Annotated in this window: 48 protein-coding genes and 1 pseudogene (1 of these 49 running past the window's edge); 24 read left to right on the forward strand and 25 right to left on the reverse strand. The window is 61.4% G+C overall.

The window, feature by feature from the left end; all coding sequences use genetic code 11:
* The 3 genes from TU82_RS20600 to TU82_RS20610 form a co-directional block, all read right to left on the reverse strand.
* On the reverse strand, positions 1–220 hold a 220-nt coding region (locus TU82_RS20600; RefSeq protein WP_428838886.1), incomplete at its 3' end, for a hypothetical protein.
* A gap of 146 nt (positions 221–366) precedes the next feature.
* Positions 367–3,441: an efflux RND transporter permease subunit gene (locus TU82_RS20605; RefSeq protein ID WP_057725063.1), complete on the reverse strand. Its 3,075-nt coding sequence runs from the start codon at positions 3,439–3,441 to the stop codon at positions 367–369.
* Positions 3,442–3,443: 2 nt separating this feature from the next.
* On the reverse strand, positions 3,444–4,550 hold the full coding sequence (locus TU82_RS20610; RefSeq protein WP_057725064.1) for an efflux RND transporter periplasmic adaptor subunit: 1,107 nt from the start codon (positions 4,548–4,550) through the stop codon (positions 3,444–3,446).
* Positions 4,551–4,651: 101 nt separating this feature from the next.
* Between TU82_RS20610 and TU82_RS20615 the strand changes: the two genes are divergently transcribed.
* The 3 genes from TU82_RS20615 to TU82_RS20625 all read left to right on the forward strand — a co-directional run bounded on the left by TU82_RS20615 (position 4,652) and on the right by TU82_RS20625 (position 7,798).
* Complete coding sequence (locus TU82_RS20615; RefSeq protein WP_057725065.1) at positions 4,652–5,857, forward strand: multidrug effflux MFS transporter; 1,206 nt, start codon at positions 4,652–4,654, stop codon at positions 5,855–5,857.
* Positions 5,858–5,933: 76 nt separating this feature from the next.
* Entirely contained in the window at positions 5,934–6,800 is an 867-nt protein-coding gene (locus tag TU82_RS20620; protein ID WP_057725066.1) for a pirin family protein, read from the forward strand.
* A 203-nt stretch (positions 6,801–7,003) separates the two neighbouring features.
* Positions 7,004–7,798 carry a class II aldolase/adducin family protein gene (locus TU82_RS20625; protein ID WP_057725067.1) on the forward strand — a complete coding sequence of 265 codons (795 nt, stop codon included), beginning with the start codon at positions 7,004–7,006 and terminating at the stop codon, positions 7,796–7,798.
* Positions 7,799–7,853: 55 nt separating this feature from the next.
* Here the strand turns inward: TU82_RS20625 and tkt are convergent, their stop codons facing one another.
* On the reverse strand, positions 7,854–9,911 hold the full coding sequence (gene tkt, locus TU82_RS20630; protein WP_057725068.1) for a transketolase: 2,058 nt from the start codon (positions 9,909–9,911) through the stop codon (positions 7,854–7,856).
* A gap of 173 nt (positions 9,912–10,084) precedes the next feature.
* Between tkt and TU82_RS20635 the strand changes: the two genes are divergently transcribed.
* Positions 10,085–10,309: a DUF465 domain-containing protein gene (locus TU82_RS20635; RefSeq protein ID WP_057725069.1), complete on the forward strand. Its 225-nt coding sequence runs from the start codon at positions 10,085–10,087 to the stop codon at positions 10,307–10,309.
* A gap of 205 nt (positions 10,310–10,514) precedes the next feature.
* Here the strand turns inward: TU82_RS20635 and TU82_RS29630 are convergent, their stop codons facing one another.
* The 5 genes from TU82_RS29630 to hglS all read right to left on the reverse strand — a co-directional run bounded on the left by TU82_RS29630 (position 10,515) and on the right by hglS (position 14,523).
* Positions 10,515–10,829 (reverse strand): FAD-dependent oxidoreductase, encoded by a 315-nt coding sequence (locus TU82_RS29630; protein ID WP_082632048.1) that lies wholly within the window; start codon positions 10,827–10,829, stop codon positions 10,515–10,517.
* Complete coding sequence (locus TU82_RS20645; RefSeq protein ID WP_156421676.1) at positions 10,826–11,725, reverse strand: EamA family transporter; 900 nt, start codon at positions 11,723–11,725, stop codon at positions 10,826–10,828. Before TU82_RS20645 ends, TU82_RS29630 begins: the two co-directional genes overlap by 4 nt.
* A 5-nt stretch (positions 11,726–11,730) precedes the next feature.
* Entirely contained in the window at positions 11,731–12,585 is an 855-nt protein-coding gene (locus tag TU82_RS20650) for a methyltransferase (RefSeq protein WP_057725072.1), read from the reverse strand.
* 2 nt (positions 12,586–12,587) lie between these two features.
* On the reverse strand, positions 12,588–12,983 hold the full coding sequence (locus TU82_RS20655; RefSeq protein ID WP_057725073.1) for a pyrroline-5-carboxylate reductase family protein: 396 nt from the start codon (positions 12,981–12,983) through the stop codon (positions 12,588–12,590).
* Positions 12,984–13,146: 163 nt separating this feature from the next.
* On the reverse strand, positions 13,147–14,523 hold the full coding sequence (hglS, locus tag TU82_RS20660) for a 2-oxoadipate dioxygenase/decarboxylase HglS (RefSeq protein ID WP_057725074.1): 1,377 nt from the start codon (positions 14,521–14,523) through the stop codon (positions 13,147–13,149).
* A gap of 288 nt (positions 14,524–14,811) precedes the next feature.
* Here hglS and TU82_RS20665 point away from each other — a divergent pair, with 288 nt between their 5' ends.
* The 3 genes from TU82_RS20665 to TU82_RS28720 all read left to right on the forward strand — a co-directional run bounded on the left by TU82_RS20665 (position 14,812) and on the right by TU82_RS28720 (position 19,680).
* Positions 14,812–16,221: an OprD family outer membrane porin gene (locus TU82_RS20665; protein ID WP_057725075.1), complete on the forward strand. Its 1,410-nt coding sequence runs from the start codon at positions 14,812–14,814 to the stop codon at positions 16,219–16,221.
* Positions 16,222–16,290: 69 nt separating this feature from the next.
* Complete coding sequence (locus tag TU82_RS20670; protein ID WP_057725076.1) at positions 16,291–18,927, forward strand: MGH1-like glycoside hydrolase domain-containing protein; 2,637 nt, start codon at positions 16,291–16,293, stop codon at positions 18,925–18,927.
* A 123-nt stretch (positions 18,928–19,050) separates the two neighbouring features.
* Positions 19,051–19,680 (forward strand): hypothetical protein, encoded by a 630-nt coding sequence (locus TU82_RS28720; RefSeq protein ID WP_057725077.1) that lies wholly within the window; start codon positions 19,051–19,053, stop codon positions 19,678–19,680.
* A 234-nt stretch (positions 19,681–19,914) separates the two neighbouring features.
* Here the strand turns inward: TU82_RS28720 and TU82_RS20680 are convergent, their stop codons facing one another.
* Positions 19,915–20,229 carry an SCP2 sterol-binding domain-containing protein gene (locus TU82_RS20680; protein WP_057725078.1) on the reverse strand — a complete coding sequence of 105 codons (315 nt, stop codon included), beginning with the start codon at positions 20,227–20,229 and terminating at the stop codon, positions 19,915–19,917.
* Between the two features lie 56 nt (positions 20,230–20,285).
* Positions 20,286–20,996 carry a histidine phosphatase family protein gene (locus tag TU82_RS20685; protein ID WP_057725079.1) on the reverse strand — a complete coding sequence of 237 codons (711 nt, stop codon included), beginning with the start codon at positions 20,994–20,996 and terminating at the stop codon, positions 20,286–20,288.
* Between the two features lie 192 nt (positions 20,997–21,188).
* Between TU82_RS20685 and sohB the strand changes: the two genes are divergently transcribed.
* Positions 21,189–22,214: a protease SohB gene (gene sohB / locus TU82_RS20690; RefSeq protein WP_057725080.1), complete on the forward strand. Its 1,026-nt coding sequence runs from the start codon at positions 21,189–21,191 to the stop codon at positions 22,212–22,214.
* Positions 22,215–22,360: 146 nt separating this feature from the next.
* Here sohB and TU82_RS20695 read toward each other — a convergent pair whose 3' ends face one another.
* On the reverse strand, positions 22,361–22,963 hold the full coding sequence (locus tag TU82_RS20695) for a LuxR C-terminal-related transcriptional regulator (protein WP_057725081.1): 603 nt from the start codon (positions 22,961–22,963) through the stop codon (positions 22,361–22,363).
* 100 nt (positions 22,964–23,063) lie between these two features.
* Between TU82_RS20695 and TU82_RS20700 the strand changes: the two genes are divergently transcribed.
* Positions 23,064–24,677: an ATP-binding response regulator gene (locus TU82_RS20700; RefSeq protein WP_057725082.1), complete on the forward strand. Its 1,614-nt coding sequence runs from the start codon at positions 23,064–23,066 to the stop codon at positions 24,675–24,677.
* Here TU82_RS20700 and TU82_RS20705 read toward each other — a convergent pair.
* Positions 24,667–25,002 (reverse strand): hypothetical protein, encoded by a 336-nt coding sequence (locus TU82_RS20705; protein WP_057725083.1) that lies wholly within the window; start codon positions 25,000–25,002, stop codon positions 24,667–24,669. The genes TU82_RS20700 and TU82_RS20705 overlap by 11 nt on opposite strands.
* A gap of 175 nt (positions 25,003–25,177) precedes the next feature.
* On the opposite strand from TU82_RS20705, the gene TU82_RS20710 reads away from it, so the two are divergent.
* Positions 25,178–25,660: a GNAT family N-acetyltransferase gene (locus TU82_RS20710; RefSeq protein WP_057725084.1), complete on the forward strand. Its 483-nt coding sequence runs from the start codon at positions 25,178–25,180 to the stop codon at positions 25,658–25,660.
* Positions 25,661–25,823: 163 nt separating this feature from the next.
* Here the strand turns inward: TU82_RS20710 and TU82_RS20715 are convergent, their stop codons facing one another.
* Together TU82_RS20715 and TU82_RS20720 are read right to left on the reverse strand one after the other, a co-directional pair.
* On the reverse strand, positions 25,824–26,291 hold the full coding sequence (locus TU82_RS20715; RefSeq protein ID WP_057725085.1) for a copper chaperone PCu(A)C: 468 nt from the start codon (positions 26,289–26,291) through the stop codon (positions 25,824–25,826).
* The gene (locus tag TU82_RS20720; RefSeq protein WP_049712821.1) at positions 26,291–26,899 is read right to left on the reverse strand and encodes an SCO family protein; all 609 of its coding nucleotides are present in this window, start codon (positions 26,897–26,899) and stop codon (positions 26,291–26,293) included. The genes TU82_RS20715 and TU82_RS20720 overlap by 1 nt, the downstream gene beginning before the upstream one ends.
* 159 nt (positions 26,900–27,058) lie before the next feature.
* Here TU82_RS20720 and TU82_RS29245 point away from each other — a divergent pair.
* Positions 27,059–27,250, forward strand: a pseudogene (locus TU82_RS29245) (DUF2946 domain-containing protein); the annotation flags it as partial.
* Here TU82_RS29245 and TU82_RS20725 read toward each other — a convergent pair.
* Together TU82_RS20725 and TU82_RS20730 are read right to left on the reverse strand one after the other, a co-directional pair.
* A complete protein-coding gene (locus TU82_RS20725; RefSeq protein ID WP_156421677.1) occupies positions 27,238–32,436 on the reverse strand; it encodes a dermonecrotic toxin domain-containing protein in 5,199 nt (1,732 codons plus the stop codon). The pseudogene TU82_RS29245 and the gene TU82_RS20725 sit on opposite strands and share 13 nt — an antisense overlap.
* 189 nt (positions 32,437–32,625) lie before the next feature.
* Positions 32,626–33,102, reverse strand: coding sequence for a PA2171 family ribosome-binding persister protein (locus TU82_RS20730; protein WP_057725087.1), 477 nt, complete (start codon positions 33,100–33,102; stop codon positions 32,626–32,628).
* Positions 33,103–33,381: 279 nt separating this feature from the next.
* Between TU82_RS20730 and TU82_RS20735 the strand changes: the two genes are divergently transcribed.
* Positions 33,382–33,588 (forward strand): PLDc N-terminal domain-containing protein, encoded by a 207-nt coding sequence (locus TU82_RS20735; RefSeq protein WP_057725088.1) that lies wholly within the window; start codon positions 33,382–33,384, stop codon positions 33,586–33,588.
* Positions 33,589–33,646: 58 nt separating this feature from the next.
* Here TU82_RS20735 and TU82_RS20740 read toward each other — a convergent pair whose 3' ends face one another.
* On the reverse strand, positions 33,647–34,207 hold the full coding sequence (locus TU82_RS20740) for a type 1 glutamine amidotransferase domain-containing protein (RefSeq protein WP_057725089.1): 561 nt from the start codon (positions 34,205–34,207) through the stop codon (positions 33,647–33,649).
* Between the two features lie 30 nt (positions 34,208–34,237).
* Positions 34,238–34,741: a DUF4142 domain-containing protein gene (locus TU82_RS20745; RefSeq protein WP_057725090.1), complete on the reverse strand. Its 504-nt coding sequence runs from the start codon at positions 34,739–34,741 to the stop codon at positions 34,238–34,240.
* A gap of 197 nt (positions 34,742–34,938) precedes the next feature.
* Here TU82_RS20745 and TU82_RS20750 point away from each other — a divergent pair, with 197 nt between their 5' ends.
* The 4 genes from TU82_RS20750 (at position 34,939) to TU82_RS20765 (ending at position 37,533) form a co-directional block, all read left to right on the forward strand.
* Positions 34,939–35,163: a hypothetical protein gene (locus TU82_RS20750; RefSeq protein ID WP_057725091.1), complete on the forward strand. Its 225-nt coding sequence runs from the start codon at positions 34,939–34,941 to the stop codon at positions 35,161–35,163.
* 2 nt (positions 35,164–35,165) lie between these two features.
* Positions 35,166–35,597, forward strand: a complete 432-nt coding sequence (locus tag TU82_RS20755; RefSeq protein WP_057725092.1) for a hypothetical protein — start codon at positions 35,166–35,168, stop codon at positions 35,595–35,597.
* Positions 35,594–36,307 carry a DUF72 domain-containing protein gene (locus tag TU82_RS20760; protein WP_156421678.1) on the forward strand — a complete coding sequence of 238 codons (714 nt, stop codon included), beginning with the start codon at positions 35,594–35,596 and terminating at the stop codon, positions 36,305–36,307. Before TU82_RS20755 ends, TU82_RS20760 begins: the two co-directional genes overlap by 4 nt.
* A 68-nt stretch (positions 36,308–36,375) precedes the next feature.
* Positions 36,376–37,533 (forward strand): alpha-hydroxy acid oxidase, encoded by a 1,158-nt coding sequence (locus TU82_RS20765; RefSeq protein WP_057725093.1) that lies wholly within the window; start codon positions 36,376–36,378, stop codon positions 37,531–37,533.
* Positions 37,534–37,727: 194 nt separating this feature from the next.
* Here the strand turns inward: TU82_RS20765 and TU82_RS20770 are convergent, their stop codons facing one another.
* Entirely contained in the window at positions 37,728–38,654 is a 927-nt protein-coding gene (locus TU82_RS20770; RefSeq protein WP_057725094.1) for an alpha/beta hydrolase, read from the reverse strand.
* A 180-nt stretch (positions 38,655–38,834) separates the two neighbouring features.
* On the opposite strand from TU82_RS20770, the gene TU82_RS20775 reads away from it, so the two are divergent.
* From TU82_RS20775 to uvrA, 7 genes are all read left to right on the forward strand, one after another.
* Entirely contained in the window at positions 38,835–39,422 is a 588-nt protein-coding gene (locus TU82_RS20775) for an NUDIX domain-containing protein (protein WP_057725287.1), read from the forward strand.
* A 247-nt stretch (positions 39,423–39,669) separates the two neighbouring features.
* The gene (gene lexA, locus TU82_RS20780) at positions 39,670–40,287 is read left to right on the forward strand and encodes a transcriptional repressor LexA (RefSeq protein WP_057725095.1); all 618 of its coding nucleotides are present in this window, start codon (positions 39,670–39,672) and stop codon (positions 40,285–40,287) included.
* Positions 40,287–40,901 carry a translesion DNA synthesis-associated protein ImuA gene (gene imuA, locus TU82_RS20785; protein ID WP_057725096.1) on the forward strand — a complete coding sequence of 205 codons (615 nt, stop codon included), beginning with the start codon at positions 40,287–40,289 and terminating at the stop codon, positions 40,899–40,901. The genes lexA and imuA overlap by 1 nt, the downstream gene beginning before the upstream one ends.
* A gap of 7 nt (positions 40,902–40,908) precedes the next feature.
* Positions 40,909–42,324, forward strand: coding sequence for a Y-family DNA polymerase (locus TU82_RS20790; protein ID WP_057725097.1), 1,416 nt, complete (start codon positions 40,909–40,911; stop codon positions 42,322–42,324).
* A gap of 136 nt (positions 42,325–42,460) precedes the next feature.
* The gene (locus TU82_RS20795) at positions 42,461–45,532 is read left to right on the forward strand and encodes an error-prone DNA polymerase (protein ID WP_057725098.1); all 3,072 of its coding nucleotides are present in this window, start codon (positions 42,461–42,463) and stop codon (positions 45,530–45,532) included.
* Between the two features lie 100 nt (positions 45,533–45,632).
* Positions 45,633–47,345 carry an ATP-binding protein gene (locus tag TU82_RS20800; protein WP_057725099.1) on the forward strand — a complete coding sequence of 571 codons (1,713 nt, stop codon included), beginning with the start codon at positions 45,633–45,635 and terminating at the stop codon, positions 47,343–47,345.
* Positions 47,342–49,861, forward strand: coding sequence for an excinuclease ABC subunit UvrA (gene uvrA, locus TU82_RS20805; protein ID WP_057725100.1), 2,520 nt, complete (start codon positions 47,342–47,344; stop codon positions 49,859–49,861). The genes TU82_RS20800 and uvrA overlap by 4 nt, the downstream gene beginning before the upstream one ends.
* Before the next feature lie 889 nt (positions 49,862–50,750).
* Here the strand turns inward: uvrA and TU82_RS20810 are convergent.
* Positions 50,751–51,833, reverse strand: coding sequence for an LLM class flavin-dependent oxidoreductase (locus tag TU82_RS20810; protein ID WP_057725288.1), 1,083 nt, complete (start codon positions 51,831–51,833; stop codon positions 50,751–50,753).
* Positions 51,834–52,116: 283 nt separating this feature from the next.
* Here TU82_RS20810 and glsB point away from each other — a divergent pair, with 283 nt between their 5' ends.
* Complete coding sequence (gene glsB, locus TU82_RS20815; RefSeq protein WP_057725101.1) at positions 52,117–53,025, forward strand: glutaminase B; 909 nt, start codon at positions 52,117–52,119, stop codon at positions 53,023–53,025.
* Positions 53,026–53,520: 495 nt separating this feature from the next.
* Here glsB and TU82_RS20820 read toward each other — a convergent pair whose 3' ends face one another.
* The 4 genes from TU82_RS20820 to TU82_RS20835 form a co-directional block, all read right to left on the reverse strand.
* Positions 53,521–53,760 (reverse strand): DUF6124 family protein, encoded by a 240-nt coding sequence (locus TU82_RS20820; RefSeq protein WP_057725102.1) that lies wholly within the window; start codon positions 53,758–53,760, stop codon positions 53,521–53,523.
* A gap of 447 nt (positions 53,761–54,207) precedes the next feature.
* A complete protein-coding gene (locus tag TU82_RS20825) occupies positions 54,208–55,848 on the reverse strand; it encodes a BatD family protein (RefSeq protein WP_057725103.1) in 1,641 nt (546 codons plus the stop codon).
* The gene (locus TU82_RS20830) at positions 55,845–57,584 is read right to left on the reverse strand and encodes a tetratricopeptide repeat protein (RefSeq protein WP_057725104.1); all 1,740 of its coding nucleotides are present in this window, start codon (positions 57,582–57,584) and stop codon (positions 55,845–55,847) included. The genes TU82_RS20825 and TU82_RS20830 overlap by 4 nt, the downstream gene beginning before the upstream one ends.
* Positions 57,581–57,671, reverse strand: partial view of a vWA domain-containing protein gene (locus tag TU82_RS20835; protein WP_057725105.1) — the 3' portion only. The gene runs 998 nt beyond the window's last position; only the last 91 of its 1,089 coding nucleotides appear in the window; its start codon lies off the right edge, out of view; its stop codon occupies positions 57,581–57,583. The genes TU82_RS20830 and TU82_RS20835 overlap by 4 nt, the downstream gene beginning before the upstream one ends.

Here is a 57,671-nt window from a genome sequence, read left to right on the forward strand (position 1 = left end):
CCAGGGTCAGCCCACCCTGGGCCTTGCATTGAGCGACGGTGCGACTGGGCGTGTCGGAAGAGATCGGCGCAACCAGTGCGACCTCGTCCCCGACCTTGAACACCTGCTCGACTTTCAGTGCCGAGCCACTGAAAAAGCTGTCGGCCCACGCGTCGAACGTGCTCAGGCAATTGCGCAGATCCCGCAGGACGCGTTCAATATCCGGCGCTTCGGGGTCCATGGGCGCCAGGACGAAGCTGGCCAGCGCCGGAGTCACAACACAGCCCCGATAATCGGGGCTCTAACGAAAAGAACCATCTGCAATCCCTCGCACTGAATGATCAGGCGAAGGACTTTGCAGCGGTTTGCGGGGCAGGGGAGTAGAGCTTATCCGGCAGTTACGTGGGAAGTTTCAACAACCCTGTCGCGCAGCACCAGGCTGCACAGCGCCGGCAGAAACAGCAACGTCAACACCGTGCCCACCAGCACCCCGCCGATCAGCACATAGGCCAGCGATGACCAGAACACCGACAGCGTCAGCGGAATAAAGGCCAGTGCCGCCGCCAGTGCGGTGAGGATCACCGGCCGCGCGCGACGCACGGTGGCTTCGATAATGGCTTCGCGTATGGGCATGCCGTGGTCCTGGTTCTGGCGAATCTGGTCGGTGAAGATCAGCGTGTTGCGCATCAGAATCCCGCCGATGCCGATCAGTCCGAGAATCGCGTTGAAGCCGAACGGCTGGTTGAACAGCAGCAAGGTCGGCACCGCGCCAATCAGGCCCAGCGGCGCGGTGGCGAACACCATCAGCATCACGCCGAAGGAGCGCACCTGGAACATGATCACCGTGAGGGTCAGCAGGATCATGATCGGGAACAGCGCCGCCAGGGCGACGTTGGCCTTGGCGCTTTCTTCCACCGGGCCGCCGATATCAATGTGGTAACCGGCAGGCAGCTTGGCGATCAGCGGCTGCAGGTCCTTGTACACGGCCATTTCCACATCGGGCGGTTGTACGCCGTCGATGATGTCGGCGCGCACTTCCACGGTGGTGGCGCGGTTGCGGCGCTTGAGGATCGGTTCTTCCATCACCGCCTGGAACTGCCCGACCTGGGCCAGCGGTACCGAGGTGCCGGCGCTGTTGGTCAGGGTCATGTTGTTGAGGTTGCCGAGGTCTTCGCGCTGGCTGCCCTGGGCGCGGGCCACCACCGACACCGTGCGGTTGCCTTCACGCACTTCGGTGATCGGGTTGCCGCTGAGCAGGGCGTTGAGCTGGGACTTGACCTCGTCGGGGGTAAAGCCCAGCAGGCGCAGGCGATCCTGGTCCAGCACCAGGCGATAACCGCTGGCGCGCTCGCCCCACTCGAGGAAGGCGTCGCGGGTCAGCCTGTTGCCGGCCACCACTTGACGTACCTGCTCGGACAGCCCGCGCAGCACGTCCAGGTCCGGCCCGGACACACGGAACACCACCGGGAACGGCACCGGCGGGCCGAACACCAATTGCGTGACGCGCACCCGCGCCGCTGGAAACTCACCGGCGGCGATGCGTTCGCGCATGCGTACTTTCAATGCATCGCGGGCGTGGGAATCCGGGGTTTGCACGATCAACTTGGCGAACGCCGGGTCCGGCATCTCAGGGTTCAACGACAGGAAAAAGCGCGGAGCGCCGCCGCCTACGTAGGTGTCGACCAGGCTCGTCTGCGGCTCCTGCAGCAAGGCTTTCTCTACCTGCGCCGCCACCGCTTCAGTGCTTTTGAAGGCACTGCCGGGAGGCATGTACACCTCCAGGATCAGCTCGGAACGGTCGGAGTCGGGGAAGAATTGTTTCTTCACCACCGCCATGCCCAGGCCGCTCAGCACAAACGCCGCCACCACCAGCGCGGTCACCAGCCAGCGTCCACGCACGCAGGCCTGCACCAGGCTGCGCAGTTTCTGGTAGTAGCGCCCGGCGTAAATCGCATCATGCCCGCCGGGCACCGGTTTGATCTGCGGCAACAGCTTCACGCCCAGATAGGGCGTGAATACCACCGCCACCAACCAGGATGAAATCAGGGCAAAGCCCACGATCCAGAAGATATTCCCGGCGTACTCGCCGGCACCGGAGCGCGCGAACCCCACGGGTAGAAAGCCGATGATCGTCACCAGCGTGCCGGTCAGCATGGGCGCCGCCGTGGAGCTCCAGGCGTAGGTGGCCGCATGGATGCGGTCGAAACCCTCTTCGAGTTTCACCACCATCATCTCGATGGCGATGATTGCGTCGTCCACCAGCAGGCCCAGGGAAATGATCAGGGCGCCGAGGGTGACGCGGTCGAATTCACGCCCGGTGACCAGCATGATCACGAACACGATTGACAGGGTCAGCGGCACCGCCGCCGCCACTACCAGCCCCACACGAAAGCCCAGGGCCAGCAAGCTGATCAGCATCACCACGGCCAGGGCGACGAAGAACTTGAGCATGAACTCGTTCACCGCCAGGCTGATGTTCTTCGCCTGGTCGGACACCTTGGCGAAATTCACGCCCAGGGGCAGGTCGGCCTGGATCCGGGCTTCCTCGGCCTGCAGGCGCTTGTCCAGCTCCAGGCCGTTCCAGTGCTTTTCCATGATCACCCCGAGCATCAGCGCCGGATCGCCCTGGTGGCGGATGCGGTAGCTGGGCGGGTCTTCATAGCCACGGCGAACCGTCGCCACATCGGCGATGCGCAGCACGCGGCCATTGACTTGCAGGGGTACGTTCTCGATCAGCGCCAGGCTGTCGAAGGCGCCATCAATTCGGATGTAGGCGCGGGCACCGGCGGTTTCGACGAAGCCCGAAGGCGCCACGGCATTTTGCGCGGCGAGGGCGGCGAAGATCTGTTCGGGCTTGATGCCCAGGGTCGCCAGGCGTTCATAGGAAAACTCGACAAACACACGCTGGGCCTGTTCGCCGAGGATATTGACCTTCTTCACCCCCGGCAGATTGAGCAGGCCCTGGCGCAGCGCTTCGGCCATTTGCACCTGCTGGCGATGGGGCAGGTGTTCGGCCTCCAGGGCGTACAGCGCAAAGTACACATCCGAATATTCATCGTTGAAAAACGGCCCGATCACGCCCTTGGGCAGGTTGGCGGCTTCGTCGCTGAGCTTTTTACGGGTCTGGTAGAACAGGTCCTGTATCTCGCTCGGCCGCGTGGACTCGAGGAAGGTCATGCGCATCGAGACGAAACCCGGCTGGGCGATGGTCTCGACGCGGTCGTAGTAATCCAGCTCCTGCAGACGCTTTTCCAGGCGATCGGCCACCTGTTCCTGCATTTCCTCGGCGGTGGCCCCGGGCCAGGCGGCGGTGATGGTCATGACCTTGACGGTAAACGACGGATCTTCGGCGCGCCCCAGTTTGCCGAACGCGAAGATCCCGGCGGCGATGATCGCGATGATCAGGAACAGCGTGACGGCGCGGTGCTTGACCGCCAGTTCCGAGAGGTTGATTGCACGCATGTTCATTGGTCCTGTTTGCGGTCGAGGGCCAGCGCCTGGGCGGGCAGCAGGCGTACCCGGTCACCGCTGTGCAGCAGGTGAGCGCCGAGGGCGACGATGGTTTGACCGGGGGTGACGCCGCTGTCGAGCAGGGCCTCTTCCTGGCCGAGACTGGCGACTTTCACCGGGGCGAAGCTGATCGTGTTGTCATCAGCGATCAGCCACACGCCGGTGCCTTGCCCCGCATCCTGCAATGCGCCGATGGGCACACGGGTTTGCTGGGCCTGGCCGTCACCTTGCAAGCGCACGGTAATGGTGGAGCCGAGGGCGAAACGCTCGACCGCGCCGTGCAGCACATAGCGCGCGCGGTAGGTGCGGGTGGTGGGGTCGGCGCTGGCGGACAGCTCGCGCAGGGTGGCGGTAACGGCCTGGTCCGGGGCGCCGAAGGGGAAGGCCAGGGCGTTTTGCGCGGCACGGACGCGTTGCTGTTCCGGCAGGTTGACGATGGCTTCGCGGGCGCCGTCATGGGCCAGGCGCGCCACGATCTGGCCTTCGGCGACCACCTGGCCGCGATCAGCCAGCACGTCGGTGATGATGCCGTCGCCATCGGCCTTGAGTACCGAATAGGTGCGACGGTTTTCGATCTGGCTGGCATCCGATTGCGCCGCCGCCAGTTCCGCTTCGGCAACGCGCAGGTTGGTCGCCGACTGGTCGAAGATCTGCCGCGACACCGCGCCGGTGCTGGCCAGGCGCTGGTAGCGGTTTTCGTCGTCACGGCGCTGGCGCAACTGTGCCTGCGCAGCGTTGACGCGGTTTTTCGCCGAGCGCAACGCCAGTTCGAAGTCGCCGATATCCAGCACCAGCAGCGTGTCGCCACGGGAGACATGCTGGCCGGGATCGACCTTGCGCTCGATCACCTTGCCGCTGACCCGAAAGCCCAGGTTGCTTTCAGTGCGTGCGGCCACCACACCGGTATAGGCGCTTTGCTGGGTGCCGCCAGCCTCGACCTTGACGGCCAGCACCGGACGCGGCGGCGCGACCTGGGCGGCGCTGTCGGCCTGGCTGTTGCAGCCACTGAGGAACATCAACACCACCAGGGGCGTAAAAAGGCGCAGGTGCAGAGGGGACATGACGGACTCCTGGATGACCATGGGATAAAAAATTATGGACATAATTTTTTGCCCATATTATGGTCGAAATATAAATTAATCCAGCCCCCCGGATATTCCCCATGGCAAACGCCCCGGCACCCTCGCGTCACTTGTTGTTTTTACTGGTTGCCCTGACGGCGCTGGGTGAAGTGTCGACGCAATTGATCATCCCAGGCCTGGGTGCCATCGAGCAGGCGCTGGCGGCGCCGGCAGGCTCGGCGTTGATGGCGTTGTCGGCGTTTGTTGGGGCATTCGGCCTGGGGCAGTTGCTGTTCGGGCCGCTGTCGGACCGTATCGGTCGCCGCCCGGTATTGCTCGCCGGCCTGACGCTGTATGTGCTGGCGACGCTGTCGATGCTGTTGGTGGCTGACATCCAGCAATTTATCGCCGCCCGCGTACTGCAAGGCCTGGGGGCGTGCGCCGCGCTGGTGCTGGCGCGCACCGTGGTGCGTGATGTGTGGAAAGCCGCGGCGGGCCCGGCCCTGGCGCTGACCATGATCGGCATGCTCTATGCCATCGTCGTGGCGCCGATGGCGGGCGGGTTGCTGATCAAGCTGTTCGGCTGGCACGCGCCGATCATCCTCGCCCTGGTCATCGGCAGCGTCGTGCTGCTGCTGGCGGTGCTGTTCTTTCGCGAGAGCAACCCTTACCTCGACCCCAAGGCCGCGCACTGGCGCACCCTTGGCGGGCAATACCTGGATTTGCTCAAGGGCCGCCCATACCGCGCCTACGCTGTGGCCCTGGCCTGTACCTACGGCGCCATGTTTGCGGTGATTGCCGGTTCGTCGGCGGTGTTTATCAACCTGCTGGGCCTGAGCAGCCTGGAGTACGGCATCAACTTCGGCCTGATCGTGTCGATGCTGATCGTCGGTTCCACCTATACCCGGCGCAATATCCTGCGCCTCGGGCCGCAGCGGATAGTGACCATGGGTGTGACGCTGGTGGCCGCCGGCGGGGTATTGGCACTGCTGATTTATGCGCTGTTCGGGCTCTCCGTGGTGGGCCTGGATATTCCGATAGCCCTGGCCACGCTCGGCGGCGGGCTGGTGCTGCCCGGCGCGGTCACGGGCGGGGTGATGCCTAACGCCCATCGTGCCGGATTGGCGGCCGGGTTGATGGGGTTCGCGCAGATGTTCGGGGCCACTTGCAGCGGCGTGCTGCTGAGCCAGCTACGCGATGGCAGCGCCACGCCGATGATCGTCATCCAGGCCGCTTTTGCCGTTGCGGCCTTCGTCGCCTTCCACCTGTTGCGTCAGCGCGCGCCCAAAGCACTGTCCTATACGTAGGACGATCAGGGCCGCTTTCGCCGGCTAGTGCTCTGCGGCCTGGGGACTTATGGTGTCTGCACTTTGGAGGTACACCATGAAAAAACTGATCGGTCTCTACACCAGCCCCCGCGCCCATTGGGTCGGCGACGGCTTTCCGGTGCGCACGTTGTTTTCCTACGACACCATGGGCAAACACATCAGCCCATTCCTGTTGCTGGACCACGCCGGCCCGGCCGAATTCACCCCGACTGAACAGCGTCGTGGCGTCGGCCAGCACCCGCATCGCGGCTTTGAAACGGTGACCATCGTCTATGACGGCGAAGTCGAGCACCGCGATTCCACCGGTGCCGGCGGCAAAATCGGCCCGGGCGACGTGCAATGGATGACCGCGGCCAAGGGCATTCTCCATGAGGAATTTCACTCCGCAGCCTTTGCCCGCACAGGCGGGGCGCTGGAGATGGTGCAGTTGTGGGTCAACCTGCCGGCCAAGGACAAAATGGCCGAGGCCGGCTACCAGACCATCGTTGATGGCGACATCCCGGTGTTGCCGCTGGCGGGCGACGCGGGGCAACTGCGCCTGATCGCCGGGGAGTTCGCCGACACCCGGGGTCCGGCGCGGACCTTTACGCCGATCGATGTGTGGGACTTGCGCCTGAATGCCGGTAAGGCCGTGACGCTGGACTTGCATGCCGGGCGCAACACCGCGCTGGTCATCCTGAGCGGAACCGTGCAGGTCAATGGCGAGGACGTCGCGCGTCAGGGGCAGTTGGCGTTGTTCGAGCGTGACGGCGACCGCATCATCCTTGAGTCCAACGACGACGCCAAGGTGCTGCTGCTCAGCGGTGAACCGATCGACGAGCCCATCGTCGGCCATGGCCCGTTCGTGATGAACACCGAGCAGGAGATCCATCAGGCCTTTGCCGACTTCCAATCAGGCAAATTCGGGCGGATGCAGGCCTGAATGCCTGAAGCCTGACGCAAACCCTGTGGGAGGGGCTTGCTCCCGATAGCGGAGCAAGCCCCCTCCCACATTGGTCTTGTGTCGCTGTCGTGGTGTTATGAAAATTAATAATAATTAGCTTAGATTAAAATGTGCTTTTTATTATTTTTGAGCATCCCCTAGGCTGGCCTGGAAGTCCTTAAGGCCATTCAGGAAGTTTTGCCATGAGCAGCGTTACCTCGCTATCCAGCGTCGCCAATACCGTTCGCCAACGCGTCACGCCAGAGGAATGGGAAGTGCGCGTCAAACTGGCCGCCGCCTATCGCCTGGCGGCCCTGTACAAGTGGACCGATCATATCTACACGCACTTCTCCGCCCGTGTACCCGGGCCTGAGGAGCATTTCCTGATCAATGCTTTCGGGCTGCTGTTCGATGAAATCAGCGCCTCCAACCTGGTCAAGGTCGACATCGACGGCACCCTGATCGACGACCCCACCGGGCTTGGCATCAACTACGCCGGTTACGTGATCCACAGTGCCATCCACGGCGCGCGCCACGACCTGCAAGCGGTGCTGCACACCCATACCCGCGACGGTATTGCGGTGTCTGCGCAGAAGGACGGGTTGCTGCCGATCTCCCAGCATTCCATCGCGTTTTCCGGTCGCGTGGCCTATCACGGCTACGAAGGGGTGGCGTTGGACCTGGACGAGCGCGAACGGTTGGTGGCGGACCTGGGCGACAAAAGTGTGATGATCCTGCGTAACCACGGGCTGTTGACGGCGGGCGTCAGCGTGGAGCATGCGTTTCAACAACTGCAGGGGCTTGAGCGGGCATGCACTATTCAGATCGCGGCGCAGGCGGGCGGGAATGCGGCGTTGGTGTTTCCACCCGCTGAAGTGGTGGCCAGGGTCGAGCAGCAGGCCAAGGTCTTCAGCAGTGGGGAAGGGCCTGGGGTGACGCGGCATTGGAATGCGTTGATTCGGCAGTTGGAGCGCACCGACACCGACTATAAAAACTGAGCCCCAGCCACGCGCAGATGCAGCAGGGAGCAAGCCCCCTGCGCATTGATGCGGTCTATTCAGGCCGGTTGTGCTGGATTTGCTGCTTGGCCAACCCCACCACGTTTTCCAGCGTAAAGCCGAACTTTTCCTGCAACTTCGCCAGGGGCGCCGACGCGCCAAAGCTGTTCATCACCACTTTGGCGCCGGCCTGTCCGACGTAGCGGTCCCAGCCCAGAGGGCCGGCCTGCTCCACCACCACCCGAGCCTTCACGCTCGGCGGCAAGACGCTGTCGCGATAGGCCTGGTCCTGGTCTTCAAACAGTTCCCAGCTGGGCATCGACACCACCTGCGCGGCGATGCCTTCGCCCGTGAGTTGTTCGTAGGCCGCGACCGCCAGGCTGACTTCACTGCCGGTGGCGATCAGGATCACCTCGGGTTTGTCCGCGCCGGCCAACACATAGGCGCCTTTGGCCGCACCCGCGGCCGACGCGTAGCGGCTACGGTCCAGGGTCGGCAGCGGCTGGCGCGACAGCACGACACAGCTCGGCCGATGGGTTTGCGCCAGTGCCACCTTCCATAACTCAAGGGTTTCATTCGCATCGCCTGGGCGCAGGGTCAGCAGGCCCGGGGTGGCGCGCAGTTGGGTCAGATGCTCGATGGGTTGATGCGTCGGGCCGTCTTCACCCACGCCGATGGAGTCGTGAGTAAACACGAATATCACTGGCAGCTCCATGATCGCCGCCAGCCGGATCGGCGGTTTCATGTAGTCGCTGAAGACCAGGAACGTCGAGGTGTACGGTCGCAGGTAGGACAGTGCCATGCCGTTGGCAATCGCGCCCATGGCATGCTCGCGAATACCGAAGTGCAGGTTGCGCCCGCTGTAGTCGTCGGCACTGAAACGCCCCGCGCCGTCGAAGGTAAGGTTGGTCTTGGTCGACGGCGACAGATCCGCAGAGCCGCCCAGCAACCAGGGGATATGTTGCGCGAAGGCGTTCAGCACCTCGCCGCCTGACGCTCGGCTGGCGACGCCCTTGGCATCGGCCGCAAAGTTCGGCAAGTCAGCCTGCCACTGCTCGGGCATTTCCCCGGCGCGCATGCGTTGCAGCTCATCGGCGCGCTGCGGGTCGAGGGAGGCCAGGGTCTGGTTCCACTCGGCAAACAGCGGCTCGGCACGCTCAACGAGTGCATCGCGCAACGTTGCGCGCGCCTCGTCGGGCACCAGGAAACTGGCGTCCTGTGGCCAGCCATAGGCGGCTTTGGTCAGGCGAATTTCGTCTTCACCCAACGGCTCGCCATGGGCGGCGGCGGTGTTGTGTTTGTGCGGCGAGCCGTAGCCGATCACGCTGTCGACCACAATCAGGGTCGGTGCGCCGGTATTGGCCTTGAAGGTTTGCAGTGCCACGCTCAGCGCCTGCAGATCATTGGCATCGGTGACATGTACGGTGTGCCAGCCATACGCCTGGAAGCGCTTGATCACATCTTCACTGAAGGCCAGCTCGGTGTGACCCTCGATGCTGATGGTGTTGTTGTCGTAGATCCAGCACAGGTTGTCGAGCCGCAAATGCCCGGCCATCGACGCCGCTTCACTGCTGATGCCTTCCATCATGTCGCCGTCACCGCACAGGGTGTAGACGTCGTAATCGAACAGCACCTGGCCGTCGCGGTTGAACCGCTTGGCCAGCCAACGCTCGGCCATGGCCATGCCGACGCTGTTGGCGCAGCCCTGGCCCAGGGGGCCGGTGGTGGTTTCCACGCCGGTGGTCATGCGGTACTCGGGGTGCCCCGGTGTCTTGGAACTCATCTGGCGGAACTGCTTGATGTCGTCCAGGCTCACCGCCGGCTCCCCGGAGCGCTTGCCGTGGGCATCAATCTCCACCACGCCGGCCAGGTGCAGCAGCGAATACAGCAGCATCGACGCATGCCCCACCGATAACACAAAGCGGTCACGGTTGGGCCAGTCGGGATGCTCCGGGTGATAACGCAGGAAACGACTCCACAACGTATAACCCACCGGCGCCAGGCCCATGGGCGTGCCGGGGTGGCCCGAGTTGGCCTTCTGCACGGCATCCATGGCCAGGGTGCGAATCGTGTTGATGCATTGCGTGTCGGCGGCAGTGGCGGTGTGATTCATGTAACCGGTCTCCCTCGAGTGGCGATCTACAGTGGAGGGCAGGGCAGGGCAAAGGTTTGATTGCATTGCCGTGGTTGCGACGAACGGGGCCACATTGACCTCGAACATGACAAGCCCCCTGGGAATGGGCTAGCTTCAAGGGGTAGGCCATTGATCAACTGTGGAGGTAAGTCATGCCAGTGAAACACGACCTGTATCAGGACTTGGGGTTGAGCAAGGAAGTTGTTCACGAGCGCAGGGCAGGGGACAAGCGGCTGGACTCGCTGCTCACGCAATACGACGTTGCCGACGGCGAGGTGTTGAAGGCGGAATCGGCCAGTGCCAGCGATGAAGAGGTGGAAAAGCTGAAGAAGAAACGGTTGTTGATCAAAGATGAAATTGTCGCGAAGTTGGGTTAAGCAAAACCGGCAGCTGGTGGTGAGGGGCAAGTTCCCTCGCCACACCCGTCTGTTGCACGCGAATGTGCAGATTTTTTCAGAATTGTTTGAGGGACAAGCTCAACCTCACTCCTTATGATGCGCCCCGTCCACCCGGCTCTGGGGCTTTTTGCGGCGCAAGGATTGCGTTGTTGAGCCGGGTGGACATCCCGGGTTCGGGCTGTACTTAGTAAAATCGCTCGGCCGAAAACGCCGCTAAGGACACATGGGGCTGTTGTCCAACTGCCATGTTGGCAAGGGCGTCACCGATCGCAGGCGCAAATTTGAATCCGTGCCCCGAGCATGCGGATGCGAAATAAGTTGATCTCAACGCTCGGGACTCCCCAATCAGAAATGAGTCATCAGGACTCAGCGTGTAGAAGCAGTTTTTTGCGTATATGGGCGAGCGCTTCGCGGCAACCCGCCATAGCGCAGCCGCCCCCATAATTCCAAGGCCAATCACGATAACGTCGTAAGCGTTTCTCATGTTGGTACTCCTCATTTTTTTGGCGAGCGGCTAGCTACCGTGTCGTAGGCCAGAAGGCCGACTAACAGGCCCGTGGTAGAGATGATTAACGTAAGAGAAAAAGCGGGAATGGAGTTTCCATTGATGAAAAAGCCAATGGTCAGTAGTGTCAATGGGAGAATGAACTGCAAAAATCCTGTGAAAGATAATGGTATTTTTCCGGTGGCGAACGAAAACATCAAGAGCGGCGTGACTGATATAACACCGGCCAGCCAAATAAGCGGAGTCGTGCAGGTTGACAGTTCGCCTGGCCCTATAACAGGATAGTCAAAAAGCCAGATGGCGACTGTCAAACAGCCGCTCAGAAAAAAAGTCTCCAGGAATAATCCGGTCACTGCGTTTAAAGGTGTGCTTTTTTTAAAGTAGGTGTAAGCTCCCCATGTTGTGGCAATTGATAAGTAGGTCCAGTGGCTAAGGTTTTCGCTGAGAATTATTAGAATTAATATCGCGCTGAATGCGACCCCGATAGAAGTAATTTTGGCGGGGGGCAGGGGCTCATGATAGATTATCGCTCCCAATGCAATGGATATGAAAGATGCTAATAAGTAACCAATTCCACTTTCCAAAATATAGCCATTAATTGAAGCTCCTATAAACGCCGCCCAATTGATGGCAATAACAAGGGAGGCGATGCTGTGCAGGGCTATCAGCTTTATTGTGATGTACTTTGCCTGGCTGATACGTCGGAAAAAAAGAAGAACCACAGCGAGAAAAATGCAGGACAAGGCGACTCTATAAGCGACTAGTGTCGTGGGCGGTACTTCGCCAAGCGCTCTCCAATAAAGAGAGGATGCGCCTAGAATTAGATTTGCCAATCCAGACAATACAATCGCCGGAAAATCAGTGGCGGAAGAGGCCCGCTGTGTTTTCATGATTTTTATGTCGAATGATAAAATTCAATGATTTCGTAAGACCAGAAAATAGTGCCATTTTTGTCGGTGGCGTATGCTGCCAGATCATGATTCGCCCAATGTTGGAATTCTCTTTTTAAAAGCGTGCTTGTCATCTGCCATTGATCAGAATAATAGAGGAGTGGAAGCGTATGGCGTTCCATGAGTCTATAAGTCAACGGGGGCGCGCCGTGATGCGTTTCCTTGTACCTATCCAATACGTCACGAATTCCGACTAAAGAATTGAGGCCTACAATGGCCCTTCCCGAAGGCGCCAGGTATCTCGGAAGATCATCGAGAAAGCGGGCGATGACTTTTTCTCCATAGAACATCGCTTGAATGGGCAACTGCCCGGTCTGCGCGATGATCTCCAAACGCTGGGTGAGTGATGGAGAGGGGGTTCGCCAGCCTGGCGGGTTGAAGATGATTGTTTCAAATTGTCTTTCAGGAAGATTGTTGAATAGGTCACTCGCACAAAAAGAAATAGCGAGTTGTTTGAAGTTTAAAAGCTCGTGAAGTTTTGCCTGTTCAATGGCATGTTCGGAAATATCCGTGGCGACGATGTCGTGGCCACCAAGCTTGCGTATCAATAATGCGTGGATACCACTGCCTGTGCCAATATCAAGGAAGCTGTTGTTTGTTCTGTTAGAACTGAATGAGCGCAACAAATAGCAGCCGAGCCTCACGCCCGCGAGGCTTACTTGAAAAACGTTGGGTGAATGTATTAAATCAAGCTGTAGGCCCAAACCAAAATAAATTTTATACGTGTCACCCGGATATTCCACTTGATTACATTCGAAGTAGTGTTTTCCTGCCAGTCCGTGATCAATAAGCCCTTGCATCTCTATCTGCTCCGTCCCAGTTCTATCGAGCGAGCGCAGGCTTTTTTAAGACCTTCTATAATGGTGTTTTGCACTCCTTTAAGATTAAAGTTATCAATTGCTCTGGCAGTCGTTCCCCCCGGTGTCATAACCTTTTCACATAAATTTATCGCTGGCTCCTTGCATTGTTCTAACGTTGCCGTACTTCCGCGCAGTATTTGCAGGGTTATAGAGGCAGCGCTTGATCTGTCGAAACCAGCCGCTACAGCGTATTCAGTGAAGGCTTCGGCAAAATACGCTATATAAGCCGGACCGCCCCCGACCAGAGCGGTGGCGCTGTCGAGCAATGTCTCATCTTTTACTGCGAGCGAATTGCCAAGCTTCGAAAGAAGCTCGTTAACGATAATCGTTGCTGACATGATGATCCCCTCCGGCACGATTACGCTGTTGGGTTGGCTAAAACGTCAGCTTTGTGCGGAATCGGATCTATATCAAATCTTTGGCTTCCTAAAATCATGTAGGACGTTTCTGGTGATTTCAGGTTCAACGGCCCAGTCTCCGGAGCCGGGCGGACATCCTGTCTTATACCAGCAGCACTCTCATGCACTCATCCACGGAACGCTGCTGCGTCTCGCCATACAGCTGCAACTCGTCAAGCGTGCAGCGGCCCAGCGCCTGCTCGAACTCTGTCCTGTTTGAATGGGCCGCATAGTGGCTCTGCGCGGTATCGCCCAGGTTGGACTGGAAGATCCCGGCTGCGCTTACCGGCAGGAAGTCCTCGTACACCAGCGGTTCCACCTCCACGTGCCCTGCGCTGAGCAATGCCTGCAGCGTGCGCGGCTGGTCGGGCTGGCCGCGGGCCGCGAGGCCTTGTGCGCTGGGGAAATAGCGAAAGTAGGCCAGGCCTTGCTCGCGCATCTGCGCGTGGTTGTCCGGGAACGCCTGGAAGTGTTGCTCCATCAATTGCTCGTAGCGCGCGGCATTGGCCTCGTTGGGGAACGCGCCGAGTTCATCGCGGGTGGCATTGAGCAACTGGTCGTACAGGGCGCGGCCCTTGGGCGTAAGCGCGACGCCGCGTTGCTCGATTTCACCGAAGCGCGCGCTGTGGCTGCCCTGGGCATCGGTAAAGGCAATGGGTTCGTCGAGCGCCTTGAAGCTGGTCTGGCGCAGCAGGATCGGGCAATGGCGTCGCGGTGGGCCTTCAATCACGGCCTTGGGGGTGATGCCGTGGGCGGGCATGGCGGCCTGTACCTGATCGATGTCCAGGGTGCGCGGGGTGAGGTGGTTGATATGCGGGCCCTTGAAAGCCACGACGTCGGCGATCAGGCGATGCTGGTCGCTGAGTTGCCGATACTGTTCGGCCGTGACGGTGGCGTTGTGGTGCCAGCGAAAGGTCTCCAGCGCCTGGCGGATAAAAGCCTGGGCATCGTCAGCATCGAGGCCGCTGTCGGTTTCGGCCTGTTCGATCAATGCCAAGGCGCCGGGGGTGAAGATCGAGCGTTTGGCCAGGGCGGTTTCGGCGAAGCTGCGCAACGCGGGGTTTTCGATCAGTTCCAGGCGCAGTAACGAGGTGAACACGCGAAACGGGCTGGCTTGCAGCGACTGCTCATGCACGGCGCGAAAGGCGGTTGAATGCACCGGCACGCCAGCGGGTGTCAGGTCGTAATAGCCCACCGGTTGCATGCCCATGACGGCAAACAGGCGGCTGATGGTCGCCAGTTCGGCGGCGGTGCCCAGGCGGATCGCACCGTGGCGCTCCATGCCCAGGCGCTGGATCTCGCCGGTGCGGCGCAGGTGCTCGGCCAGGCCCTGGTCGCCCTCCAGCACCCGCGCATTGGTCTGCGCCACCAGTTCCAGCAGCGACCCGTACAACGGAACTTCATCCCGATACATGTCGGACATGGCCCTGGAAAAGCCCTTGCGGATCTCGTCGGGGCTGACATGGGCAGTGGCGGGCATAGAAAAATTCCTGAAGGCGGTGATGATAAAAGTGGCCGTTTCCCGATTTTGTTGAGCGCCACGCCGGCTTGCAAACGAAGAATCCTCTGGACTTCATTCTGCAAATGAATGAGATGACGTGCATATGACAAAAATCAGCCGCGCTGAAATTTCATATTCGTGCGCTTTTCCTAACTAATTCTTCACGGAGCCCGCCCCGGCCGGCGTGAAAGAATCGTCACGTTTGCAGGGATGAAAACGTCGTTTCGCACATCGCTCACATAAAAAAATATTCAGGGGCCGTCGTTAATGAAAATTTCTACACTGGCGTTGTCCATCGGCGCCGCCGTACTTGCACAACAGGCCTACGCCGATGATTTCGGCCTTGGCTCGCTCGGCACCGGCAACGGGCACAGCGGCTTTCTCGAAGACAGCCATGCGGCCGTCAGCTCGCGAACCATGTACTACAGCGCGGACAACCGCTCGGGCAGCAATAACGACCTGCGCGAAGCCGCGACCCTGCTGCGTTTTGACTATAAATCAGGCTATACCCAGGGCACCCTGGGCGTCGGCTTTGACGTCATGGCCTTCGGTGCCTTGCGCCTGGACGGCGGCGATGGGCATACCGCAGGGCCGGGCCTTGCCGGCAACGGCAACAGCTTCTTCCCGACCAGAAACAACGGCACCGAGCCTGCCGATTCTTTCGGACGCGCTGCGGGTAACGTCAAATTTCGTATCTCCCAGACGGAGTTGCACGTCGGCGGCGGCCTGGCGCCGGTGTTGCCGATCCTGGTTTCCAACGACAGCCGTGTAGCGCCGCAGACCTTTGACGGCGGCATCCTTACCTCCAACGACATCCCCAATGTCACCTTGACCGGCGGTGAGTTGAATCGCGTCGAGGGCCGCGCCTCCAGCAACTCCACGGGGTTGAGCGTGGCCGGTGGTACACGGGACAGCGACAGCTTCAAGTTCGGCGGCGTGGACTACAAGCCGTTTGGTGCTTCCGACAACGTCGTCGCGAAAAACCTGACGTTGCAGTACTACTACGCGCAACTGCAGGACTTCTACAAACAGAACTACGTGGGCCTGGTCCATGTGCTGCCGCTGGGCAACGACCAATCCTTCAAGACCGACCTGCGCTACTTTGACAGCCGCAGCGATGGCAAGAACGGCGAGAGCGGTTACCAGTTCAACAACAATGGCGGCTATGCCCGGCATGCCAACGAGGTGGACAACAAAACCTACAGCGCCGCCTTCACCTACCAACTGGGCGGCAGCAGCCTGATGCTCGGTCATATTGGCGTGGGTGACGACGGCGGTTTTGTGTGGGTCAACCAGGGCAGCCTTGCCGATCCCCACGCCCAGGGCGCCGGTGGCAGCGACTTCTACCTGTTTACCGATGCGGTGGTCGGGCAGTTCTCCCGTGCCGGCGAGCAGGTCAACTTTGGCCAGTATGCGTATGACTTCAAGGCCTACGTACCGGGCCTGAAAGCCTCGGTTGCCTACCTCAACGGCAGCGATATCAAATCCAAGGTCGCTGGTGGCCCTGATCAGAAAGAAAACGAAACCGATTTCCGTCTGGACTACGTGGTGCAAGCCGGCCCTCTCAAAGGCTTTGGGACCACCTTGCGCACCGGCACCTACCATGGCAAAAACACCGGCACCGCCGACCAGGACCAGACCCGCCTGATCTTCAACTACACATACGCCATCTTCTAAGTCTTCATGTGCATCCGGGCGTCATTGGGTTCTACACTGCTGCTCATCCGGCAGGCGATGGAGGACTCAATGACGGCCACACCCACACACCCGATACTCGACACCCTCGAAGGCCAGCGCCTGGCGACGGCGGATGCCGAGCGCTGGCGCGAGTGGGGACCGTACCTGAGTGAACGTCAATGGGGCACCGTGCGCGAGGACTACAGCGCCGACGGCGACGCCTGGGCCTATTTCCCCCATGAACATGCACGCAGCCGCGCCTACCGTTGGGGCGAGGATGGCCTGGCCGGTTTCAGCGACAAGGCGCAACGCTGGTGCCTGGGCCTGGCGCTATGGAATGAGCGCGACGCGATCCTCAAGGAGCGCCTGTTCGGCCTCGACAACACCGAGGGCAATCACGGGGAGGACGTCAAGGAGCTGTACTTTTTCGTCGATGGCGTGCCGAGCCATGCCTACATGCGCATGCTCTACAAATATCCCCATGCGGCGTTTCCCTACGCCGACCTGATCGCAGAAAACGCCCGTCGCGGGTTGGATGACACCGAGTATGAAATCCTTGATACCGGTGTGTTCGACGACAACCGCTACTGCGACGTCAGCGTTGAGTACGCCAAGCATCAACCCGACGATATTTTCATGCGCATCACCGTGCACAACCGTTCGGAGCAACCGACGCGCCTGCAGGTGCTGCCCCAGCTGTGGGCACGTAATGACTGGAGCTGGACCTTCGACGCGCCCAGGCCCGGCCTGAGCCTGGACGGCGACCGCGTGCTGGCCCGTCACCATGAGCTGGACGATCGCCATCTCAGCGCCTGGGGCCAGGACGGTGTGGAATGGCTGTTCTGCGAAAACCAGACCAACCTCCCCAGGCTGGGTGGACCGTCGGCACCGGGGCCGTTCAAGGACGGCATCAACGACTACGTGGTGGGCGGTGTTCAAGACGCGATTCGCCATGACTCAGGCACCAAGGTTGCCGCGCGGTTCTGCCTGGAGCTGGCGGGGCAGGCGCGCAAAATCCTGTACCTGCGCTTTGCCCCTGCGAACGCGCCCCAGGTCAACGCGCGCAAACTGTTCGAGCAACGCCGTCAGGAGGCCGACGACTTCTATGCGGCCCTGCAACGCGGGATCGCCGACGACGACGCACGCAATGTACAGCGCCAGGCCCTGGCCGGTTTGTTGTGGTCCAAGCAGCTGTACTATTTCGACGTCAACCAGTGGCTCGACGGCGACCCGACCCAGCCTGCGCCGCCGCCCGAGCGCCTGCACAAGCGCAATAGCCTTTGGCGGCACCTGTCCAACTTCGACATTCTGTCCATGCCCGATACCTGGGAGTACCCGTGGTACGCGTCCTGGGACCAGGGCTTCCAGGCCGTGGCAATGGCGCTGATTGATCCGGGGTATGCCAAGCAACAGTTATTGTTGCTGGTTAAAGATCGCTTTATGCACCCCAATGGCCAGCTGCCTGCGTATGAATGGCGTTTCGACGACGCCAACCCGCCGGTACACGCCTGGGCCAGTTGGCGCGTGTATCAGCAGGACAAGGCGCTGACCGGCGTGGGCGACATGGACTTTTTGGAGCGGATTTTCCACAAGCTGCTGCTGAATTTTTCCTGGTGGGTCAACCGTAAGGACGCCGAGGGCCGCAACCTGTTCCAGGGTGGGTTCCTCGGCCTGGACAATATTGCCTTGTTCGACCGCTCGGCCCCGCTGCCTGCGGGTTACCAACTGGACCAGGCCGACGGCACCGCATGGGTCGCGGCGTACGCCCTGGACCTGATGCGCATCGGGCTGGAGCTGGCCAAGCGCAATGTCGTGTACGTGGACATTGCGGTGAAGTTCTTTGAGCACTTCCTGTACATCGCCGGCGCGATCAACCGCGTGGACGACAGCGCCGAAGGCTTGTGGGATGAGCAGGACCAGTTCTTCTACGATGTGCTGCACCGCCCGGACGGCCAGAGCGAACCGGTGCGCCTGCGCTCCATCGTCGGCCTGATGCCATTGTTTGCCGTGTTGGTGCTGGAACAGCGCGAGCACGAAGGGCTGCAAGGCCTGCGTGAGCGACTGCTGGGTTTTATGAAACACCGGCCGGACCTTGCCAAGCTGGTGTCGCGCTGGAACGAACCGGGGCAGGGCAACCGCCTGTTGCTCGCCTTGCTGCGTGGCGAGCGCACCAAGGACCTGCTGCGGCGCATGCTCGATGATCATGAGTTTCTGTCGACGTTTGGCGTGCGCTCGTTATCCAAGGCCTTTGCCGAACACCCTCTGGCGCTGAAGATGAACGGCGACACCCTGTGTGCGCGCTACCAGCCCGGCGAGTCCGACTCACGCTTGTACGGCGGCAACTCCAATTGGCGCGGGCCGTTGTGGATGCCGGTGAACTACATGCTGATCGAATCGCTGCGCGAGTTTCACCGCTACTACGCGGATAATTTCTCGGTGGAGTACCCCACGGGCAGCGGCTATCTGGCGTCCCTTGAGGAAGTGGCAAACAGCCTCAGCCAGCGCCTCACGCGCTTGGTTCTACGCGATGAAAATGGCCTGCGCCCTTCGATGGCGGGGTATGCGCAATTGGAAGCGGACCCGGCCAGTCGCGATCTGGTGTTGTTCCATGAGTATTTCCACGGCGAAACCGGGCGTGGCCTGGGGGCGTCGCATCAGACGGGGTGGAGTGCGTTGGTGGCATTGTTGCTGCAGCCGAAAAGCTGAGCCGCACTGACTCGCTTTTCTGTGGAAGCTGGCTTGCCTGCGAGATAGCAGGCAAAAAATCCCGCCACCAAAAGGCTTGAGTCAGGTAGATTCGCCGGCCTTACCCTTACAAGGATGTAGATCATGGCAAACCGCGCCATCGTTTCAAGCCCTGCCAACCTGCTGGGCGCATTGCTGGTCAGTGCCGCTGCGTTGCTCGCCTGCCTGCCGGTTGGCAGCGCCGGTGCGCAGGAGCTGAGGGCAATGTGCCTGGCATGCGATGTCGGCTTTGCGACCGATGCGACTAAATGGGTCAAGAACGGCATGTACCGTCTTGACGCAGTGACGCTGACGGATGACGAAAAGGAGATGGGTGCAGAAGCCGACGAGAAACGCAAAATGACCCGGATCAAACCTTTGGTTCTGGGCATTGATGAAAATGATGCGTTGGTTCAGGCAAGCGTAGACGCAATCGATGCCATGGGTAATTCCGGACGCGATAGCACTGTGTTGGAGCAGCAGTGGCCCGACCTGACTCGTCGTGCGCGATACGCGTACAGTCTTTTTATGGCTGAAGATCAACCTGTGGACTTTTATAAAGTCTATGTGCGGGTAGGTCGCAATCAATACATGGTGACGGTTGGCCGGGACGTGGAGAGCGGCGAATTCAAGATGAGACCTGGCCATTGGCGGTTCCTCAATGAATACGGCAACCCGGGTTCGCCAGAAGAAGTGGCGCAGTTTAAAAAAGTCGAAGCCGCTGCTCGGCGTTGATAACGAGGCTTGGGCCAGAAATGAAAAATCCCGCCGGAAGGCGTAATACCGTTCAGTTAAGCGCATATCGCCCTCTGTAGGAGCGAGCTTGCTCGCGAAAAACGTCAACGATAACGCGTGCTTCCTGATTGAACGCGGCGCCTGTGAGTTTTTCGCGAGCAAGCCCGCTCCTACAAAAAACCTTAACTGAACGGCATTACGCCGGAAGGCGGGATTTTTTTGAGCGCGGCGTTATCAGGCCGGGAACAGCTCGCTCAGCTTCATCGCCAGCATCATGTCGCCTTCGGTGCGCAGTTTGCCGCCCATGAAGGCCTGCATGCCGTCGGTGGAACCGTCGACGATGCCTTCCAGGGTTTCGCTGTCCATGACCAGGGTCACTTGGGCGTCCGGGTTTTCGCCTTCCTGCAGCGAGCAGGTCTTGTCCTTGACCACCAGCGAGAAGTTCTTGGTGTCGTCGATACGGAAACCGAATACCAGGTCCAGGCCTTCGGCAGCGCTTGGGTTGAATTTGGCTTTCATTGCTTCTACGGCTTTAGCTACGTCAGTCATGGTTTCGATCCTTTGGGGTAGAGTCCAGTGACCTTGGGGTCACGGTTGGCCGCAGCTCATCGGAAAGTGATGAGCTGCGGCGCCTTCAACAGCTGCAAGTGGGCATGACTGTTGAAGGAAGCCAGCGCCACCTCGCGACCACGGAATTTCAGCTGGTTGAGCGAGGTGTTAACAATTTGCCAGTTCAGTTCGAACGCCTGGGCGACCGGCATTCGGGTAATCAGGTGGAGCAGGGCGGTGATGGTGCCGCCGGAGGTGAACACGGCGATCCTGTGGGAGTTGTCGGCGGCTTCAAGGATGCGCTGCAAGCCGGCCTCGACGCGCTCGACAAACCCCCGCCAGCTTTCCAGCCCTGGTGGGTCGTAGGTGCCGGTCAGCCAGCGCTCGATGATCAGGGCGAAGATGCGCTGGAATTCGCTGCGGTTCTGCGCGCCGTTGCGCAGGACGTGCATGGCGTTGGGTTCGGCGCCCAGCAGATCGGGGAGCAGGCCGCGAATGATTGCCTCGCCGTCGAATTCATTGAATGCGCTGTCGATTTCCAGGGGCGGCACCGGCAGGCCGAGGGCGCTGTATTGATCGAGCGCGGCGGTGGCGGTGTGCTGCTGGCGGCGCAGATCACCCGACAGGCAGCGATCGAATGTCAGCCCCAGGTCGGCCAGGTGGCGACCGAGTACCTGGGCCTGTTCCACACCGACGGGCGACAGGACGTCATAGTCGTCTGCACCGAAGGAGGCCTGGCCATGTCGAATCAGATAAATGCTGCCCACGTCCGTTTTCCCGGTACGTTGAAAGTCTGGCGAGGTTATGAGGATGCCTGCGAGCTGTCAATGAAAAAACATACGCTTGTTTTAAAAGCCCGTTAGAGGTGCGCTGCTGGCGGTTTGGGCACTGGTCCGCGGGCATTGGCGCCGGTATGCTGGGCCATCCGCGCCTGGCGCAGTGCATTCTTAAGGAGACATATGGATTTTTTGGCCGAATATGCGAGCTTTCTGGCGAAGACCGTCACCCTGGTGGTCGCTATTCTGGTGGTGCTGATCAGCTTCGCGGCCCTGCGCAGCAAAGGGCGTCGTAAAGCCGCCGGCCAGTTGCAGGTCAGCAAGCTGAATGATTTCTACAAGGGCCTGCGCGAGCGCCTGGAATCGAGCCTGCTCGACAAGGACCAGCTCAAGGCCCTGCGCAAAGCCGAAAGCAAGGCCGACAAAAAGCAGGGCAAGCACAAGCCCGAGGCCAAGCCGCGGGTGTTCGTGCTGGATTTCGACGGTGACATCAAGGCCTCGGCCACCGAGAGCCTGCGCCATGAAATCACTGCATTGCTGAGCCTGGCCACCCCCAAGGACGAAGTGGTGCTGCGCCTGGAAAGCGGCGGCGGCATGGTGCACAGCTACGGCCTGGCGTCGTCGCAACTGGCGCGTATCCGCCAGGCGGGCGTGCCGTTGACCGTGTGCATCGACAAGGTCGCGGCCAGCGGCGGCTACATGATGGCGTGCATCGGCGAGAAGATCATCAGCGCCCCGTTCGCCATCCTCGGCTCCATTGGGGTGGTGGCGCAGTTGCCCAACGTCAACCGCCTGCTGAAAAAGCACGATATCGACTTCGAGGTGCTGACCGCCGGCGAGTACAAGCGCACCCTGACGGTGTTTGGCGAGAACACCGAGAAGGGCCGCGAAAAGTTCCAGGAAGATCTGGACATCACTCACCAGCTGTTCAAGAACTTCGTTTCGCGTTATCGCCCGCAGCTGGCGATTGACGAAGTCGCCACCGGAGAAGTGTGGTTGGGTGTGGCCGCCCTCGACAAGCAATTGGTCGATGAGCTGCAGACCAGCGACGAATACCTGGCGACCAAAGCCAAAACCGCCGAGGTGTTCCACCTGCACTATGCCGAGCGTAAGAGCCTGCAGGAGCGTGTAGGGCTGGCAGCCAGTGGTTCGGTGGATCGGGTGCTGTTGACTTGGTGGAGCCGGCTGACCCAGCAGCGGTTCTGGTAATCCACTTCTGAAAAAACCGGTGAACCCATGTGGGTGGGGGGTTTGCTCCCGATAGCGGTATATCAGCCAATATTTATGTCGCTGAACCACCGCGATCGGGGGCAAGCCCCCTCCCACATTCGGGCTCGGTTCGACTGACCAACCGCCTAGAGCACCCCGGAATATTTTACCGCCGCCGCCGCCCGCGACGTCACCTTCAAGCTGCGCAGCAACGACGACACATGAATGCGCACGGTAAACGGCGAGATAGCCAGCGCCTTGCCGATTTCCTTGTTGGTCTTGCCCTGTGCAATCAGGCGCAGCACGTCCTGCTGGCGGGGGGTGAGGGTATGGGTGTCCAGCGGCAGCAGGCCGGAGGGCGCGAACCTGACCAGCACTTCACCGCTGCGGATCGCCAGCAGCGCCTGGCCGATCTCGTCGGGGGCGATGTTCTTGCCGATAAAGCCGTCGACGCCCAGGGCCATGACCTGTTCGATCAGTGCCGGATCATCCACCATCGATACAACGATCAACGTGGTGCGCCGCAGTTGCCGGCGCAAGTCGGCGAGCTGGCTTATGCAGGTCAGACCGGGAAAGCGCAGGTCGAGGATCAGGGTGTCGATGTCGGTTGGGTCAAGCAGCAACCCACGCACCGCATCCAGGTCGCCGGCTTCCTGTAACCGGGCCTCGGGCAGCAGGCGTTGCACGGTGCGCGCCATGGCTTCGCGAAACATCGGGTGGTCGTCGGCGATGATGATCCGGCCGTTCATGGTGAGCTCCTTGCTGGGGCATGGCTGTGCTTTACTATCGGGTTCAATCCCCGCTTCGCTCGTACAGAGGGCCAAGGCTATGACAACAAGGACGTAACCCATGGGTCTCAAGACCAACTCCGAACTCGACCAGGCTAACCTGCGCATCGTGGTGGCAACTATCGCCATTGTGTATATAGGCGTGCTGGGCTTTTTGCCCGGGCATTCGCTGGACACCTACCTGCCGGTGGTCCTGTATATCTTCCTGTTTTTGCTGGCGTCCATTGCCTTGCGCCAGGTGATCGCTCGCTGGCCTGGGCATTATCCGGCGCGGCGGATCTTCGGCATGCTTCACGACTACACCGGCACGTCGTTCGGCCTGGTGGTGGGCGGTGAGGCGGCGTTGCCGCTGTATGCGGTGATGGTGTGGGTCAACCTGGGCAACGGCATGCGCTATGGGTCGCGCTACCTGGCGATTGCCACAGGGCTGGCGTTGCTGGCGCTGTTGGTCGTGTACCAGCTCACGCCGTGGTGGCAAGCACAGCCGTTCGTGGTGCTGATGCTGATGATCACCAGCACGGTGATTCCGATATACGCGCACATCCTGCTGGAGCGCACGCGCAAAGCCTCCGAAGAGGCCATCGCCGCCAACCTGGAAAAGTCCCGGTTTCTTGCCCAGGCCAGCCATGACCTGCGCCAGCCGATCCACTCCATCGGTCTGTTCACCGCCTGCCTGCGCGAAGCCCGCCTGGGCAATGAGGAGCGGCGGCTGGTGGACAATATCGATCGCTCGCTGCTCAACGTGTCGCAGTTGTTCCGTTCCATCCTCGACCTCTACACCCTGGACAACGGTCGTCTGCTGCCCAAATACCAAGTGATTGACCTGGGCGATTTTCTCGCCGACCAGGTGCGCCAGAACGCTGAAGCCGCACGCTGGGCGGGCGTGACGTTGCGCTTGCGACCTTGCGCCCACTGGGTATTGGTGGATCCGGGAATGCTGGCGACCATGGTGCAAAACCTGCTCTCCAATTGCTTCAAGTATGGCGCGCAACGGCCAGTGCTGATCGGTGTGCGTATTCGCGATCACCGCTTGGTGGTAGAGGTGCATGACCAGGGGCAGGGGATTGCAGGGGAGCATCTGGCCAAGGTCTTCGAAGAGTTTTATCGCGTGCGCCAACTGCGCGACAAGGACGTCGAAGGCGTTGGCCTGGGGTTGTCCATCGTCAAGCGCCTGGGGCAATTGATGGGGCTGCAGGTGAGCCTGCGTTCGCGGGTGGGCCGTGGCACGTCGGTAAGTCTGCACGGCCTGACCCTGGCCACTGCGCCGGCTCAACCGGCATCGCGTGACGACGCACGCCAGGCCGGCCTGCTCACCGGTTTGAAAGTGTGTCTGGTCGAAGATGATCACAATGTGCTGCTTGCCACCCAGGCCCTGCTCGAACGTTGGGGCTGCGAGGTGCAGGCCGAGTCCACGGGACAGGGCTTGGTCAGCGACTGCGACATCATCGTCGCCGACTACGACCTGGGCAACCACGCCACCGGCATCGAATGCATCGACCACCTGCGCCGGCAGCGTGGCTGGGCGGTGCCGGCGCTGATCCTCACCGGGCACGATGTGGATAAAATCCAGGCCGCGTTGCACGACCGTCAGATCGCCATTCTGTCCAAACCGGTCCGCCCTGCCGAATTACGCGGTAGGTTGCGTGACCTCAGCCAGGAAAAAATTACTGTATGAACGGCGTCATCGCGTTGCCACGCGCGCCCTTGGGTTGACACATGGCGTTGGGTTTTACAAGGCCAAAACTCCCGACTGCCATAATTGCTCCACCCACCCCACTTGAGAGCACGCAGTTATAGTCACCGGACGCGGTGGTCGCGATGTAATAGGTCGTCATCGAGTCGCTTCGCACATTGGAGATACGCTTGACGGGCTCACCCAGATTGGTCTCCGACAGCGTCTTGAGGCGATCTTCGGTGGGCTTGATATTGCTGCAACCGGCCACGCTGATGATCAAGGCGCCGAGTACGGCAAGGCGAGTAACGCAGGAGTGGAGTTTCATGGTGCTTCTTCCTTGGGTTTGTTTTGGTTTTTCCAGCGCGCAACGACCCCTCGCGCATCGAATGCGCGGTGTTGGCTGAGCGTTGGAAGTGGCGGGGAATATAGCGCCGGGGGAGGGGCGGGTCGATTAGCACACATGGGCTAATGGCACACTGAGGTCATGGAAGGAGAGTGTTTTGTTGCAGATAAAACGAGCTACGCCAGATGACGCCGACAGCGCATTTGAGATTCGTCGTGAGGCCATTCTCGGCCAGTGCATCGGCGCCTACACCGCCGAGCAAATGGCGCTCTGGACGCGTGGCAGCGCGAGTGATGGTTACAGCGTGCTGATGGAAAAACGCTTCTATCTGGGCTGCGTGAACGGTGAGCCAGTCGCCACCGGCATGCTTGATCTTGCCAATAATGAAGTCGGCGCCTTGTTCGTACGCCCCGCATTTACTGGGCGGGGGTATGGCAAGGCCATGCTCGACCATCTGGAGAACGTCGCGCGTCATATCGCACTAGAAGAGGTGGTGCTGGATGCGACGCTCAATGCGGTGAGTTTCTACAGGGCGTGCGGGTATGTCGGGGATGAGCAGGCGATGTATCGCTCGCCGTCGGGGTTGGTGCTGGCGTGTGTGCCGATGGTGAAGCACCTGGGGCTCATGAGTGAGTCTTGAATCAAATGTAGGAGGGGGCTTGCCCAAATGTCAGTCAGTCAAGAGCAGATCCCCTGTGGGAGGGGGCTTGCCCCCGATAGCGGTGGGTCGACCAACATCAATATTTGCTGGGCCGACGTCTCGCGGGCAAGCCCCCTCCCACATTTCTGACCGAGTTCGATCTTCAATGCATCTTGCTATGGTCCATCCCATCCAGACCACGCGCTGGCGCCTTCACTTCGATGGTCTGCTCGGCGCCCTTGGCGTCTTTCACTGTCAGGGTCAGCGGCACCTGGTCGCCTTCCTTGATTTGGCCGGTCAGGCCCATCAGCATCACGTGGTAGCCATTGGGGTCGAGCGTGACGGCTTTGCCTGCGGGCAGGGCCACCGAGTCCACCGGGCCCATGCGCATCACGTCGTCCTTCATGCTCATTTCATGGATCTGCACGTCTTTGGCCACCGGCGAAGCCACGCGCAGCAACTGGCTGTCGCTGTCGGCGGTGACGGTCATGAACGCGCCGCTGGAAGGCTGGCCCGGCACGGTGGCGCGTACCCAGGCGTCGCTCACTTGCACCTGGGCGCTGGCGTGGGCGGCAAGGCCGAGCAGGGTGAGGCCGAAGGTGAAACGCTTGAGGTGTTGAACGGCAGTCATTAGCAGACCTCCATGACGGTGAGCAGGTCTTCTGCGCACTCTTTAGCGGTAAGGGACGCCTGCAAGCCAAGGCGCAGGTTGCCACGGGTATCGAACACAAAGCTGGTGGCGGTGTGGGACAGGGTGTAGGTATCGCCGGCGGGGATCTTTTCATAAAAGATCCCGAACTCCTTGGCGGCCACGGCGATTTCTTCCGGGGTGCCGTAGAGGGCTTCGAAGCTGGGGTCGAAGGCCTTGACGTATTTGTCGAGGATCTCGGGGGTATCGCGCTCGGGATCCAGGGTGATGAACACCACCTGCATGATTTCACCGTCGCGACCCATCAGCTTCTTTGCCTGGGCGGCGCGCGCCAGGGTGGTCGGGCAGACCGCCGGGCACTGGGTGAAGCCGAAGAACACCACGGGCATCAGGCCACGGTACGAGCTCAGGGTGACGGTTTCGCCGGCGGTGTTCTTGAGCTTGAAGGTGCGCCCCATGATCTTGTCACTGAGGTCCTTGCCGTACTTGAAATTCAGCTTGGGGCTGTAGTCACAGCCGCCCAGCAGGCTGCCCAGGCCCAACAGGCCCATGCCGGTCAGCACTTTGCGGCGGGTGAATAACGTACTCATCAACTGTGCATCCTGTGAACGCCTGATGGCTCTGGAGTTGCCCACCCGGCTTTGAAAAGGAGTAACGAGAAGGATGCAGAGTCTAGCAACCCCTGGGCCTGCGCGTAATCTGCGACGTTCTGCCACAGGGGCGCTGCGCTTCATCCTTTTGCACCTTCGATGCTGGGCCAGCAGCTCAATGGCATCGGTGGCCAGTTGTTCGGTGGACGGCGGCCAGCCGTCAATTTCCGACAAAGGGTTGGCTGACGCAGCCTCCAGCAACATCTCGAACTACTTTGCCTCCCGGTGTGCAGCGTCGTTACGGTCCCAATCGTATTCTTGGTCGGCCTGGCCTGGGTTTACACCACAGGATACGCGTGGTTATAAGCTTTTTTAGGTTGCCTGAGGAGGCTGTCCAACCACCCTGAGTCAGTGGGGGATAAAAGCGTTGGGGCATTGGTGTTGATCTTCAGTCCCTTGGCTTGCCAATCATTCATGACGCGCTCAAGCTGATCGATGTATTCGCTGGCAGGGCAGGCAATATCGCACCAGGGGTCAACAATCCAGGCATCGCGAAATGCCGGTTCTGAAAAATCGAGGGTCGCCGGTGGCCGCTCGACAGGGCCGCCGATCACGGTGAATGCATGGGCATCGCCGGCTGCCCATTCATACGCCCGACCGTCGCTCTGTGAAATGATCGCTTTGGATAACTGGCTCATTTCGCCGCAGTTTCCAGCGCCGGCTTTCAATATCAGGTTTGCGCGATCCAGCGCGTGCGGGTTGGTGGTATTGCGCATCCATTCGACTGTCGTGCCTGCTGCCCTGGCTCTGGCGATATCATTGGGTGAACGCACTATGTTACCTGACCCCAGCCCCGTGGCCTTGAGCCCACGTTTCACCGCCTCGTTGGCATTTTTTGCGAAAAACTCGTTTTGTTGTTCAGCCGTCAAGCCATTGAAATTACTTGGCTTTTTCAAAGGCCGAACCCGTGCCGGCTTGAGGGCGATATCGGGTTTTTCGATGGCGTTACGACTTTGCAGCTGGTACACCACTTCACGCTTTTGCTCAGCCGTCATATCCGACACGCTGTTCTTCAGGTCCTGAATCTGGGCAGGCGAATAGCCGGATTTTTTCAGCGAATTCAGGGCCTGGTCCAATGTCGGCAACGCGACAAGGTCAGCGTCAAAAGGTACGGCGGCGATACCCTGGCGTTGGGTCAGTTCCTTGCGGTACTGCTTGATCAGCGCTGTGTCAAAATCACCCGGCTCACAATGAATGAAGTTGACTTTGCCTGTCTGTTCCGCGGTGATCAGTGCTTTATAGAACTCTCCAGTGTCCGCCTCGACGATCAGATATTTTTTACCGTTGGCGATGTTCGGGTTTGAAACCACGATGCCGCGAACTTCACGGGAATCATTGCAGACGTCGCTGATTTTCCCCAGTTTGACGACGTAGCTTCGATTGAGAAGAAATTCGCTCTCGCTGGCGTCGTACATGCCGAAACGGGCGTTTTTACTGATAGTGCCCTCGACGAGTGTTCGGTACCTGATAAACGGCTTATCCGGCAGGGGTACCAGTTTGTTGCCCAATTCAGTGTCAACCACGCGGTTCAAGCGTTTTTCGAAAATGACCTCGCGGTCTGCGTTGAACAGGGACTTGCGCGGCGCCGGGAACAATCGTACATGCTCCAGTGACTGCAGCTCCTTGCTCGCTTCACCGCTGACAGGTTCCAGGGCCTTGACGAAACACATGTCGTTGAGGCCGCGCCTGGACCTGCCTGAAAGTGAAACAGGCGCTGGACAAATGTCTTCGAAACGCTCGAGGGTCCCTGTGGGTTCGGTGGATTCCAGGTTGATCAGCCGCTCAGGCTTGTCGGTATCAAAGCGATAAACGCGTTCACCGTCCACCAGGTCGAAGCCTCGTGAGCGGGCTATCGAATAAGCGTCCGGCGACAGGGGTTGGTCGATAACCAACGCGCTGGCCCCATCGACGAACGTTTCCTGAGTGACGGGTAATGTCGGACCAGCCACGGCATCCCTTGAAGCCCCACTGATGGCAGGTTGTAAACCGGGGCCGGCCAAAGGGCGTGCCGCTGCGCCTTCGGTCGCTACCGCAAAAGGGTCGTCGGGACGTTCCGCGGCATCGATTGAGAACAGCGCATTGAGCAGGCCGTCAAGGGCTTTGGCCGCACCGTCGCGGCGCTCTGCCTGTGTGTCTCCCGAGCTGGACTTTTCCTCCCCAAGGGTGCCTTCGGCAATCCCGGCAAGAATCGCCAGTGCCGCAACCGGCTCGGCAATGGGCGCCATTTTGGCCAGCAGGCCGGCGGCTACGGACACGTCGTTAAGCCAGATATCACGGGTGACTTCACTGTTGGATTTGATGGTGATGTCTGCATCGATATGCATGCGTCGGCTGGTGGCTCGCATGATGCTGTCGAATACATCGCCTTTGATCGGGAAGTTGCCCCGATCGATCACGGTCCCCTCCAGGTTGTCCCAGGCACCTGTGGCCAATCTCTGGAGTGCGGTGTCCACGCCTTCTTCCGGACGGTCCGTAGGGATCAGATTGGTCAGCGGAAACAGTGCGTGCTGGATTGTATCGAGTGTGCTTGCCGGTCTGTCCTGACGATCATCCAGGTTGAAATGGGAGGCCAGGGCCTTGCGTTTAGCCGGGTCCCTGGCTTGATCGGCCAGCCATTGGTCCATGCTCTCCAGCGAAGCGAACGACACAAATGCGGGGGAATGGCCCGGAATGTAGAGGGTTTGCCGGCCATCGCGGCGACCCTTCAGATACAGATATTGGCCGTCGTCCAGGTCGGTGAACCGCACGATGTCATTGGACGGCAGTCCGTTGATATCCAGCGCGTGCGCGCGCACCAGATCCTTGACGGGAGCCCGGGCCTGCAGCGCCTCGAAAGGCAGTGGTTGCTGCGGGTCCACAGGCACATTGGAGGCGGCCTTCATCACCCGTTCATAGTCGCTGCGGGTAAACCGCTCTTCGAGCGGGAGTCTGGCACGCTCCTCGGGCGTTAATTTTTCGTAGGCGTTGAGTTGTGTACGTGCCTGATAAACGAATTCGCCTTTGAGAGTGTCGCGATACTCGTCCGCATGCTCGTTCCAGAAGCCGTTGAGCTTGTCCGTGATGTGCTGCTGGAAGTCGGTTGTCCAGGCCTCATGCATGACCTTTGAGGGGGGCAGCGGGAATTCGTTATGCGCGCCGTATCCGCCGGCTTTGCTCTTGCCAGGACCGTCTGTGTATAAACCGGCTTGTAAATCAAGGTTGCCGGGAACCCAGTCGTGCTCCGAAAAGTTATCCAGCAATGCGTCGGGTAAACGCAACGAGGAGGTTGGTTCCTCGCCGGTGTGCTCCCATCCCGTCTGGGTGTCGGCGGATTGGGATTGACTGAAGCGGTTCAGATAGATCGTGTCTGCATCGACGACCTTGCCGGTCAGTTTGAGGATGAGGGCTTCGGCCCATTTTTTTGCTTCGTGGCGCACGTCCGGCAGGGCGCGATTGACCTTGAGCATAAGCCGTGCGAAATCGCTCTTGTCGGCTTTCGATTCGCTCAATGCAGTGTAGTGTTCCTGGGCGTGACGCTTGAGCTGTTCCAGCGCGGTCGGTGTCCTGGCGCTGGCCGGGCGGAGCGAGTCGCTGGGAGCAATCGGGTCGAAGGCGGCCTGATCACTGAGTTGTTCGGCGCGCTCAAGTGTTACAGCGCTTTCCAGGTGGCGCGTTTCGCCGTGGAAGTCGGCCACCACGCCCAGAGGGGTGATGATAAAACCATTTCCAGCAGCTATTTGCAGCGACTGATCAGGCGATGGCGCAATGACTTGCGCTACCTTCATGATCGGCCCGGCAACATCGCGCCAACCCGAATGGTCGTTCAGAGAAAAGACTTTCACCTCACGTTCACCTTTGGCCAGCAAGGTGCCGGTGGCGGGGTTCAACTCAAGCTCAGCCAGATAGAGGTTTTTTGAGGCCATCCACTGTTGGACTGCGGGCTGATCGAAGAGACTGCGATAGAGCTCCAGGCACGCCCCCAGCGTCGTTTGGTCGGGCACGCGCACCCACGCGGGTTCCTCGTCAGAAACCGTCTGGCGTAACGCTGTCGTGTAGGCCTCGACCAGTTTTTTCTCTGGTGTATCGGTCTGGGTGGGAGGGGCGAGTGCGGGGCTGAGCGCGTGGATCGCGGCTTGTCGTTTTGCCTGGACAGCGCTGGAGCGCTCGTCGGTCGGAGCAGGGTCGGTGCGCAATGCGCTGAAGCCGCCACGTTGTAGCTCGGACGAATACTCGAGGGCGCCCAGCATCGTGTCGGGTGGGGCCGGTTCTGCATAGAAATTCAACACCGATGCCACATCTACCCACAACTCGGGGTAAGGGATTTTTTCAGCGGAACCTGCGGCCAGCGTTTTCACTTCATGCAGTATAGGATCGGCTACCGCTGACCAAGCGGGATCTTCGGTTGTAAAGCTGGTGTGTCTGCCGTTGGCAGTTGCAGTCAGGGTGCCCGATTGGGGGTCTATGCGTATCGTCTTTATATCAATGCCCTGGGTCGTGGCAAACTGCACAAATGCTTCACTGGCCAGGGACCGTTTGTAGGCAGTCCACGCCACGCCAAACGTTGTGTCTGACGTTACGTATACCGGTGACTCAAAGCCTTCTCTCGCTAACCGGTATACGCTGGTCGCGCACGCATACGCCAAATCCCGGTCGCCACTTTCGAGTATTTGCGCAGCAGACAGATTGCGCTTCGATGCCGGTAGCGCCAAAGGCTCTGTGGAGAGGGTGACAGCCGCCGAATCCATAGCATCCTTCTGATTTTGCCTGACGCGCAGGTAAGCTTGTTCGTCGGGGTTGGAAGCTGGCTGAATATCCTCGTCAACGGATGGGAACCCTTGGCTATCGAGCAGTTCATCGATAGCGCTCAGCGTCTCGCTCAGGCCAGTGCTGACAGGCACGGCGTAAAAATCACCAATGACTTCCAACGACGCGCGGTTCGGGCCGGTAAATTCAAACGGGCCCGGCAATGTCGGCATCAGTGCGCGAGCAATGGCGCAAAGCGTTGCTGACACCTCCCTCCAGTTAGGATCCGCGTTGGTGAGTGTTGTGGGTACCCCGTTGCTGATACATTCCAGTCGGCCTTCTGAAGGAAACAGTTTGAAGTTTGCGGTATTGATATTTTTTTTTGGTGCATAGGAAGCGAGGGGTTCTTTTTTGAGCTCCTCGGTGAAGCGCGACAACACCTGCCCAAAGGTGGAGTAGGGCGGGATGTTCTCCAGGATTTTTGCGGGCGGTGCTTTCGTGGGGGCATTGGTCAACGCGACAGCCCTGTCGGTGAGCGCCGCTGTGAACGATTTGCTCAGCAAGAAGTCGTCATCGGTCACCAACTCTTCAGCTTTTTTCTGTCCTTCAAGCGTAGCGAAGTTGATCGGCGTGTCGCGCTTCGAACGAGCATGGCGGACAGGCTCATTTGCCATAACCGAATTAACCGGTGAAGCGTCTTCCTGATAGGCCTGTTGGGATGCAAAGCGAGATTCAAGAAGGGATACAGGACGCATTCGAGAGCCTTGTGAGGAGTGGATCGTCCTGGGTGTGTGGCGGGTGCTGTTGAATGGTTCCTTGCTGCGCGGGCCTGAAACCTTGAGTGCCTCGATCAGAACGGCGCCCGAAAAATCCGGGCGCGGTAAGGTGTCAATTCACATTTGTCGCCGGTGCGGCTGCCGCCCGCACGCCTGCGACGATGGCGATCATGCCGCCAATGGCTTGCTCGTCGTGGCTTTTTTATGGGCCGCCTTCATCGCTTCCATTTCGGCACCCAGCTCGTCAAGCGCGGCTTTACCCAGCAGCTTTTTCGCCTGGGGAAACATTTCGGTTTCTTCTTCTTCGATGTGGTGTTCCAGCAGCTCCTTTACCACTTTGACCCGACCGGAAAACTCGGTGGAGGCAGGGTCGGTCTGCTTCAGGTCGGGCAGCACTAGTGAATCCACGGTGCGGTGCTCTTCTTTGGCTTCGTGGTACATGATCTCCTGTTCCTTGCCACCTGCTTTCCTGAAGGCAGGATAAAGAATTTCTTCTTCCAGCTTGGTGTGCAGGGTGATTTCCATCTCCAGCTTGGCCAGCAAGTCGGTGCGTTTTTTCACCCCGCGCTCGGTGGATTCACTCAGTTGGGTCAGCAGGGTCTTGACGCGTTCATGGTCGGCTTTGAGAAGGTCGATGGCATTCATGTGGAACCTCACGGGTAGTCGTCGGGCATGTCGAAACGCACGCCTCGTGAGTAAGCACATTGCATCATGCGTACCAACTGTTGCGCTTATTAAATAGTGTTTAAAATCAATCAGATGGAGATGGTCTTCCGGTTCGCTGTCGTGCAACTTGCATGATCGCGCCTTGCCGGGATTGCACAACGCACAACCGCCGCCGCTGTTGTTGCGTGCTGTTGAACAATCCGATGGAACCCCTGACGCATTTGCTTGACCTAACCCATAGACTTCAGGAGGTGAAGCATGCAAATAGACTATATCTGGATCGTATTGGCGGTGGTTCTGCTGCTGTTGGAACTGTGGGCAATCAACATCGTATTGCGCAGCACCGGTGGCTGGGAGACCAAAGGGTTGTGGGTGGTGGTGCTGATCTTCGTGCCACTGCTGGGGCTGATCGCCTGGGCACTGTTCGGGCCCAAGCGTGAGATGGCGCAACAGCGCAAAAACTGATGCATTCAGCTAAAAAACAGGCGCCCATGGGGCGCCTGTTTTTATTGCAATGGACTGATCAGCCTGCGACAGCCCGGGCAATCGCTTCATTGAACGCCGGCAGGTCGTCCGGCGTGCGTGAGGTGATCAAGGTCCAGCCATTGGCCTTGCATTCCTGCACCTGGGCATCGACCACGCTGGCGGCGCCGGCGTTTTCCAAGTCGATACGCACGCTTTTATACGCGGTCAGGGTCTTGCCTTTGACTACGCCCGCGTCGATCAGCGTCCAGGGTCCGTGGCAGATGGCCGCAATGGTCTTGCCGGCCTGGGCGAACTCGTTGATCAGGCGCAGCGCGGCGCTATCCTGGCGCAGCGTGTCGGCATTCACGGTGCCGCCGGGAATGACCAGCGCATCGAAGTCGCCGCCGACTACGTCCGACAGTTGCTCGTCGGATTCCACGGTCTGGTCCTTTTCCGTATCGCCCACGAATGTCTGGGTGATGCCGCCTTTGCTGGAGGCGTGCGTCACGGTCGCGCCGTAGCCACGCAGGGCCTCCAGAGGCTTGAGCAGCTCATCGCGCTCGATACCGGTGTTGGAAGTGATGATCAGGATTTTCTTACCGTTGAGTTGCGCACTCATAAGCGGATATCTCCTGTTTGGGTGAGTGGATTACTTGGCGTATTTGCTTTGCAGCGCCTTGGCTTTTTCCAGATGAGCTTCAAGGGTCGGCAGGGTCTTGGTGGCGAAAGCTTTCAACTCGGCGTTGTCCGAGGACTGCGCTTCCTTCTTGAACAGTTCGACGGTTTTCTCGTGGGCGGCCACCTGGTTGTTGGCGTAGGCCTTGTCGAACGATTCGTCGCGCATTTCCAGGATGGCTTTCTTCGCCTTGTCGGTCAGGGCGGCGTCATCCGGTACTTCGATATCGAGTTTTTTCGCCAGCGCCATCAATTCCTGATTGGCCTTGGTATGGTCGGTGATCATGTGTTGCGCGAAGGTTTTCACGTCCGCCGAGCCGCTTTTTTCCAGCGCCAGTTTGCCGGCTTCCACTTCGGTGATACCGCCCTGGGCGGCATTCTCGACAAAGTCGTTGGAGGTTGCGGCCATTGCGGTGGAAATCGAGCCCGCAACCAGCGCGAATGTCAGGCCCATTTGTTTCATCAGTCGAGTCGTCATGGTGTCTCTCCTTGGAAATGGCGTGATGCCGTTACGTGACTGTTGAACCGATGCCCGGGCAAAAGGTTTAAATTTTTTTTGCGCGCATTGACCGAACGGCAAGGCGTGGCAATTTCCTTGAACTAATCCAAATTCCCAGGGCTCTGCTGCATAGGGTCGCCACTGTGGGTGACCCGTCATTACCAGGAGATTGCACTGTGACTGATCACACGCCCGCCGATAAAACTCCCGAACCTATCAGTTCCGAAGACGCGCAAAAGGGCAATGCCGACGGCACCAAAGGGCAGACTCTGGAACGTGCGAACCCCAGGACCGAAACCATCGACAAAGTCGTGACGCCGACCTCAATCAAGGACCTCGAGCGCCAGACGGATGCCATCAACGAGAAGCTCAGCAAGGGGCAGCTCAGCAAGGGGCAGTGAGCATGGCCCGTTCCATCAGCGCGTCGGAGTTGGGCATTGAGCTCAAGCCTGGCGATGACAGCAGCTTGTTCAAGTGGTTTATTGCCAGTTTCCTGATGGGCAAGCGCATTCAGGCGCCTATTGCCGCGCAAGCGTACAAGGTGATCGTTGAAGAGGAGGGTCGCGACACAGCGCGCAAATTGCAGCACTGCACGTCGCGGGAACTGGTCGCGATGTTGGGGCGCGCGCACTATGTGCGCTACGACGAAACCACCGCACAGCGCCTGTTGGACCTGAGTGCAAAACTCAATGCTGATTACAGCGGCAGGATCACGCGGATTCTTCAGGCCAGCGATGACCGCCAGGCGTTCGAAAAGCGTCTGGGTGAGTTCGATGGCGTCGGCCCCAAGACCATCGAGATCTTCATGCGCGATGCCGCCACGGTGCTGTTTTGACGGCAGCGCTGTATGTGGGCTGTGCCGGCTGGAGCCTGCCCCGCGAACATTGGCCGGCCTTCATTGAGCAAGGCACGCATTTGCAACGCTACGCTTCGCGTTTCAATGCGGTGGAAATCAACAGCTCGTTTTATCGGCCTCACTTGCCCAAAACCTATGAGCGCTGGCGCGAGTCGGTGCCGGCGGGGTTTCGTTTTTCAGTCAAGGTGCCCAAGCGGATCACCCACGCGCTGCGCCTGCAGCAGTGCGGCACCGCCCTGGACGAATTTCTCGCGCAATGCCTGCAACTGGACGAGAAGCTCGGTTGCCTGCTGGTTCAACTGCCGCCGTCCCTGAGTTATGAGCCGCTGGTTGCCCGCGCCTTTTTCGAGGCGCTGCGCCAGCGTTTTGCTGGCGCTGTGGTGCTGGAACCGCGCCATGCCAGTTGGCTCGCGGCCGGAAGTCTGTTGCAGGCATTCGAGATCGGTTGGGTCACCGCCGACCCCGCCGTGATCGCCCCGGGCGATGCCTGGCATGGCGTGCGTTATTGGCGCCTGCATGGCTCGCCGCGGATTTACCACAGCGCCTATGGGCACGAGCGGGTGCAGGCGTATGCGCGGTTGTTGCGCGAGTCGATTGAAGAGGGCATTCCCACCTGGTGCATCTTCGATAACACCGCCAGCGGCCATGCGGTCGCCGATGCCCTGGACCTGCTGGACCTCCAGTCATAAACGCAATGGCTGGTTGCCTGGGCGATCGCCGGTTACTCTCTGGGTTCAGTTCAGGGAGAGGTGACCCGATGTCGTTGATCACAACCATCGAAGATTTACGCAAGCTTGCGCAAAAACGTGTACCCCGGATGTTCTACGACTACGCCGATTCCGGCTCCTGGACTGAGAGCACCTACCGGGCCAATGAAAGCGACTTTGCCCGTATCAAGTTCCGTCAGCGCGTGGCGCGCAACATCGATGAACGGTCGATTCGCGCCAGCATGATTGGCCAGGACATGGCCATGCCGGTAGCGCTGGCGCCTACCGGCCTGGCGGGTATGCAGCACGCCGATGGCGAGATCCTGACCGCGCGCGCCGCCGCCGCCTTTGGCCTGCGCTATACCTTGTCGACCATGAGCATCTGTTCGCTGGAAGACATCGCCGAGCACGTCGGCCAGCCCTTCTGGTTCCAGTTGTATGTGATGCGCGACCGTGGGTTCATCGAGCGCTTGATCGAGCGCGCCAAGGCGGCGGGGGTGGACGCCTTGGTGTTGACGCTGGACTTGCAGATCCTCGGGCAGCGCCACAAGGATTTGATCAATGGCCTGTCCGCGCCGCCCAGGCTGACCCTGCCGAACATCCTCAACATGCTGACCAAGCCGCGCTGGGTGATGGGCATGCTCGGCACCCGGCGCCATGGCTTCGGCAATATCGTCGGGCATGTGACGGGCGTGGCCGACATGAGTTCGCTGTCGGCGTGGACCGCCCAGCAATTCGACCCGCGCCTGAGCTGGGACGATGTGGAGTGGATCAAGAAGTGCTGGGGCGGCAAGCTGATCATCAAGGGCATCCTCGATGTGGAGGACGCCCGCCTGGCGGCCAATGCCGGCGCCGATGCGTTGGTGGTGAGCAATCATGGTGGCCGCCAGCTGGATGGCGCGCCGTCGAGCATCAGCCAATTGCCGGCGATTGTCGAGGCGGTAGGCAATCGCATGGAAGTGTGGCTCGATGGGGGCATTCGTTCCGGCCAGGACGTACTCAAGGCCATGGCGCTGGGCGCCAAGGGCACGATGATCGGCCGCCCGCACCTGTATAGCTTGGGGGCGATGGGCGAAGCGGGCGTGACCAGAGCGCTGGAGATCATCGCCCGTGAGCTGGATGTATCGATGGCGCTGTGTGGCTATAACGATATACGTGATGTGAATCGCGAGATCCTGCTGCCTGGCACGTTTCCTGACGGCGTTTGATGGGCGAAAAAACCTGAAAAAGTAAAAAGAGTTGTCCACGAAAACCGTGGGTATCTCTGTGGATAACTTTGCAAGGGCCCGGCAGCGTTGGCGATTTAACCTGCGATCAATATTTGATCAACTTTCAGCGACGGCCAATATGGGCAGGGTTTGCGCTTGACAGGCCTCGGCCAAACCAGTGCCGAAAAGCGCATTTATGAGTCGTTCCCTCGGCGTGTGGAGTGGGTGACCACCGGTGATGGCATCGTCGTTTGCATCAGTTTGTGCAGTGCCAGGCCATAATTGCGTCCGGCCAGGCTCATGCTGTTGTTATGGCCGGCCCCCGGCACCAGTAACAGCCGCTTGGGTTCCTGGGCGGCTTCAAACAATTGCTGGCTGAAACGCGGTGGTACGTAGCGGTCATCGAGACCATGCACCACCAGCAATGGCATATGGATATCGGCCATCTTGTCGATGGAATCGAATTTCTGCGACAGCAACCAACGCACCGGCAATGAGGTGTTGGCAACTGCGGTGGCGACATCCCCCAGGGACGTAAAGGTGGATTCGATCACCAAGCCACGCACCGGCAGCGGTACCTGCCGGCTCAACTCCGCAGCGAGGTCGATGGCCACCGCGCCACCCAGGGAATGGCCGTAGATCAGGCGTTTGCCGGGGTCCGGTTGCAAGGTTTGAAAGCGCTCCCAGGCGATGCGCGCGTCTTCATATACCGTGGTTTCCGAAGGCAGGTCGCCATGGCTTTTGCCAAAGCCGCGATAGTCGATGGCCAGCACCGAATAGCCCAGGGCGTGCAACTGTTCGATGCGAAACAGCTGGCCGGTGAGGTTCCAGCGCACGCCGTGCAGGTAGAGGATGGCGGGCGCGTCTTTTTGCGCGGCCGGGTACCACCAGCCATGAATATTCTGGCCGGATTTGAATGCGGCGGGCTTGATATCGAACTCCTGCACGGCGCTTGGCAGGCCGGTGTACCAGCCTGCGGTGCCCGGCTCGATGCGAAACACCAGTTCGCGCTCCTTGTGTTGCAGCACGGCGCAGCCGACCGGCAGGCCCACGATCAACAGAGCCATGCACAGCAGCACAAACCGGCGCAGGCCCCGGCGGGGCATAGAACGAGATGACATGAAGGTTCCAGGACAAAGGTGAAGCACGGGTTGTATCAGATGGCCCGGCCCTGGGAGAAATTAATGCGACGGCCGTAACGCGCGATTGCTTGCAAAGTGTTGCAGCGACGCACGCGGGCAACCTGCTTGACGCTGCGTGACCTGCACGCGATGCTCCGTGTTTTGAGCAAAGGCCCGACCATGGACAACAGCCCCGTGCGCATCACCGCCGAAGAAACCCTTTCGGATAACTGGTACCTCTTGAAGAAATACAGCTTCGACCTGCGCCGTCGCGACGGCAGCTGGCAAGCCCAGACCCGCGAGGTGTATGACCGGGGCAACGGTGCGACCATCCTGTTGTACAACCGCGAGCAGCGCACGGTGCTGCTGATCCGCCAGTTCCGCATGCCGACGTTCGTCAATGATTACCCCGGTTACCTGATCGAAGCGGCGGCCGGGTTGCTCGACAACGCCAGCCCCGAGGAGCGCATCCGCCTGGAAGCCGAGGAAGAGACCGGCTACCGCGTGGGGCATGTCGAGAAAATCTATGCGGCGTTCATGAGCCCGGGATCGGTGACCGAGCGCATTCACTTCTTTATCGGCGAGTACCAGGCGGGCGACCGGGTTGGCGCCGGCGGCGGCCTGGCGGAAGAGGGCGAGGATATCGAAGTGCTGGAGCTGGGATTCGAGCAGGCGTTGGGAATGGTGGCCAGCGGGGAGATTGTGGATGGCAAGACCATCATGCTGTTGCAGCATCTGGAACTGCGCATGTTGAAAGAACGCTGGTAGCGGGATCGCGCCTGACGAGCAAAGCGCGGCGGCCTTGGAGCCGACCAGCATCTTGTGCCGATCCCGGTCCAAATGTGGGAGGGGGCTTGCCCCCGATGCGGTATGTCAGCCAGCGCTGTTGTCGCTGACCCACTGCCATCGGGGGCAAGCCCCCTCCCACACGTGCAGTGTGTTTACTCCTGGTTTTAAGGTCAGCCTCCCAACCCCGACTGACGGCTATTGTCAGAAATTTCCCACAGGAGTACAAATGTACTCCATGACGACCTTGACCCCCCGCCGTACCGCCATCCTGACCTTCATCCGCGACCGCATCGCGCAGCAAGGCCAGCCCCCCAGCCTCGCCGAGATCGCCGAGGCGTTCGGCTTTGCCTCGCGCAGTGTCGCGCGCAAGCATGTGGTTGCCCTGACCGAAGCCGGCTTTATCGAGGTCAACCCCAACCAGGCTCGCGGTATTCGTTTGCTTAACCAACCGCCGCGTCCCGAATGGCTGGACATCCCGGTGCTCGGTCGTGTCGCCGCAGGCCTGCCCATCGGCGCGGATGCCGAAGTGCACAATCGCCTGCAACTGGACCCGGCCACCTTCGCCAGAATCCCCGACTACCTGCTGCGCGTGCAAGGCGATTCGATGATCGAAGATGGCATTCTCGATGGCGACCTGGTAGGTGTGCGCCGCAGTGCCGAGGCCTTGAACGGGCAGATTGTGGTGGCGCGCCTGGACGGTGAAGTCACCATCAAGCGTTTCGAGCGCACGGGCGACAAGGTGCGCCTGCTGCCGCGCAACCCGGCGTATCAGCCTATCGTGGTCGGGGCCGATCAGGACCTGGCCATCGAAGGGGTGTTTTGCGGCCTGGTGAGGCAAGGCTGATGGGCGCCGTGGTTGCCCTGGACTCGCTGTTCAATGGCGGGCGAGTCTGGAAGGGCCGGCCCGCCGCGCCACCGGCCAGCGTACATCCCACGGGGCTGGCGGCGCTGGACGCGGTGCTGCCCAGCGGCGGCTGGCCGGAGGCGGCCTTGAGTGAAATCCTGATGGCCAGGGACGGCGTGGGCGAACTGCAACTGGTGCTGCCGACCCTGGCGCGTTTGTCGGCGCTGGGCGAGCGCATTGTGCTGGTGGCGCCGCCCTACACGCCGTACCCCCACGCCTGGCAGAACGCCGGGGTGGATGTGCGCCAGCTCGCGGTGATCCAGGCCCCGGAACGCGACGCGCTGTGGGCGGTGGAGCAATGCCTGCGTTCGGGCAGTTGCGGCGCGGTGCTGTGCTGGCCGCACAAGGCCGATGACCGGGCCTTGCGTCGTTTGCAGGTGGCGGCGGAAACCGGGCAGACCCTGGCGTTTGCCTGGCGCTCCTTGAGTGAGGCGGTCAATCCATCACCGGCCGCCTTGCGCCTGGCGGTCGAGGCAAGGCCGGCACAAGTGCGTGTGCTCAAATGCCGGGGCGGCCTGGCCCACCCGGCGCCGATTGCCCTGGCGGGGCATTGAGGTTGCCATGCGCTGGGTCTGTATCGTCTTCCCGCAATTGGCGCTGGACGCCGTGCTGCGTGCCCATCCCGAGCCCGATCAGCCGCTGGCACTGCTGGCCGGTACGCCGCAGCGGCGCGTGCTGCAAACCGTCAATGCCGCCGCCCGCGCTCTGGGGCTGCGTCCCGGCCAGTCGCTGACGGCGGCGCATGCGCTGACCAAGACCTTCGCCTGTGCCGAATACGACCCGCTGGACATCGAGCGCTGGCAGCAATTTCTGGCCGCCTGGGCCTACCGCTTCAGTTCCCAGGTCAGCGTGTATTACCCGCGCGCCTTGCTGTTCGAGATCGAGTCGAGCCTGGGCCTGTTCGGGCCCTGGCCGCAGTTCGAAGCGCGCCTGCGCCAGGAGTTGACCGAGCTGGGCTTTCGTCACCGCATCGTCGCCGCGCCCAATCCGGCGGCGGCGCGGGTGTTGGCCAATCGTTACGATGGCCTGGCGGTGGCCGACGACCTCGCCTTGATGCAGGCCCTGGCGCCACTGCCGGTCGAGCGCGCCGGGCTTGATCCGCAGGCCGCCACCGCCTTGTCGCGCATGGGCCTGCGCACGTTGGCCCAGGTGCAGGCGCTGCCCCGGCATACCCTGGCGCGGCGCTTCGATGCCGGCCTGCTCAAACACCTCGACGCCTTGACCGGGCAGCGGCCGTTGGCCCTGGAGTTCTATCAGCCGCCGGACCGGTTCGATGTGCGCATCGAGTTGAATTTCGACGTGCAATCCCACCAGGCGTTGCTGTTTCCCTTGCGCCGCCTGACCGCTGACTTGTCCGCCTTCCTGTGCGGACGCGACAGTGGCGTGCAGCGTTTCGACCTGCACCTGGAGCATGCCCAGGCACCGGACACTGTGATCAAGGTCGGCCTGCTGAGTGCCGAGCGCGAGCCTTCGATGCTGTTCGAACTGGCCCGAGGGCGCCTGGAGCAGGTGCAAGTCACGGCGCCTGTGCGCGGGTTTCGCCTGGTGGCCCAGGACTTGCCGGTGTTCGTGCCGCAGCGCCAGGACCTGTTCGACGACCGTCCGCAACAGACTCTGCCCTGGGAGCAATTGCGCGAACGCCTGCGCGCACGCCTGGGTGATGAAGCGGTACAGGGCCTGCGTTTTCACGCCGACCATCGTCCTGAATGCGCCTGGCAAACTTCTGTCGACCGCCACCCATGCCCGACCTTGAACAAGGTGCGGCGCCCTGGCTGGTTATTGAACCAACCGACCTTGCTGGCCGAGCAGGGCGTCCAGATCCTGATGGGACCGGAACGCATCGAATCCGGCTGGTGGGACGGCGCCGATATCCGCCGCGACTATTACCTCATCCAGACCCGCGCCGGCCAGCAAGGCTGGGCCTACCGCACGGTGGGGCAACAGGATGGATTGTGGTTGCAAGGCTGGTTCGCATGAACACCAGCAGGCCACCCCCCCCTGTAGGCGCGAGCTTGCTCGCGAAGAGCGTTAACGATAACGCGGGGCTCCTGAATGAATGCGGTGCCCCAGGGTTTTTCGCGAGCAAGCTCGCTCCTACAGGGACGGGGCAGGCATGAGTTACGCCGAGCTGCATTGCCTGTCCAACTTCAGCTTCCAGCGCGGTGCCTCCAGTGCGCTGGAGTTGTTCGAGCGCGCCAAACACCAAGGCTACAGCGCCCTGGCGATTACCGATGAATGCACGCTGTCGGGCATCGTGCGCGCCTGGCAGGCGGCCAAAGCGCTGGAGCTGCCGCTGATTATCGGCAGTGAAGTGCGCATCGAGAACGGTCCGACATTGGTGCTGCTGGTGGAGAACCTGAGCGGTTACCAGCACCTGTGCCGTTTGATCACCCTGGCCCGACGCCGCGCCGAAAAGGGCCGCTACCGCCTGCTGCAGGAAGACTTCGAGCAACCGCTGCCCGGCCTGCTGGCGTTGTGGGTGGCGCAGGACAGCGACACCCAGGCCAGCATCCAGTGGCTGCGCCGCACCTTCGCCGAGCGCCTGTGGCTGGCGGTGCACCTGCATTGCGGACAGGACGATGCGCGCCACCTGGAACAACGCCTGCAACTGGCGGCCAGCCTGCAGATCCCGGCCGTCGCCTGCGGTGATGTGCACATGCACGCGCGCGGCCGCCGTGCCCTGCAAGACACCATGACCGCCATCCGCCATCACGTGCCCGTGGCCGAAGCCGGCCTGCATTTGCACCCCAATGGCGAGCGGCACCTGCGCAGTCTCGATGCCCTGGCCGCGCTGTACCCCCAGGCCCTGCTCGATGAAACCCTCGCCATCGCACGGCGCTGCACCTTCGACCTCGGCCAGTTGCGCTACCACTACCCACGCGAGCTGGTGCCCGCAGGCCATGACGCCGAATCCTGGCTGCGCAGTCTCACCCGGGAAGGCATTGCCCAGCGCTGGCCCGAAGGCATTGACCCCAAAACCCTGGCCCAGATCGACAAGGAACTGGAACTGATCAGCGAGCTGGGCTACGAAAGCTATTTCCTTACCGTGCATGACATCGTGCGCTTTGCCCGCAGCCGTTCGATCCTGTGCCAGGGGCGCGGTTCGGCGGCCAACTCGGCGGTGTGTTTTGCCCTGGGTATCACCGAGATCAACCCCAGCCTGAGCAACGTGCTGTTCGAACGTTTCCTGTCCCGAGAACGCAACGAGCCGCCGGATATCGACGTGGATTTTGAACACGAGCGCCGCGAAGAGGTGCTGCAATACGTATTCCAGCGCTATGGCCGCACGCGTGCGGCGTTGACGGCGGTGGTCAGCACCTACCACGCAACCGGCGCGGTGCGCGATGTGGCCAAGGCCCTCGGGCTGCCAGCGGACCAAGTCAACGCATTGGCCGATTGCTGCGGACGCTGGAGTGACGACGCGCCGCCGTTGGAGCGCCTGCGCGAAAGCGGCTTCGACCCGGACAGCCCGCTGCTGCGCCGCGTATTGACCCTCACCCGGCAATTGATCGGCTTTCCCCGGCATTTGTCCCAGCACCCCGGCGGCTTCGTGATTTCCGAGTACCCGCTGGACACCCTGGTGCCGGTGGAGAACGCCGCCATGGCCGAGCGCACCATCATCCAGTGGGACAAGGATGACCTCGACGCCGTTGGCCTGCTCAAGGTGGATATCCTCGCCCTGGGCATGCTCAGCGCGATCCGTCGCTGCTTCGATCTGCTGCGCCGCCATCGCAACCTCGATTTGAGCCTGGCAGGCATTCCCAAGGAAGACCCCGCCACCTACGCGATGATCAGCAAGGCCGACACCATCGGCGTGTTCCAGATCGAGTCGCGGGCGCAGATGTCGATGCTGCCCAGGCTCAAGCCGAAAACCTTCTACGACCTGGTGATCGAGGTCGCCATCGTACGGCCGGGGCCGATCCAGGGCGGCATGGTGCATCCGTATCTGCGGCGCAGGAATAAAGAGGAAGAGGAAACCTATCCGTCGCCTGAATTGGAAGTGGTGTTGAAACGCACCCTGGGCATCCCGTTGTTCCAGGAACAAGTGATGCAGATCGCCATGGTCGCCGCCGACTACAGCCCCGGCGAGGCCGACCAGTTGCGCCGCTCCATGGCCGCCTGGAAACGCCACGGCGGCCTGGAACCGCACCAGCAGCGTCTGCGCACCGGCATGCTGAAAAACGGCTACACCGAAGCCTTTGCCGCGCAGATTTTCGAGCAGATCAAAGGCTTTGGCAGCTATGGTTTCCCCGAGTCCCACGCGGCCAGTTTTGCCTTGCTGACGTATGCCAGTTGCTGGCTCAAATGCCATGAGCCGGCGGCCTTCGCCTGCGCGCTGATCAACAGCTGGCCGATGGGCTTCTACAGCCCGGACCAGATCCTGCAGGACGCGCGCCGTCACCGCCTGCAGATCCGTCCGGTGGACGTGCAGGCCAGCGACTGGGATTGCAGCCTGGAACCCATCGACGGCGGGCAGCCGGCGATTCGCCTGGGCCTGCGCATGATCGCAGGGTTTCGCGAAGACGATGGGCGGCACCTCGAGGCCGTGCGCCAGCGCCGCGCATTCAGCGACATTGCCGACCTCGACGCCCGCGCCGGCCTGGATGCGCGCGCCCAGGCCCTGCTGGCCGATGCCGGCGCCTTGCGCGGGTTGGTCGGTAACCGGCATCAGGCGCGCTGGGAGGTGGCCGGTGTGCAGACCCAACTGGGCCTGTTTGCCGGCCTGCCGAGCCCCGATGAAGCAGACGTGGCGTTGCCTCAACCCACGGTGGGCGAGGACTTGCACGCCGATTACGCCACGCTCGGCACCACCCTGGGGCCGCACCCTCTGACGCTGCTGCGCGCCGAACTGCGCAAGCGCCGCTGCCGCAGTTCCCGGGAGCTGCAGAGCGTGGAGCATGGACGCAATGTGAGCGTGGCCGGGCTGGTCACCGGGCGCCAACGGCCCGGCACCGCCAGCGGCGTGACCTTTGTCACCCTGGAAGATGAGTTCGGCAACCTCAATGTGGTGGTCTGGCGTGATCTGGCCGAACGTCAGCGCCAGGCCCTGGTCGGCTCGCGACTGCTCAAGGTGGACGGGCGCTGGGAGGCGGTGGGCGAGGTGCGGCATTTGATCGCCGGACGCCTGACCGACCTCTCGCCGCTGCTGGATGGCATGGTAGTGCGCAGCCGGGATTTCCACTGAGTCCAGTGGTTTATTCGGCATAAGTTCGACAAGATGAAACCATCTATCGCCGCCGCGCTCCAAAAGTTGCAACTGCCTTCTCTTTGCCCAGAGCCCGACCATGCAATTTTTATCCAACCCACACGGCTGTGAAGGCTGGGCCGGTGAAATGGCCCAGCGGATTCGCGCGTTTGACTGGTCAGGCACCGACCTCGGCCCGATCGATCGCTGGTCCACCAGCCTGGCCTGCACCGTGCAGATGATGCTCGCTTCGCCCGTGCCGATGGTGATGCTATGGGGGCGCGCGGGTTACATGATCTACAACGACAGCTACTCGGTGTTCGCCGGCGGTCGTCATCCGTACTTGTTGGGCACGCCGGTGGAACTGGGCTGGCCGGAAGTGGCCGAGTTCAACCGGCACGTGGTGGACACCTGCCTGGCCGGTGGCACCTTGTCGTTCAATAACAAGGAGCTGGTGTTGTCGCGCAACGGCAAGCCGGAAACCTTGTGGCTGGACCTCTACTACAGCCCGGTGGCCGGCGACAACCAGCAACCGGCCGGGGTGCTGGCGATCGTGGTCGAGACCACTGAGTTGGTGAAGTCCGAGCGGGTGCGCCAGGAGCTGACCCACAATCTGGAGCAGCGCGTAGCGGCCGAAGTGCAGGCGCGTTCCGCCGCCGAGGAGCAGTTGCGCCAGTCGCAGAAGCTGGAAGCGATTGGCGGCCTGACCGGCGGCGTGGCCCACGACTTCAACAACCTGCTGCAAGTGATCGCCGGCAACCTGCACCTGCTGGCCCGCCATGAGCCGGACAACGCGCAGGTGCAGCGGCGTGTTTCCGCCGCGATTGCCGCCGTGGAACGCGGCGCCACCTTGTCCTCGCAACTGCTGGCGTTTGCCCGGCGTCAGCCGTTGTCGCCGGCGGTGTACAACCCGCAACGTATCTATGCAGGCCTGGGTGAGCTGCTGCAGCGCGCGCTGGGCGAAACCATTCATATCGATGTGCAGTTGCCCCAGGACTCCTGGTGCATCAACGTCGACCGCAACCAGCTGGAAAACGCGCTGCTCAACCTGGCGATCAATGCCCGTGATGCCATGCACGGCGAGGGCGTGATTCGTATCACCGGCGAGAACATCATTCTCAACCCGGCCGACTGCGCGGGCAAAAGCATCAAGCCCGGCGAGTATGTACGCCTGGCGGTCACCGACACCGGCGTGGGCATGCCGTCGACGGTACTCAAGCGTGCATTCGAACCGTTTTTCACCACCAAGCGCGAGGGGCAGGGCACCGGCCTCGGGCTGAGCATGGTGTTCGGCTTTGTCCGTCAAAGCGGCGGGCATGTCGATATCTGGAGCGAGGAGAACAAGGGCTCGGTGGTGCAGATGTATTTCCCGCGCAGCCTGGAACCGGAACATGTCGAACCGGACATTGACCTGGAAAGCCCTTGCACCGGCCAGGAAACCATTCTGGTGGTGGAGGACAACGAAGGCGTGCGCCTGACCGTGGTGGAGCTGCTCAAACAGTCGGGCTACACCGTGCTGACGGCCGAAGACGGCGATCAGGCCATGGCCAAACTGCAGTCCGGCCTGCAACCGGAACTGATCTTTACCGATGTGGTGATGCCCGGCCGCATCAAGAGCATCGACCTGGCCAACTGGGCGCGTGAGCAGGTGCCGCCGATTCCGGTGCTGTTCACCTCCGGCCACACCCGCGACATTCTTTCTTCCAATCATCTGCTGAGCGCCGATATTCACCTGCTGAGCAAACCCTACAGCCCCGACGCCCTGACGCAACGGGTCCGCAGCGTGCTCACCGCCAGACAAGGTTGTCCATGACTTCACAGCGCAACATTCCTTCTCCGACCGCCCAACACACCGGCTTCGTGCGGGTGCGCGGCGCCCGCGAACACAACTTGCGTAACGTCGACGTGGATATTCCCCGCGATGCCCTGGTGGTGTTTACCGGCGTGTCCGGTTCCGGCAAATCGTCCCTGGCGTTTTCCACCGTGTATGCCGAGGCCCAGCGCCGCTATTTCGAATCGGTGGCGCCCTATGCGCGACGCCTGATCGACCAGGTCGGCGTGCCGGATGTCGACAGTATCGAAGGCCTGCCGCCCGCCGTGGCCCTGCAACAGCAGCGGGGCACGCCGAGTGCGCGGTCGTCGGTGGGCAGCGTGACCACCTTGTCGAGCCTGATCCGCATGCTGTATTCCCGCGCCGGCCGCTACCCGCCGGGGCAGGCGATGCTGTACGCCGAGGACTTTTCGCCGAACCTGCCCCAGGGCGCATGCCCGCAATGCCACGGCCTGGGCCGCGTGTATGAAGTGACCGAAGCGCTGATGGTGCCCGACCCGTTCCTGACCATTCGCCAGCGCGCGGTGGCGGCCTGGCCGTTGGCGTGGCAGGGCCAGAACCTGCGGGACATCCTTGTGACCCTGGGTTACGACGTGGATATCCCGTGGCGCGACCTGCCGAAAAAACAGCGCGACTGGATTCTGTTCACCGACGAAACCCCCACCGTACCGGTGTACGCCGGCTTCACCCCGGCGCAGACCCGCGATGCCTTGAAACGCAAGCTGGAGCCCAGTTACCAGGGCACCTTCAGCGGTGCGCGGCGCTACATCCTGCACACCTTTGCGCATACCCAGAGCGCGCTGATGAAAAAGCGCGTGTCGCAGTTCATGCAAGGCAGTGCCTGTCCGTTGTGCGAGGGCAAGCGGCTGACCCGGGCGGCGCTGTCGGTGAAGTTCGCCGGGGTGGATATCGGTGAGCTGTCGCAACTGTCCCTGACCCGCCTGGCCGAGTTGCTGCGGCCGGTGGCGGCGGGGCAGGACAAGATGAAGCTGTCGGTGGAAAAACGCCTGGCGGCCCAGCGTATCGCCGGGGATCTGCTCGATCGGGTCACTACCCTGATTGAGCTGGGCCTGGGTTACCTGTCCCTGGAGCGCAGCACGCCGACGCTGTCGTCCGGGGAGTTGCAGCGCTTGCGCCTGGCCACTCAGTTGGGCTCGCAATTGTTCGGGGTGATCTACGTGCTGGACGAGCCTTCGGCGGGCCTGCATCCGGCTGACGGCGAAGCATTGTTCAGCGCGCTTGCGCGTTTGAAAGCGGCCGGCAATTCGCTGTTTGTGGTGGAGCATGACCTGGAAACCATGCGCCGCGCCGACTGGCTGATCGATGTCGGTCCGGCCGCCGGCGAGCACGGCGGGCAGGTGTTGTACAGCGGCCCACCCGCAGGGTTGGCGCAGGTCGCAGCGTCGCAGACCCGTGAATACCTGTTTGCCGAACCGCGGCCGTTGAATCCAACGCGGCGTGAACCCAGCGGCTGGCTGAAGCTGCGAGGGGTGACGCGCAACAACCTGAAGAATCTTGCGGTGGATTTCCCGCTGGGCTGCTTCACGGCGGTGACCGGGATTTCCGGTTCGGGCAAGTCCAGCCTGGTCAGCCAGGCGCTGTTGGAACTGGTCAGCAGCGGCCTCGGGCGCGCGCTGGAAAACAGCGAAGAGCCCAGCCTGGAAGACGCTGCCCCAGCCGCCAGCGAAGGGCGCATCAGCGACGGGCTGGAGCAGATCCGCCGTCTGGTGCAGGTGGACCAGAAACCCATCGGCCGTACGCCGCGTTCCAATCTTGCGACCTATACCGGGCTGTTCGACAACGTGCGCAAACTGTTCGCCGCCACGCCGGCGGCGAAGAAGCGCGGTTACGATGCGGGGCAGTTCTCCTTCAACGTTGCCAAGGGCCGTTGCCCGAACTGCGAAGGCGAGGGGTTTGTCAGTGTCGAATTGTTGTTCATGCCCAGCGTGTATGCGCCATGCCCGACCTGCCACGGTGCGCGATACAACCCCGAGACCCTGGCGGTCAAATGGCAGGGCCTGGATATCGCCCAAGTGCTGGGCTTGACCGTGGAGCAGGCTGTCGAGGTGTTTGCCGAACAGCCCGGCGTGCTGCGCGCCCTGCAGGTGCTGCGCGATATCGGCCTGGGCTATCTGCGCCTGGGCCAGCCGGCCACCGAATTGTCGGGCGGTGAAGCGCAGCGCATCAAGCTGGCCACCGAGCTGCAACGTACGGCGCGGGGCGCCACCTTATACGTGCTGGACGAACCGACCACCGGACTGCATCCCAAGGATGTCGACCGCTTGCTCAGCCAGCTGAATCAATTGGTGGAGGCGGGGCATACGGTGGTGGTGGTCGAGCATGAAATGCGCGTGGTGGCGCAGAGCGACTGGGTGATCGATATCGGCCCCGGAGCCGGCAATACAGGCGGGAAGGTGGTGGCCAGTGGTACGCCGCAGGCAGTCGCCGACAGCAAGGACAGCCGCACGGCACCGTTCCTGGCGCGTGAACTTATCTAGTCGGTTCAAGGTGGGAGGGGAGAGCCCGATAGCGGTGGGTCAGTTAAATGGATGTTGACTGATCCACGGCCATCGGGGGCAAGCCCCCTCCCACAGTTTGATCGCGCTCAGGCCGAAGGCTTCATGCATTCGATAAAGCGATCCACCCTGGTCTTGGCAACCTCCAGCAAATGCCACTAATCCCAATGTTGAAATACAGACAAATGTGGGAGGGGGCTTGCCCCCGATCGCGGTGGGTCAGGCAAATGGATAGTGACTGATCCACCGCCATCGGGAGCAAGCCCCCTCCCACAGTTTGATCGCGCTCAGGCCGAAGGCTTCATGCATTCGATAAAGCGATCCACCCTGGTCTTGGCAACCTCCAGCAAATGCCACTAATCCCAATGTTGAAATACAGACAAATGTGGGAGGGGGCTTGCCCCCGATCGCGGTGGGTCAGGCAAATGGATAGTGACTGATCCACCGCCATCGGGAGCAAGCCCCCTCCCACAGTTTGATCGCGCTCAGGTCGAAGACTTCATGCATTCGATAAAGCGATCCACCCTGGTCTTGGCAACTTCCAGCAAATGCCACCCATCCCAATGTTGAAATACAGACAAATGTGGGAGGGGGCTTGCCCCCGATGGCGGTGGGTCAGGTAAATGGATAGTGACTGATCCGCCGCCATCGGGAGCAAGCCCCCTCCCACAGTTTGATCGCGTTCAGGTCGAAGGCTTCATGCATTCGATAAAGCGATCCACCCTGGTCTTGGCAACCTCCAAATGCCACTAATCCCAATGTTGAAATACAGACAAATGTGGGAGGGTGCTTGCCCCCGATGGCGGTGGGTCAGGTAAATGGATGTTGACTGATCCGCCACCATCAGGGGTAAGCACCTCCCAGCTGGTTCTCAAGCCACTTGCCTGGCCTGTTCGCGTTCGGCGATCAATTGACGGGTAAGCGGTATCAGTTGCTTCCCATAGTCGATCGCATCGTTGAGCGGATCGAAGCCGCGAATCAGAAACGTGGTGATGCCCAGGTCGTAGTAATCCAGCAGCGCCTCGGCGACTTGTTCGGCGGTGCCCACCAGCGCCGTGGAGTTGCCCTGTGCGCCGAGCAAGCCGGCAATCCCGGTCCACAGGCGCTTATCCAGCCGGGAGCCTTGCGCCGCCGCTGCCAGCAAGCGGCGCGAGCCCTCATTGGGCGGTTCACGCCGCACGAAGCCGCTGTTCTCGGCCAGCGCCGTGGCTTGCTGCAAAATGCTGTCCGCCCGCTGCCAGGCCAGCTCCTCGGTCTCGGCCAGGATCGGCCGCAATGACAAGCTGAAGCGAATCGTGCGTCCATGCCGCGCCGCTTCGGCCCGCACCTGCGCCACCACTTCGCGCACTTGCTCATAGGTCTCGCCCCACAGTGCATACACGTCCGCGTGCTTGCCCGCCACGGCGATCGCCGCCGCCGACGAGCCGCCGAAGTACACCGGGATATGGGGCTGTTGCGGCGACTTCACGGAGGAGTGCGCGCCTTCGACCTGATAGTAGGTACCGGCAAAATCGAAAGGCGTGTCGCTGGTCCATTCCTGGCGCACCACGCTCAGGTATTCGTCGGTGCGCGCATAGCGCTCGTCCTTGCCGATATGACTGCCATCGGCGCGCAATTCACGGTCGTCGCCGCCGGTGATGATGTGCACAGCGGTACGGCCACCGTTGAACACATCCAGCGTGGCGAACTGGCGCGCGGCCAAGGTGGGTTGGGCAAAACCCGGGCGATGCGCGATCAAAAATTTCAGCCGCTGAGTCACGCCCGCGGCATGGGCGGCGATCAGCGTGCTGTCCGGGCTGTTGGAGTGGAAAGCCACCAGGGCGCGGTCGAAGCCGGCCTCTTCATGGGCGCGCGCCACGCGTTCGACGTAGTCCGGTTGCAACGTCGGGCCGCTGCGCGGGTGGATCTCGGAGGCGTGGTGGCCGCCGATGTAGCCGATGAATTCGATGCTCATGGTCAGGTCCTTGTTGAAGTCGATAAGCAAGCCTCCACCGGGCAGGGGGTCGGTCCGTAGATTGAAAATAGGGCGACCGGTCGCGTCTGTAAAATGCCGATTGGTTCTAACCTAATTATTAAAATTTGGAATTAAAATTTTTAACTATTATCAAAAGTATTTATTTAAGGCTGTCTTGAGCGTTCGTTGCCGGAAAACGAGAGAGGTGTGGGGCTTTGGCGCCCAGTGAAGTATCCTGCGCGCCTCGTTCACCACTGATCCAGAGAAGATGACCGGACAAGACATGCAGGCGCTGCTGGAGTCGATCCTCGACGAAGTGCGGCCTCTGATCGGCCTCGGCAAAGTCGCCGATTACATTCCCGCCCTGGCCGACGTACCCGCCAATCAGCTGGGCATCGCGGTATACGGCAACGACGGCGCGGCCTATTGCGCGGGCGACGCCGACACGCTGTTTTCGGTGCAGAGCATTTCCAAGGTGTTCAGCCTGGTGCAGGCCATCGACCACGGCGGCGAGAGCATCTGGGAGCGCCTGGGCCATGAACCGTCGGGGCAACCGTTCAATTCCATGGTGCAACTGGAATTCGAACGCGGCCGACCGCGCAATCCTTTTATCAACGCCGGCGCGCTGGTGATCTGCGACATCAACCAGTCGCGCTTCGCCGTGCCGATCCTGTCGATGCGCGACTTTGTGCGGCGGCTGTCGGGCAACCCGCAGATTCTGGTCAACAGCGTGGTCGCCGAATCCGAAGCCCGGCATGGTGCGCGTAATGCGGCCATGGCCTACCTGATGAAGTCCTTCGGCAACTTCCACAACGATGTGGACGCGGTGCTGCACAGTTACTTCAACTACTGCGCCTTGCAGATGAGCTGCCTGGACCTGGCCCGGGCGTTCAGCTTCCTGGCCAACGAAGGCGTGAGCGCCCACAGTGGCGAGCCGATATTGACCGCGCGCCAGACCAAACAAGTGAACTCGATCATGGCCACCAGCGGGCTGTATGACGAGGCGGGCAATTTTGCTTATCGGGTAGGGTTGCCGGGCAAGAGCGGGGTAGGCGGCGGGATTGTCGCGGTGGTGCCTGGGCAGTTTACCGTGTGCGTGTGGTCGCCGGAGTTGAACGCGGCGGGCAACTCGCTGGCGGGGATCAAGGCGTTGGAGTTGTTGAGTGAGCGGATTGGGTGGTCGGTGTTCTGAGCGTGTCACCGAAATAAACTGTGGGAGGGGGCTTGCTCCCGATGGCGGCCTCGGGGCCGACCAGGATGCTGGATTGGATTGAGTACATATCCGTTTCTGCGGTAACGGCTGCTATGGGTTCCGCTTTTACAGCGGCTCACTTTTGAAAAGCCGGAATGCCGGCCCAGTCAAAAGTAAGCAAAACGCTCTTGCCCCACCACTCGGCACCTCGCTTAGGCTCGGTGTGCCCGAACGCAAGCTTGAATCCGTGGGCCGCCGCAATGGGCCATCCATGGCCCAGTGCGGCTAACCCGGCGTCCTGCCGGGTTGCCCACGAATTCAAGCCTGCATTCGGCCAGCGTGGTTTAACGGGGCGCCTGAGATCAAGAGCAAAAGCGCGGCGACCTTAGAGCCGACCGGTATCTTTTGCCGATCCGCGATCCAAATGTGGGAGGGGGCAAGCCCCCTCCCACATTTGGATCTTCAGTGTTTTGGAGGATTTTATACGCTCCAGCTTTACATGGCTGGGCAGGCCTCATCCAGCACCTTGTCCACCATTAGCTGCACGCCTTCAAGCATCCGGCAGATGCCCAGCGCTACATTGCGGTGGGTTCCGTCGATTTCGAAAGCGAGGTGGGTGGCGATGTCGGTGATGGATGCCAAGTCCTGGGAGGCGTTGACCAGCAAGGTTTCCGTGCCCAGGTTGGGGCGTACGGTAAAGAGTTGTTCTGGAGGATTGGGGCTGTCTTTGATCATGGTGAAACTCCTTTAAGAATGGAGCTGCCACGATTCGCGGTCAATCGAAGAGGGTGGCAGCAATACGCGGGTTGACCGACCGGTCAAAAGGAGCAAAACCGGCATACCCGAAGGTATCCCGCGTACAGCTGCCGCGACACGATACATCAGGCGTAAAAAAAACGCCCAGATCGGTGTTGGGGCAGTTGCTCTTTTGAAATCGGACGGTCAAATCCGGTCGCTGAATGGGCAGCGACGGCGAGGAGGTTAGCCAGCGATGTTCCGAGGGACAACCTGAAACGGTTGTGGGATATATCTGAGTGGGCGCGATCCTGTGGGAGGGGGCTTGCCCCCGATGCGGTGTGTCAGCCAGCGCTGTTGTCACTGACCCACCGCCATCGGGGGCAAGCCCCCTCCCACATTTGGATCTCCAGTGCTTTGGAGGATCTACACGCTCTAGTTGATCGTTTACTTGGGATAAAGCGGCGGCAGGCTGGTGGTGTCCAGGGCCGGGTCTTGCTCGCGCTCGGCCACGGGGATGGCCTTGATCGCCCGCCACAGGTCTTCGCCCAGCCAATACTGGCCGCTCTCGCTGTACAGCGCGCCATTGAGGCCGTCCAGCGCATCCGATAGCGGCACGAAGCGCGCCGCCATGTCGGCCAGGGTTTCCGGTTGCTGGCGAGCCCAGGCGTCGAGGGCCTGGCGGGTGGCCTGGGGGTCGTTGGCCTGGGTGGCGCGCTTGAGGTCGTCGAGCAGGGTGCGCGGGCTCGGGCCGGTTTGCGCGGCGCGTTGCACGGCGGGCTGGCGGCGGGCGCGCCACCACAGGCCGAAGCCCAGCAAGGTGGTGCAGGCCAGCAGCAAGGTGCTCAGTTGCCACAGCCACAGGCGCTCGTCATCCGGCGCGGTGATGACAGTCGGCATGGCCGGGGTGTCCACCACCAGGCTCGGGTTGACCGCCACTTGCAGGGTGCGCGCGGGCAGGGTGGTGCGTTCAAGGTGGTCCTCGTGGGTGTTCCACCACACCACTTCCACGGCGGGCAGTTCCAGCGCACCGGCACGGGTGGGCACCAGGGCTTCGCGGTCTTCACGACTGCCGACCAGGCCGCGGTCACGGGTCTCGTTGCCCAATACCGGTTGATCCGGGTAGCGCCGCAGGCCGTTGACCTCGGTGCTGGGCAGCGCCGGCAGTTGCGCGCTGGACAGACCCTCGACCTTGACGGTGAGGCTGCGCGTCAGGGAGTCACCGACCTGCACGTGCTCGGGCGCAGGGTTCCAGGCTTCGTCCAGGCTCAGGCTGCGTGCCGGCAACCACGGCGCGTCGGCGGGGTAGAACTCGGGCTTGGGCTTGACCGTCAGCGCAAGGGGCGCCGAGCTTGCGTGGATCAGCTTGCCCGGCTTGGTACCCTGCAGCGTGTTCTCCTGCGGCGGGCGCGACTCCACCAACGTGGCGCTGAACGTCTGCGCCGCGATTGCCAAGGCCCCGCTGCGCTGCGGGTAGATCGCGTAGCGTGTTTCGATCACGCCATGGCGAATGCTGTTGATGACTTTTTCATAGGTGCGCGACTCGCCCAGTTGTTCGACGCGTGCGTCGGGGATTTGCAGGGGCGTGAGGCTGCTGTCGTCATACAGCGACACCGAGTGATATACGCGCACGGTCAACAGCGCCTGGGCCTGCACGTAGACGCTGGTCTTGTCGAGGCTGGCTTCGACGAACACCGGCGCCAGGTCGGCGCTGGTGTTCTGGCTGGCGGTTTCCACCACCTGCAGGGTGATCGGCTGGGTCTTGAGTTCGCCCACTTGCAGCGGCGGGATCACCACCGTGCCGTTTTCCCTGGGCAGCAGCGTAATGATCCAGCGCGTGGTCGCGTGGTTATCGCCGCCCAAGGTAGTGAGCTGGTTGATCTGGCGCGTGCCGCTGACTTCGAACTGCGCATCCAGGGGCGACAGGTCGGGCTTGCCGAACTGGGTCACATCGCTGGACTCCACCGTCAGTTCCACCGTTTCCCCGGAATTGAGGCGGCTGCGGTCGACGCTGGCGACCAGGTTCGCCGCCTGGGCGTGGCTTGCCGACAAGGCGAGCAAGAGCAGAAGGGGGGTGCGGCGGCTCATCGAGTCTTGTCCTGATGCTGTTGCTGTTCGTACCAGAATTTGCGCCGCAGCAGCTCACCGGGGTTGTCCGGGATCTGCTGCAGCCATTGCTCCAGCGCCTGGCGATGCTCGCCGTCAAGGCTCGCATCGGTGGGGCGCAGCGGCGGCGTGGTGGTGTGCTCCTCGCCCAGTTCGCTGCCTGGCACGTCGTTGCTGCCGGTTGGCGGCGCGCTGGCCGTGTCGGTCGCGCCGTTGCCGGTCTGGCCCTGGCCCTGAGTGGATTGCTCACCACCCTTGGCATTTTGCCCGTCGGCACCCGGTTGTGCAGTCTGGCCGGGTTGGGTGGTTTCGTCATCCTGGTTTTTTTCGGGTTCGTCGGGCTCGGGTTGCGCTTGCTGCTGCAGCAGGCTTTCCACCAGTGCCTTGTTTTTCAGGGCCGGTTGCAGATCGGGCTGCGCTTCGAGCGCCTGTTCATAGGCGTCGACGGCAGCTTCCAGCGCGCCGGACCGGGCCAGGGCGTTACCCCGATTGTAGTGGGCGTAGGCATTGTCAGCCTCGGCAAAACGCTTGATGGCCTCGGCATAGTTACCCGCTTCGTACAGGGCCACGCCTTGCCATTGCGGGTCCTGGAAGCGTTCGGCGGCCTCGGCGGGGCGTTTTTTCTTCAGCAGGTACTGGCCCTGCTGGTCGGGGCGCAGCCACAGGTCCTGGAAGTCGAAGGCGTAGCTGGGCTGGGGTGCGGCCATCAATAGCAGCGGCAGGCAAAACAGCCAGCCGCGCCGTCCCGCGCAGGCGGCCAACAGCAGCAGCGGCAGGAGCAGCCAATAACCCTGGTCGGCCCAGGTGTCCAGGCGCAGCAGTTGGCCGTCGTCGCGCAGGGCTTGGGGTGGGTCAAGTACGCCCAATTGCCGCAGGTCTTTCTCGTCCAGGCGCGCCGCTCGGTAGCGGCCGCCCATTTCGCTGGCGAACGCCTTGAGGGTCGGGCTGTCCAGGCGCGGGATCAGGATCGCGCCCTGTTCGTCCTTGAGGAATTCACCGCTTTCCTGGGTGACCGGGGTGCCTTCACGGCTGCCGATGCCGAGGATCGACAGGCTTGGCGCCTGGTTACCTTGCAGCAGCAGCCGAATGCCCTGGCGCTCCTGCTTGGACAGCGACGAGCCGATCAGCAGCAGGCGCCCCTGGCCGAGGCCGCCATGCTTGAGCAGGGCCAGGGCTTTGTCCACGGCCAGGTCCGCGCGGTGGCCGGGCTCGGGCATGATCGAGGGGCGCAGCGCTTCCAGCAGGTTGCGGCTGGTGGCCAGGTCATCGGACAGCGGCACCAGGGTGTGGGCGCTGCCGGCATATACGACGATGGCGGTTTGCGCGTCGCTGCGCGCTTGCAACAGGTCGTACAGCTTGCGCCGCGCCTGCTCCAGACGGTTGGGCGGGCTGTCGGTGGCGAGCATTTCGGGGGTCAGTTCCAGCAGCACCACCAGCGGGTCGGAAGGCTTCTGGCTGAGTTGCTCAACCCGCTGCCAACTGGGGCCCAGCAGCGCCAGCAGGGCCAGCAGCCAGGCGATGCCCAGCACGACCCAGGGCGATTTGCTTTCGCGTCCGTTACCGCCACTGAGCAGTACGGCGTGGAAAGCCGGCGGCAGGATGATCTGCCAACGTCCGGCGCGCTTTTGCCGGTGCCACAGTTGCCACAGCAACCAGCCGAGCAGCGGCAGCAGCAACAGCCACCAGGGACGCAGCCAGTGTGGCCACAAGGCGATCATCGACGCCTCCGCAAGCGCAGGCGCTTGAGGCGCTCGCGCCATTCAGGGCTCTGCGGCAGGAACAGGCGCTTGCTCGACAGTTTGTTG

Origin of the sequence: Pseudomonas orientalis, from assembly GCF_001439815.1 — a bacterium.
In the GTDB taxonomy this organism is placed as follows: Bacteria; Pseudomonadota; Gammaproteobacteria; order Pseudomonadales; family Pseudomonadaceae; genus Aquipseudomonas; species Aquipseudomonas orientalis.

Coding starts and splice junctions, on each gene's coding strand:
- TU82_RS20605 (WP_057725063.1), bottom strand. CDS start 3,441: ATGCGTGCAATCAACCTCTCGGAACTGGCGGTCAAGCACCGCGCCGTC.
- TU82_RS20610 (WP_057725064.1), bottom strand. CDS start 4,550: ATGTCCCCTCTGCACCTGCGCCTTTTTACGCCCCTGGTGGTGTTGATG.
- TU82_RS20615 (WP_057725065.1), top strand. CDS start 4,652: ATGGCAAACGCCCCGGCACCCTCGCGTCACTTGTTGTTTTTACTGGTT.
- TU82_RS20620 (WP_057725066.1), top strand. CDS start 5,934: ATGAAAAAACTGATCGGTCTCTACACCAGCCCCCGCGCCCATTGGGTC.
- TU82_RS20625 (WP_057725067.1), top strand. CDS start 7,004: ATGAGCAGCGTTACCTCGCTATCCAGCGTCGCCAATACCGTTCGCCAA.
- tkt (WP_057725068.1), bottom strand. CDS start 9,911: ATGAATCACACCGCCACTGCCGCCGACACGCAATGCATCAACACGATT.
- TU82_RS20635 (WP_057725069.1), top strand. CDS start 10,085: ATGCCAGTGAAACACGACCTGTATCAGGACTTGGGGTTGAGCAAGGAA.
- TU82_RS29630 (WP_082632048.1), bottom strand. CDS start 10,829: ATGAGGAGTACCAACATGAGAAACGCTTACGACGTTATCGTGATTGGC.
- TU82_RS20645 (WP_156421676.1), bottom strand. CDS start 11,725: ATGAAAACACAGCGGGCCTCTTCCGCCACTGATTTTCCGGCGATTGTA.
- TU82_RS20650 (WP_057725072.1), bottom strand. CDS start 12,585: ATGCAAGGGCTTATTGATCACGGACTGGCAGGAAAACACTACTTCGAA.
- TU82_RS20655 (WP_057725073.1), bottom strand. CDS start 12,983: ATGTCAGCAACGATTATCGTTAACGAGCTTCTTTCGAAGCTTGGCAAT.
- hglS (WP_057725074.1), bottom strand. CDS start 14,523: ATGCCCGCCACTGCCCATGTCAGCCCCGACGAGATCCGCAAGGGCTTT.
- TU82_RS20665 (WP_057725075.1), top strand. CDS start 14,812: ATGAAAATTTCTACACTGGCGTTGTCCATCGGCGCCGCCGTACTTGCA.
- TU82_RS20670 (WP_057725076.1), top strand. CDS start 16,291: ATGACGGCCACACCCACACACCCGATACTCGACACCCTCGAAGGCCAG.
- TU82_RS28720 (WP_057725077.1), top strand. CDS start 19,051: ATGGCAAACCGCGCCATCGTTTCAAGCCCTGCCAACCTGCTGGGCGCA.
- TU82_RS20680 (WP_057725078.1), bottom strand. CDS start 20,229: ATGACTGACGTAGCTAAAGCCGTAGAAGCAATGAAAGCCAAATTCAAC.
- sohB (WP_057725080.1), top strand. CDS start 21,189: ATGGATTTTTTGGCCGAATATGCGAGCTTTCTGGCGAAGACCGTCACC.
- TU82_RS20695 (WP_057725081.1), bottom strand. CDS start 22,963: ATGAACGGCCGGATCATCATCGCCGACGACCACCCGATGTTTCGCGAA.
- TU82_RS20700 (WP_057725082.1), top strand. CDS start 23,064: ATGGGTCTCAAGACCAACTCCGAACTCGACCAGGCTAACCTGCGCATC.
- TU82_RS20705 (WP_057725083.1), bottom strand. CDS start 25,002: ATGAAACTCCACTCCTGCGTTACTCGCCTTGCCGTACTCGGCGCCTTG.
- TU82_RS20715 (WP_057725085.1), bottom strand. CDS start 26,291: ATGACTGCCGTTCAACACCTCAAGCGTTTCACCTTCGGCCTCACCCTG.
- TU82_RS20720 (WP_049712821.1), bottom strand. CDS start 26,899: ATGAGTACGTTATTCACCCGCCGCAAAGTGCTGACCGGCATGGGCCTG.
- TU82_RS20725 (WP_156421677.1), bottom strand. CDS start 32,436: ATGCGTCCTGTATCCCTTCTTGAATCTCGCTTTGCATCCCAACAGGCC.
- TU82_RS20730 (WP_057725087.1), bottom strand. CDS start 33,102: ATGAATGCCATCGACCTTCTCAAAGCCGACCATGAACGCGTCAAGACC.
- TU82_RS20735 (WP_057725088.1), top strand. CDS start 33,382: ATGCAAATAGACTATATCTGGATCGTATTGGCGGTGGTTCTGCTGCTG.
- TU82_RS20740 (WP_057725089.1), bottom strand. CDS start 34,207: ATGAGTGCGCAACTCAACGGTAAGAAAATCCTGATCATCACTTCCAAC.
- TU82_RS20745 (WP_057725090.1), bottom strand. CDS start 34,741: ATGACGACTCGACTGATGAAACAAATGGGCCTGACATTCGCGCTGGTT.
- TU82_RS20755 (WP_057725092.1), top strand. CDS start 35,166: ATGGCCCGTTCCATCAGCGCGTCGGAGTTGGGCATTGAGCTCAAGCCT.
- TU82_RS20765 (WP_057725093.1), top strand. CDS start 36,376: ATGTCGTTGATCACAACCATCGAAGATTTACGCAAGCTTGCGCAAAAA.
- TU82_RS20770 (WP_057725094.1), bottom strand. CDS start 38,654: ATGTCATCTCGTTCTATGCCCCGCCGGGGCCTGCGCCGGTTTGTGCTG.
- TU82_RS20775 (WP_057725287.1), top strand. CDS start 38,835: ATGGACAACAGCCCCGTGCGCATCACCGCCGAAGAAACCCTTTCGGAT.
- lexA (WP_057725095.1), top strand. CDS start 39,670: ATGTACTCCATGACGACCTTGACCCCCCGCCGTACCGCCATCCTGACC.
- imuA (WP_057725096.1), top strand. CDS start 40,287: ATGGGCGCCGTGGTTGCCCTGGACTCGCTGTTCAATGGCGGGCGAGTC.
- TU82_RS20790 (WP_057725097.1), top strand. CDS start 40,909: ATGCGCTGGGTCTGTATCGTCTTCCCGCAATTGGCGCTGGACGCCGTG.
- TU82_RS20795 (WP_057725098.1), top strand. CDS start 42,461: ATGAGTTACGCCGAGCTGCATTGCCTGTCCAACTTCAGCTTCCAGCGC.
- TU82_RS20800 (WP_057725099.1), top strand. CDS start 45,633: ATGCAATTTTTATCCAACCCACACGGCTGTGAAGGCTGGGCCGGTGAA.
- uvrA (WP_057725100.1), top strand. CDS start 47,342: ATGACTTCACAGCGCAACATTCCTTCTCCGACCGCCCAACACACCGGC.
- TU82_RS20810 (WP_057725288.1), bottom strand. CDS start 51,833: ATGAGCATCGAATTCATCGGCTACATCGGCGGCCACCACGCCTCCGAG.
- glsB (WP_057725101.1), top strand. CDS start 52,117: ATGCAGGCGCTGCTGGAGTCGATCCTCGACGAAGTGCGGCCTCTGATC.
- TU82_RS20820 (WP_057725102.1), bottom strand. CDS start 53,760: ATGATCAAAGACAGCCCCAATCCTCCAGAACAACTCTTTACCGTACGC.
- TU82_RS20825 (WP_057725103.1), bottom strand. CDS start 55,848: ATGAGCCGCCGCACCCCCCTTCTGCTCTTGCTCGCCTTGTCGGCAAGC.
- TU82_RS20830 (WP_057725104.1), bottom strand. CDS start 57,584: ATGATCGCCTTGTGGCCACACTGGCTGCGTCCCTGGTGGCTGTTGCTG.